Origin of the sequence: Sphaerochaeta pleomorpha str. Grapes (genome assembly GCF_000236685.1) — a bacterium.
Taxonomy (GTDB): Bacteria; Spirochaetota; Spirochaetia; order Sphaerochaetales; family Sphaerochaetaceae; genus Sphaerochaeta; species Sphaerochaeta pleomorpha.
Genome location: NC_016633.1, coordinates 1 through 57498 on the forward strand (window position 1 = coordinate 1; position 57498 = coordinate 57498).

Annotated in this window: 51 protein-coding genes and 2 tRNA genes (1 of these 53 only partly in view); 21 read left to right on the forward strand and 32 right to left on the reverse strand. The window is 45.9% G+C overall.

The features are described 5' to 3' along the window. Positions 1-68 precede the first annotated feature (68 nt). From SPIGRAPES_RS00005 to SPIGRAPES_RS00025, 5 genes are read right to left on the reverse strand one after another with little or no spacing between them, the layout of a single operon-like run. On the reverse strand, positions 69-1127 hold the full coding sequence (locus tag SPIGRAPES_RS00005; RefSeq protein ID WP_014268718.1) for an extracellular solute-binding protein: 1059 nt from the start codon (positions 1125-1127) through the stop codon (positions 69-71). 33 nt (positions 1128-1160) lie between these two features. Then, the gene (locus SPIGRAPES_RS00010; RefSeq protein ID WP_014268719.1) at positions 1161-1964 is read right to left on the reverse strand and encodes an ABC transporter permease; all 804 of its coding nucleotides are present in this window, start codon (positions 1962-1964) and stop codon (positions 1161-1163) included. Then, entirely contained in the window at positions 1961-2902 is a 942-nt protein-coding gene (locus tag SPIGRAPES_RS00015) for an ABC transporter permease (RefSeq protein WP_014268720.1), read from the reverse strand. The genes SPIGRAPES_RS00010 and SPIGRAPES_RS00015 overlap by 4 nt, the downstream gene beginning before the upstream one ends. After that, positions 2899-4029, reverse strand: a complete 1131-nt coding sequence (locus tag SPIGRAPES_RS00020; RefSeq protein ID WP_014268721.1) for an ABC transporter ATP-binding protein — start codon at positions 4027-4029, stop codon at positions 2899-2901. The genes SPIGRAPES_RS00015 and SPIGRAPES_RS00020 overlap by 4 nt, the downstream gene beginning before the upstream one ends. Beyond that, complete coding sequence (locus SPIGRAPES_RS00025) at positions 4026-4385, reverse strand: hypothetical protein (RefSeq protein WP_014268722.1); 360 nt, start codon at positions 4383-4385, stop codon at positions 4026-4028. The genes SPIGRAPES_RS00020 and SPIGRAPES_RS00025 overlap by 4 nt, the downstream gene beginning before the upstream one ends. A gap of 101 nt (positions 4386-4486) precedes the next feature. On the opposite strand from SPIGRAPES_RS00025, the gene SPIGRAPES_RS16345 reads away from it, so the two are divergent. Further along, positions 4487-5437, forward strand: coding sequence for a YkvA family protein (locus tag SPIGRAPES_RS16345; protein ID WP_014268723.1), 951 nt, complete (start codon positions 4487-4489; stop codon positions 5435-5437). Here SPIGRAPES_RS16345 and SPIGRAPES_RS00035 read toward each other — a convergent pair. The 5 genes from SPIGRAPES_RS00035 to SPIGRAPES_RS00055 are packed head-to-tail and all read right to left on the reverse strand — an operon-like array spanning position 5398 to position 13315. Next, entirely contained in the window at positions 5398-6564 is a 1167-nt protein-coding gene (locus tag SPIGRAPES_RS00035; protein ID WP_014268724.1) for a DUF3322 domain-containing protein, read from the reverse strand. The genes SPIGRAPES_RS16345 and SPIGRAPES_RS00035 overlap by 40 nt on opposite strands. 2 nt (positions 6565-6566) lie before the next feature. Beyond that, positions 6567-10019 carry an ATP-binding protein gene (locus SPIGRAPES_RS00040; RefSeq protein WP_014268725.1) on the reverse strand — a complete coding sequence of 1151 codons (3453 nt, stop codon included), beginning with the start codon at positions 10017-10019 and terminating at the stop codon, positions 6567-6569. Continuing rightward, on the reverse strand, positions 10012-10620 hold the full coding sequence (locus SPIGRAPES_RS00045; RefSeq protein ID WP_014268726.1) for a DUF4194 domain-containing protein: 609 nt from the start codon (positions 10618-10620) through the stop codon (positions 10012-10014). Before SPIGRAPES_RS00045 ends, SPIGRAPES_RS00040 begins: the two co-directional genes overlap by 8 nt. Next, a complete protein-coding gene (locus tag SPIGRAPES_RS00050) occupies positions 10604-12130 on the reverse strand; it encodes a DUF3375 family protein (protein WP_014268727.1) in 1527 nt (508 codons plus the stop codon). Before SPIGRAPES_RS00050 ends, SPIGRAPES_RS00045 begins: the two co-directional genes overlap by 17 nt. Before the next feature lie 3 nt (positions 12131-12133). Next, positions 12134-13315 carry an MFS transporter gene (locus SPIGRAPES_RS00055; protein WP_014268728.1) on the reverse strand — a complete coding sequence of 394 codons (1182 nt, stop codon included), beginning with the start codon at positions 13313-13315 and terminating at the stop codon, positions 12134-12136. 289 nt (positions 13316-13604) lie between these two features. Here SPIGRAPES_RS00055 and SPIGRAPES_RS00060 point away from each other — a divergent pair, with 289 nt between their 5' ends. The 8 genes from SPIGRAPES_RS00060 to SPIGRAPES_RS00095 all read left to right on the forward strand — a co-directional run bounded on the left by SPIGRAPES_RS00060 (position 13605) and on the right by SPIGRAPES_RS00095 (position 21987). Then, a complete protein-coding gene (locus SPIGRAPES_RS00060; protein WP_014268729.1) occupies positions 13605-13997 on the forward strand; it encodes a hypothetical protein in 393 nt (130 codons plus the stop codon). 200 nt (positions 13998-14197) lie between these two features. Continuing rightward, entirely contained in the window at positions 14198-15598 is a 1401-nt protein-coding gene (locus tag SPIGRAPES_RS00065) for an amidohydrolase family protein (protein ID WP_014268730.1), read from the forward strand. Positions 15599-15651: 53 nt separating this feature from the next. Beyond that, a complete protein-coding gene (locus SPIGRAPES_RS00070; RefSeq protein ID WP_014268731.1) occupies positions 15652-16653 on the forward strand; it encodes a BMP family protein in 1002 nt (333 codons plus the stop codon). Between the two features lie 84 nt (positions 16654-16737). After that, complete coding sequence (locus tag SPIGRAPES_RS00075; RefSeq protein WP_014268732.1) at positions 16738-18240, forward strand: ABC transporter ATP-binding protein; 1503 nt, start codon at positions 16738-16740, stop codon at positions 18238-18240. Next, positions 18237-19259, forward strand: a complete 1023-nt coding sequence (locus SPIGRAPES_RS00080) for an ABC transporter permease (RefSeq protein ID WP_014268733.1) — start codon at positions 18237-18239, stop codon at positions 19257-19259. Before SPIGRAPES_RS00075 ends, SPIGRAPES_RS00080 begins: the two co-directional genes overlap by 4 nt. A 3-nt stretch (positions 19260-19262) precedes the next feature. Continuing rightward, a complete protein-coding gene (locus tag SPIGRAPES_RS00085) occupies positions 19263-20201 on the forward strand; it encodes an ABC transporter permease (protein WP_014268734.1) in 939 nt (312 codons plus the stop codon). A gap of 32 nt (positions 20202-20233) precedes the next feature. After that, positions 20234-20998: a MerR family transcriptional regulator gene (locus tag SPIGRAPES_RS00090; RefSeq protein ID WP_014268735.1), complete on the forward strand. Its 765-nt coding sequence runs from the start codon at positions 20234-20236 to the stop codon at positions 20996-20998. Positions 20999-21183: 185 nt separating this feature from the next. Next, entirely contained in the window at positions 21184-21987 is an 804-nt protein-coding gene (locus SPIGRAPES_RS00095) for an HpcH/HpaI aldolase family protein (RefSeq protein ID WP_014268736.1), read from the forward strand. Between the two features lie 102 nt (positions 21988-22089). On the opposite strand, the gene SPIGRAPES_RS00100 is transcribed toward SPIGRAPES_RS00095, so the two are convergent. Further along, positions 22090-22602 carry a hypothetical protein gene (locus SPIGRAPES_RS00100; RefSeq protein ID WP_014268737.1) on the reverse strand — a complete coding sequence of 171 codons (513 nt, stop codon included), beginning with the start codon at positions 22600-22602 and terminating at the stop codon, positions 22090-22092. Positions 22603-22841: 239 nt separating this feature from the next. Between SPIGRAPES_RS00100 and SPIGRAPES_RS00105 the strand changes: the two genes are divergently transcribed. After that, on the forward strand, positions 22842-23360 hold the full coding sequence (locus tag SPIGRAPES_RS00105; RefSeq protein WP_215904759.1) for a GNAT family N-acetyltransferase: 519 nt from the start codon (positions 22842-22844) through the stop codon (positions 23358-23360). A gap of 484 nt (positions 23361-23844) precedes the next feature. Here SPIGRAPES_RS00105 and SPIGRAPES_RS16920 read toward each other — a convergent pair whose 3' ends face one another. The 3 genes from SPIGRAPES_RS16920 to SPIGRAPES_RS00120 all read right to left on the reverse strand — a co-directional run bounded on the left by SPIGRAPES_RS16920 (position 23845) and on the right by SPIGRAPES_RS00120 (position 27351). Next, positions 23845-26037: an ATP-binding protein gene (locus tag SPIGRAPES_RS16920; RefSeq protein ID WP_014268739.1), complete on the reverse strand. Its 2193-nt coding sequence runs from the start codon at positions 26035-26037 to the stop codon at positions 23845-23847. Between the two features lie 264 nt (positions 26038-26301). After that, a complete protein-coding gene (locus SPIGRAPES_RS00115) occupies positions 26302-26781 on the reverse strand; it encodes a tyrosine-type recombinase/integrase (protein ID WP_041384337.1) in 480 nt (159 codons plus the stop codon). Positions 26782-27277: 496 nt separating this feature from the next. Continuing rightward, positions 27278-27351: transfer RNA gene (locus SPIGRAPES_RS00120), tRNA-Arg, on the reverse strand. Positions 27352-27697: 346 nt separating this feature from the next. Between SPIGRAPES_RS00120 and SPIGRAPES_RS00125 the strand changes: the two genes are divergently transcribed. After that, positions 27698-28111, forward strand: a complete 414-nt coding sequence (locus SPIGRAPES_RS00125; RefSeq protein ID WP_041384338.1) for a hypothetical protein — start codon at positions 27698-27700, stop codon at positions 28109-28111. Positions 28112-28247: 136 nt separating this feature from the next. On the opposite strand, the gene SPIGRAPES_RS00130 is transcribed toward SPIGRAPES_RS00125, so the two are convergent. From SPIGRAPES_RS00130 to SPIGRAPES_RS00160, 7 genes are all read right to left on the reverse strand, one after another. Then, positions 28248-29726 carry a tripartite tricarboxylate transporter permease gene (locus SPIGRAPES_RS00130; RefSeq protein ID WP_014268741.1) on the reverse strand — a complete coding sequence of 493 codons (1479 nt, stop codon included), beginning with the start codon at positions 29724-29726 and terminating at the stop codon, positions 28248-28250. Positions 29727-29744: 18 nt separating this feature from the next. Continuing rightward, positions 29745-30197 carry a tripartite tricarboxylate transporter TctB family protein gene (locus SPIGRAPES_RS00135; protein ID WP_014268742.1) on the reverse strand — a complete coding sequence of 151 codons (453 nt, stop codon included), beginning with the start codon at positions 30195-30197 and terminating at the stop codon, positions 29745-29747. 88 nt (positions 30198-30285) lie between these two features. Next, complete coding sequence (locus tag SPIGRAPES_RS00140) at positions 30286-31257, reverse strand: Bug family tripartite tricarboxylate transporter substrate binding protein (RefSeq protein WP_014268743.1); 972 nt, start codon at positions 31255-31257, stop codon at positions 30286-30288. A 43-nt stretch (positions 31258-31300) separates the two neighbouring features. Next, positions 31301-31936: a bifunctional 4-hydroxy-2-oxoglutarate aldolase/2-dehydro-3-deoxy-phosphogluconate aldolase gene (locus tag SPIGRAPES_RS00145; protein ID WP_014268744.1), complete on the reverse strand. Its 636-nt coding sequence runs from the start codon at positions 31934-31936 to the stop codon at positions 31301-31303. Positions 31937-31945: 9 nt separating this feature from the next. Then, positions 31946-32893 carry a sugar kinase gene (locus tag SPIGRAPES_RS00150; protein ID WP_014268745.1) on the reverse strand — a complete coding sequence of 316 codons (948 nt, stop codon included), beginning with the start codon at positions 32891-32893 and terminating at the stop codon, positions 31946-31948. 14 nt (positions 32894-32907) lie between these two features. After that, complete coding sequence (locus tag SPIGRAPES_RS00155; protein WP_041384761.1) at positions 32908-33687, reverse strand: IclR family transcriptional regulator; 780 nt, start codon at positions 33685-33687, stop codon at positions 32908-32910. A 383-nt stretch (positions 33688-34070) separates the two neighbouring features. Further along, positions 34071-34143 (reverse strand) — tRNA-Pro (locus SPIGRAPES_RS00160). Positions 34144-34202: 59 nt separating this feature from the next. Between SPIGRAPES_RS00160 and SPIGRAPES_RS00165 the strand changes: the two genes are divergently transcribed. Continuing rightward, positions 34203-34850 (forward strand): endonuclease III domain-containing protein, encoded by a 648-nt coding sequence (locus tag SPIGRAPES_RS00165; protein ID WP_014268747.1) that lies wholly within the window; start codon positions 34203-34205, stop codon positions 34848-34850. On the opposite strand, the gene SPIGRAPES_RS16925 is transcribed toward SPIGRAPES_RS00165, so the two are convergent. After that, positions 34798-35241, reverse strand: coding sequence for a hypothetical protein (locus tag SPIGRAPES_RS16925; protein ID WP_014268748.1), 444 nt, complete (start codon positions 35239-35241; stop codon positions 34798-34800). The genes SPIGRAPES_RS00165 and SPIGRAPES_RS16925 overlap by 53 nt on opposite strands. A gap of 237 nt (positions 35242-35478) precedes the next feature. On the opposite strand from SPIGRAPES_RS16925, the gene rpmB reads away from it, so the two are divergent. The 3 genes from rpmB (at position 35479) to thrC (ending at position 39509) form a co-directional block, all read left to right on the forward strand. Continuing rightward, positions 35479-35709, forward strand: coding sequence for a 50S ribosomal protein L28 (gene rpmB / locus SPIGRAPES_RS00170; RefSeq protein WP_014268749.1), 231 nt, complete (start codon positions 35479-35481; stop codon positions 35707-35709). Between the two features lie 120 nt (positions 35710-35829). Next, entirely contained in the window at positions 35830-38226 is a 2397-nt protein-coding gene (thrA, locus tag SPIGRAPES_RS00175; protein WP_014268750.1) for a bifunctional aspartate kinase/homoserine dehydrogenase I, read from the forward strand. Between the two features lie 11 nt (positions 38227-38237). Beyond that, complete coding sequence (gene thrC / locus SPIGRAPES_RS00180) at positions 38238-39509, forward strand: threonine synthase (RefSeq protein ID WP_014268751.1); 1272 nt, start codon at positions 38238-38240, stop codon at positions 39507-39509. Between the two features lie 53 nt (positions 39510-39562). Here the strand turns inward: thrC and SPIGRAPES_RS00185 are convergent, their stop codons facing one another. The 3 genes from SPIGRAPES_RS00185 to SPIGRAPES_RS00195 all read right to left on the reverse strand — a co-directional run bounded on the left by SPIGRAPES_RS00185 (position 39563) and on the right by SPIGRAPES_RS00195 (position 42748). Beyond that, a complete protein-coding gene (locus SPIGRAPES_RS00185; RefSeq protein ID WP_014268752.1) occupies positions 39563-40309 on the reverse strand; it encodes a Rossmann-like domain-containing protein in 747 nt (248 codons plus the stop codon). Between the two features lie 106 nt (positions 40310-40415). Then, entirely contained in the window at positions 40416-41690 is a 1275-nt protein-coding gene (locus SPIGRAPES_RS00190; RefSeq protein WP_014268753.1) for a galactokinase, read from the reverse strand. A gap of 8 nt (positions 41691-41698) precedes the next feature. Further along, on the reverse strand, positions 41699-42748 hold the full coding sequence (locus SPIGRAPES_RS00195; protein ID WP_041384340.1) for a UDP-glucose--hexose-1-phosphate uridylyltransferase: 1050 nt from the start codon (positions 42746-42748) through the stop codon (positions 41699-41701). A 156-nt stretch (positions 42749-42904) separates the two neighbouring features. On the opposite strand from SPIGRAPES_RS00195, the gene SPIGRAPES_RS00200 reads away from it, so the two are divergent. Next, positions 42905-43888 carry a LacI family DNA-binding transcriptional regulator gene (locus tag SPIGRAPES_RS00200; protein ID WP_014268755.1) on the forward strand — a complete coding sequence of 328 codons (984 nt, stop codon included), beginning with the start codon at positions 42905-42907 and terminating at the stop codon, positions 43886-43888. Positions 43889-43899: 11 nt separating this feature from the next. Then, positions 43900-44265, forward strand: a complete 366-nt coding sequence (locus SPIGRAPES_RS00205) for a VOC family protein (protein WP_014268756.1) — start codon at positions 43900-43902, stop codon at positions 44263-44265. A gap of 3 nt (positions 44266-44268) precedes the next feature. Here the strand turns inward: SPIGRAPES_RS00205 and SPIGRAPES_RS00210 are convergent, their stop codons facing one another. The 4 genes from SPIGRAPES_RS00210 to SPIGRAPES_RS00225 form a co-directional block, all read right to left on the reverse strand. Next, positions 44269-44490 (reverse strand): helix-turn-helix domain-containing protein, encoded by a 222-nt coding sequence (locus tag SPIGRAPES_RS00210; protein WP_014268757.1) that lies wholly within the window; start codon positions 44488-44490, stop codon positions 44269-44271. A gap of 2 nt (positions 44491-44492) precedes the next feature. Next, positions 44493-45014: a DUF2975 domain-containing protein gene (locus tag SPIGRAPES_RS00215; RefSeq protein ID WP_014268758.1), complete on the reverse strand. Its 522-nt coding sequence runs from the start codon at positions 45012-45014 to the stop codon at positions 44493-44495. A 151-nt stretch (positions 45015-45165) separates the two neighbouring features. Beyond that, entirely contained in the window at positions 45166-46650 is a 1485-nt protein-coding gene (locus tag SPIGRAPES_RS00220) for a RecQ family ATP-dependent DNA helicase (RefSeq protein WP_014268759.1), read from the reverse strand. 1 nt (position 46651) lies between these two features. Beyond that, positions 46652-46810: a hypothetical protein gene (locus SPIGRAPES_RS00225; RefSeq protein ID WP_155816627.1), complete on the reverse strand. Its 159-nt coding sequence runs from the start codon at positions 46808-46810 to the stop codon at positions 46652-46654. A 152-nt stretch (positions 46811-46962) separates the two neighbouring features. Here SPIGRAPES_RS00225 and SPIGRAPES_RS00230 point away from each other — a divergent pair, with 152 nt between their 5' ends. The 4 genes from SPIGRAPES_RS00230 (at position 46963) to SPIGRAPES_RS00245 (ending at position 54416) form a co-directional block, all read left to right on the forward strand. Continuing rightward, the gene (locus tag SPIGRAPES_RS00230; protein ID WP_014268760.1) at positions 46963-47700 is read left to right on the forward strand and encodes a LytR/AlgR family response regulator transcription factor; all 738 of its coding nucleotides are present in this window, start codon (positions 46963-46965) and stop codon (positions 47698-47700) included. Then, positions 47697-48983: a GHKL domain-containing protein gene (locus tag SPIGRAPES_RS00235; protein ID WP_014268761.1), complete on the forward strand. Its 1287-nt coding sequence runs from the start codon at positions 47697-47699 to the stop codon at positions 48981-48983. Before SPIGRAPES_RS00230 ends, SPIGRAPES_RS00235 begins: the two co-directional genes overlap by 4 nt. Before the next feature lie 162 nt (positions 48984-49145). Next, positions 49146-50258 carry a hypothetical protein gene (locus tag SPIGRAPES_RS00240; protein WP_014268762.1) on the forward strand — a complete coding sequence of 371 codons (1113 nt, stop codon included), beginning with the start codon at positions 49146-49148 and terminating at the stop codon, positions 50256-50258. 9 nt (positions 50259-50267) lie between these two features. Then, positions 50268-54416 (forward strand): beta strand repeat-containing protein, encoded by a 4149-nt coding sequence (locus SPIGRAPES_RS00245; protein WP_014268763.1) that lies wholly within the window; start codon positions 50268-50270, stop codon positions 54414-54416. Positions 54417-54641: 225 nt separating this feature from the next. Here SPIGRAPES_RS00245 and SPIGRAPES_RS00250 read toward each other — a convergent pair whose 3' ends face one another. From SPIGRAPES_RS00250 to SPIGRAPES_RS00260, 3 genes are all read right to left on the reverse strand, one after another. Beyond that, complete coding sequence (locus tag SPIGRAPES_RS00250) at positions 54642-55583, reverse strand: ADP-ribosylglycohydrolase family protein (RefSeq protein ID WP_014268764.1); 942 nt, start codon at positions 55581-55583, stop codon at positions 54642-54644. A gap of 182 nt (positions 55584-55765) precedes the next feature. After that, positions 55766-56896, reverse strand: coding sequence for an aldo/keto reductase (locus SPIGRAPES_RS00255; RefSeq protein ID WP_014268765.1), 1131 nt, complete (start codon positions 56894-56896; stop codon positions 55766-55768). A 135-nt stretch (positions 56897-57031) separates the two neighbouring features. Then, on the reverse strand, positions 57032-57498 hold the 3' portion of the coding sequence (locus tag SPIGRAPES_RS00260) for a hypothetical protein (protein WP_014268766.1). It continues 271 nt past the right edge of the window; 467 of the gene's 738 nt are visible here — the last part of the coding sequence; the start codon falls outside the window, past its right edge; the stop codon is at positions 57032-57034.

Below are 57498 nucleotides of genomic sequence, written 5' to 3' on the forward strand. Positions count from 1 at the left end.
TTCCAAATCGAGTTGGCAAGGGAATAAATTAAAACAATGTAAATTTATTGCATAAATATACGCAAATTTTAGGGTTGGTAGCGGACAATTTGCCAAAGTGAATTGAATTTTTCCAAATCTTCACCTAAATCAATGTTGATATCTGAGTTCTTCATATCCTCAGCAGTGAAGGCGTAACGGGTATTTTCCATGTACTTTGCAGCCTCCGTATTGGTAGTCGGAGGGAACCCGAATTCATCTAAAAACTGGGCATAGATTGCAGGGGTATGCATAAAATTAATGAATTTGAGGGCAGCGTCAATATGTTTGGATCCCTTGGGAATGACCATATTATCGATATACATCATCCCTCCTTCGCTCGGGATGAAGAAATCGATATCATCCCATTTGTCCTTGGGGATTTCTGAGAATATATTCTCACTGTAACACTGGGAAACCCAGAATTCCCCGCGTGCAAAGGATTTTGCAAAGGATTCAGAGTCAAATTTTACTATGTTTGGTTTCCATTCGTTGACGATCAAATCAACAGCCTGTTGCAGTTCTTCCCCATCGGTGCTGTTGCCACTATAGCCAAGGTGTTTGAGCGCGCCGCCCATGACCTCACGCATATCGTCAAGCATTGACATCCTGCCTTCCATGCGTTTGTCACCAAAAATTGCCCAGGTGCGACTATAGTTGGAGGGTGCATAGGCTTTATTAACCGCAATCCCGCTGGAACCCATGAAATAGGGAACCGAATAATTGAAATCCCTGTCGTAGGTTGCCTTTTCCTTGATAAGGGGGTTCACATACCTGATATTGGGTACTTTTGCGTGGTCGATCTTTTCAAGCATCCCGAGCTTGATCATGATAGAGGTGTAATCAGAGGAAGGGAAGATGATGTCATAGCCTTCGTTTCCGCCTGCCATGACTTTGGCAAACATCTCTTCATTGGAAGCAAAATTATCAATGATTACGTCAATGCCGGTTTCTTTTTCGAATTGTTCAACGACAGAATCAGGGGTGTAGTATGTCCAGTTGTACAGGTAAAGCTTTCCATTCTCAGAACTGTTTCTCTTGCAGCCGGTTAAAAATAGCGTAAAGAGTATTACAAAAGAAAGGATTAGCCTTCTCGTAAATCCGTACATAGAACACCTCCTGAATATATCTGCCTCCAAATATTAGCTGCTTGCAGCCACAGTCTTAAGAAAACGCCTGAAGGTGAAAGCAATCACCATGGTACCCAGAATCATCACAAACGACAATGCGTTGATAACCGGCGAAACCCCATAGCGGATCATTGAATACACATAGAGCGGAAGGGTACCCGAACCAGGTCCGGATACAAAGAAGGTAATGACAAAGTCCTCCAGGGACATGGTAATACACATTAAGAATCCCGAAAGCACCGCGGGAAGGATGCTCGGTATGATGACTTTCCTCAAGGTCTGTGATTCGTTCGCCCCCAGATCGCGCGCCGCCTCGATGGTTGAGAAATCAAACTCATCGAGCCTTGCTGAGACCATCATGAAGACAAAGGGCAGGTTGAATGTCGTATGGGCCACGAATATGGTGAACATGCCCAAGCGTATCTTTACAGCCGAAAAGAAAATCAACATCGAGATACCGATGATTACCTCAGGCAATACCATCGGGAGATAACTGATTGTAGTGATATAGGATTTACCATGGAACCGATACCACTTGATACCGATCGAGGCAAGCGTTCCCAAAACCGTAGCGGAGATACTGCTGGTCAAGGCAATGATCAGACTGTTTCTGAAGGCCGCCCAGAGCGAGGGACTGTCAAATATCAGTTTCTCGTACCAAATCAGCGAAGCATGGTCCCATTCCATTCCTTTTGTACTGTTAAAGGAGTAGGCCACGACCACAAACAATGGTATGAAAAGAAAGATGATGACTATGCCCAGCATCATATAGGAAAAGGAAAATCGGGAACTTTTCGTATGTTTTTGGTAGTTCATTTCGTCCCCTTTGGCAAGTGATGGCGGCGAATGCTTTGTTCCAAAGACTCTTGCGTATTCTTTTTTACCCCTGAGCTTTTCTGAGCCTGTTCCCGTTTCCCGTTGTACAGCATCCAGAAAACGCCGATAAGGGAAATCATGGTGAGCACCATGGAGAAAGCAGAGGCTAGCGGCCAGTTGCGTGTCTTCGATACCTGGTCGACGATGATATTGCCGATCATAGTCGATTCCTTACCGCCTACAAGAAGCGGAACGGTATAGGCCCCGAAGATAGGGATGAAGGTAAAAATGAATGAGGTGCTCAGTCCGCTCTTGATATTGGGAAACATAACCTTGGTTATTGCACCGAGCTTTGTCGCCCCTAAGTCTCGGGCAGCCTCGAGCAGGGAGAAGTCGAACTTGTCAATCGTGGTAAAGAGAGGAAGGATGGCGAAGGGCAGGTACATGTAGATCAAAACAAGTATGACAGCGCCATTGTTGTAGATCATATGCATCCCTTGGTCTATTATGCCCATTTTCATCAGGAGTGTGTTGATGAACCCTTCTGTGGAAAGGATGGAAATCCAGGCATATATCCTGATGAGCGAGTTAGTCCAGAACGGGATAATGATCAAAAAGAGCAACATGGTCTGATGCTTGCTTTTTGCCATTGCATATCCACAGGGAATCGCAATCAGGATGCAGGCGAAGGTTGAGAATACACTGATCCATAAGGTTCTGAAAACAACCTTCCCGAAACTCGGATTAAACATCTGCCGATATGCATCAAGGGTGAATTTCCATTCCACCCCGCCATAGAGACCTCTTTTGAGGAAACTGTACAGAATGATTATACCCAAAGGAACGGTAAAGAAGAAGGTGAACCACAGACCCATAGGGAATGCATACACCGTTCCCAGCATCTTTTCCCTTTCCCTTGGTTTGCGAAACTTCTTCATCTATCGACTACCTTTACCAGATATCCGTCTGCGGCGGTCCAGCTGACAAAGACTTTGTCTCTCCAGCTGATTTCAGGTCCTTCATCAAGGAAGGCTGTATGTTGCTTGAAGACCTTGATAATACTATGTTTTTCATTATCCAGCCGTACATAGAACTTGGATTGGAAACCGGAATAAACAGGTTCGTCAACCATGCCGCAATAGATGTTCAATTCTTTATTCGTTGCCTTTGGCGCCTCAGCGGTAATCCTGATCTTTTCAGGTCTTACGGTGAAATCGATTTTTGCTCCGATAGGCTGACTGTCATAATCAGTTACCGAGACAATACCCCCAAGGGCAGGAACATCGACTTTGAGCATATATTCGCTATTGAAAGGCTCGCAGGACAGGACCGTACAGGGAAAACTGTTAGATTCCCCGATGAACTGAGCGACGAATCTGGTTGCAGGGGCCTCATAGATTTCATAGGGGGTTCCGATCTGCAGAACCTTTCCTTTGTTCATGACAGCTATCCTGTCAGAGACGGAAAGGGCTTCACTCTGGTCATGGGTGACATAGATGAAGGTAATACCGACTTTGTCATGGAGTTCATCCAATTCCACAAGAAGGTTTTGCCTGAGTTTTGCATCCAGGGCGGAAAGCGGCTCATCGAGTAAGAGAACCCTTGGTTCATTGATAAGGGCACGGGCTATGGCGACACGCTGTTTCTGTCCGCCGCTGAGCATCGATGGTTTTTTATGGATATGGTCATCCAACTGGACCAGATGGACATACTCTTTGACCTTCCGGTCTATTTCGTTTTTATCAACATGCTTCAGACGAAGGGGAAAAGCGATGTTTTCATAGACGGTAAGATGGGGGAACAAGGCATACGTTTGGAAAACGGTATTTGACTGCCGCTTATCTGGTGCCAAGGGAAGGATGTTTTTCCCGTCGAACTCTACTGTTCCATTATCCGGGTAATCAAACCCTGCAATAATCCGTAACAATGTGGTTTTACCACATCCTGAGGGTCCAAGAAGCGAAAAGAATTCGCCTTTTTTAATCTGGACGCTCACGTCATCGAGTGCCTTGAAATCCCCATAGGCACGGGAGACTTGGCCGACTGTCACTTCAACACCTTTCAATCTTTTCCATTCCCTCCACTCGTTTCAGGCATAGAATTTCCGTGGGAATCCTCCCTGTCGGAACCTTTGCGATTAATTGCGACTATCGAATATTTAGGTACTACTGTCAAGACTTTTGAATTAAAAAAAATACGATTGTAAAAAAAATAAATAAAATTATATAATAAAAAGATATAATCAAGGAATTCCTGAGTAGGTTTTTTATAGATTCCAAGGGAATTTTCTAAGGGGAAATTGCAAGCATAAGCTGCATGGGGTCTGTCCCCGCTTGATAAAATAAACGCATAGGAATTAACAATTTGCCTTGGAATATGGCTGGGGGTGTACACTTGGTTGAGCTTGTTTTCAATCCTCAATACCACCTCCTTTATCGTTTGATACTTCCTTTTGTTTGAAGAGGTAAACCCGTCTCGTTTTTTTAAGTTGACTTGACTGGTAGGCAATTATACCATGTCATATGACCCAAATGAAAGACAGGAACGAACAGAAAGCAATCAAGCTTGCCAAACGCCTCGGAACCGAGGCAGACGAGAAAGACCTACAGAAGCTGGATAGCAGGCTACCAGATATGAATAGAGGTCCTATAGCAAAGATATGGGACAAAGTCCAGGACTTGTACAGCTCATTCATGAGCGAGGAAACCCCAAATTCACTTCGTGTGCTTATCATCGGGGGGTTGCTCTACTTGATTCTCCCGCTTGATGTGGTTCCCGATGCCATACCGGTGGCAGGTTTGCTCGACGATGCCGCAGTCATTGGTTTTATCTGGAAAAAGCTGGCAGGCCTTGCCAAAATCGGGGTGAAGGTTGCCTCGAAAGCCCTTCCTGCCAAGGTAGGGGAGCAAATTACCCAAGCTTATGCCAAGGCTTTTGCTGCCGCCTCATCCAAGATGGAAAGCCTATTGAAGAAACAAGAACGTAAAACTATCGTAAATTGTGCCATAAACCTTGGCATATTTCTGGTTGCTCTCCTTTTGCTTTCCCTGGAAGGCGACCTTCCTTTGTTGCTTGCCTCCCTGTGCATCTTGTTTACGATGCTCCGCTCGCTCTATTCCTTTTTCAAGGCGCTTCCGACGATGCTGCAGATTTTCAGGGTTTGGCGAAAAAAACGATCGATTAACGGGACTATCAGTGAATATCTGAGGGTGAGGTATCCTTTTATCGTACCCTTGGAAACAATGAAAGCCGAAATCAAGGTGCTGGAGGGTATTCCTTCACTTGAAACAATGGTGGGGATGCAACGCAAAGCACTTGCGAAAACAATGCTCTCCGTTGGTTTCTCGCTTTTGGCAGCAATTGTCCTTGTCTTTGTGCTGAGGCATCTGCTTCTTGCCCTCAACACTCCCTATACGTTTTGGGATTTGCTCTCTTACCCGTTTGTCAGGTTCTGGAGTCTGTTTTTAAGATAACCAAGGGAAATTCTCTCTTGTTCAAGCAAAAGTGGCCCTTCAGGGCCCTGTACCCGATGCAGGGCTTCTTTTTCTTCTGGTGTAAGGTTGCGGTATTCCCCTGGATAGGATTTTCCCTTGAGCAGGTAGGCGCAGTGATCTTCCAGGGTCTTTATGTCCATGCAGAACGATTTCGTTTGGGGATAGAGTGTCCTGAATTTGTCCAGTATGGCAAACCCGTGTTCATCAAGGTCCCCGAAATAATATATCCCGACAGTCTGGAATAGTAAGCTACCCTTGCAGGCAAGGAGGGCATAGCCTCCTACATAAAGACACAGGTCTTCAGCCTCCAGGGGGAAAGTGAAAAACATAGTCTCGTTTTCGACGATAAAGATACGTTTGGCGGCAAGGTTGAAGGAACGTAGGGATTCCGGTGTGAGTATAATGGTCGAGGTCTGCCCGCAGGATGAACTCCCCAGGTTCACCGCAAAAGGCCTGTTTGACCGGATTTTTACCAATGACTCCTTTTTCCTGAGCCCAAGGCGGGTGAGGTCGTCATCGCCTTCGACAAGGGGTCGAAGGGAGCCCACCAGGCTTTTTACCAGTGCAAGGTTCGTTTCCAAAAACTTTGTCGGGGCTTCGGCGGGTAATTCCCGCGCAAAGAGGCCGCAGTTTGGATTGTCAACCAGAAAACGGGTAATCTGGCAAAACCATTGACCATCGGTTCCTTCCCAACGGGAGAATACCTCCGACTTCTTTGCCAGCAGCCAAGGGATGAATTCCTCCTCAGGAAATGTTGCCTTCAGCATCGCCACGTTAGCAGAGAAAAGGGATCCTTTGTTTTCAGCTCCCAGAAGGTACAGAAAATCATCCTCTGTTTCAACTAAGAGATTCGAAACGGCGGTTTGCCTGCCCATGGTCCGGGATTCTTTTGTTTCCGTCTCGACGATATAGCCTTTGCCTTTCTTTGCCTTGCTCTGGGCAAAAAGCGTTGCCAGGGCACTCTCACGCGTTTGGAAATCGTCATGGATCGAACCTTTGTCTGCACGAAGCGAGAGGGGAAAGAAAGGGGTTCCCAAAATCTTTGCCTTCAGATATTCGTTCTTCTTGTTTTCGACCTTCGTTTTGATTTCCGCTGGGCTGATCATGCTTATCTCCCTAATTGTTCCCTCAGTTTTTCCTTGGTGAGGCTGTGCACAAAGGAATGGCATCCATCGTTGCACACGGTTATCTGCACGCTGTTGATATAGGGCTCCACCAGATTGACCTTGTCCTTGGGGGTTACTACCATCAACTGGAGGTCCATTTTCTTGAATAAATCCATGGCATATCGGGAATTCTCGTCATCGCTCTTGCTGAAGGCCTCATCGACTATCACAAACCGGAAGGAACGTGAGACATTGGAAATGTCAAAGACATCGAACTGATGGGCAATTGCCGCTGCCAAGATGGTGTAGGCGAGCTTAGCTTTCTGACCGCCTGAGATTCCGGCGCTGTCCTGGTAATAACGGACCTGTTTTTCTGTCTTGGAATCATATTCCTCTACGGCAAAGACAAACCAGCGACGGACATCCAATACTTTTTTACAGAACTGGTCATCTGTTTTCAATGTTTCCAAAAGGGTTTTGACTGCCTCAAAGAAGTGTTGGTTGGCGATTTCCTCTGCTTTCTCATTTCCTTGGATTCTGCTTCCTGCATCAGGTATGGCCGCACTGAGCATCGAATTGAATTGTCGTATCTGGCTATCCTTAACCCGCTCTGCAGTGAGCTTGATCTTTGTCTCAGGGTGAATCTGGTAGATGATTGAAGAGAGACTGTCATTCAGTTCGACAATATTTTCCTTGATATGCCGTTCCCATTGACGCAGGGCTGTATTGAAATTGATGATATCGCTCTTCATCTGACGAGAACGCAAGTTTGCAAACCGTTCCTTGTATTTGGGGAGGTCTTCACGCTCAAGTTTATCCAGCATGGCCAAGAACATGTCCAAAGCCTCAATATCGGGCCTGAGGTCCGAGACGTCTCCAATCCAGGTCGGATAGGTTTGTGTCATTTTTGCATTGGGACGGACAAAATGGTCCATCAGGTTCTCGGTCTTTTTCTTTGATTGATCCCGTTTTGCCGAGATTTCCTCAATCTGGGAATCGAGTTTTGCCAATAGCTCGTTTCGTGTTTTCTTGATCTGTATCAAGCTCTCAAAGGTGGCAGGCAGCTTATAGCGAGCGGAAATCTTCTCGATCTGGTCCATATATTGGGCAAGGTCCAAATTGGCAAGTTGGTCGGCATAGGTCTTTTTTTCCCGTTCGGCGTCTTTGCGTTCCTGTTGGTTCGCTCCCTGGCTTCTATAGAGTTCTTCTTGTTCCGATACGAGCCGGTCCCTGGCTACCTCTGATTGCCTCAGTTGCTGTTTGAGAGAACTGAGGTCGTCCATTTCGCTTCTCAGGGCAAAGAGTTGATTATCGAGTACGTCTATCTGGGTTTCCACCGATGCGGTGTCGATTTCACTGAATTCCTTAAATTCCTGGAGGCGCAAGATAGCGGCTTTCTGTGCCTCAAGGTGTTTCTTTTGTTTTCTCAAATCCTCCAGCACAGATTCAGTTTCTTTTTTGAGGTCATCCAATTGCACCAGTCGTGACCGAATGCGTTCTCTCTTTTCGCTGACATCCCATCCGAGGATGTGCAACTCTTCCCCTTTTTTTGTAGCGCCCTTACAAAGGAGCGTTTCCTTATGAAATAGTCCGCGTTCACTGAAGGAAGCCGGGCTTTCCAGTACATGGGAGAGGTTGTCACAGGAATAATAGGGCACTTCCCTGCCAAGCAAATCCTTGATAAAGGGTGCAAAGGTACAACTCGGTTTGACTTCAAGCATCAAATCAAGCCGGTTTGGGGCATTGGTATCCTCAAAGAACACCTGCTCTTCATCATCGACGAGTTTGAGCTGATGCTTTTCGTCCTCATCGACCGGTAGGGCTTTGGTTCCTTCGATAACCATTACATCGAGATGCAACTCCAATGCGTTATTCCAAAGATAGGTGGCGATTATCTGTTCCTGGTAGGGTTGTACGAGAAGGGTAAGGGCTAGTGTATGCAGTGCTGCGTTCGCCCCGGTTTCAAACGAAAGGCAATCTTGCCTGAGCTGAACCAACTCCCCGAGAAAGGGGACGTCGCTTTCTTTCAGCTGGAGATCTTTGCAGAGTTGTTCCCGGCAGAGCAAGTATTCCAACGGGATGTTGGACTCCCTGTTTCCGATGGCATCGAGTTGACTCTGGACATTTTCCCGTTCCCGGTTACATGCCCCCAGTTGTTGCACTTGGTCGGTCTGGTCGTCCTCAATGTTCATCAGTTTGTTGGTAATCTTTTCCAGAAGATGGTCGGATTGAAAACGGTTCTCCGTAAAGTCTGCCGAATTTTCACTAAGGGGAAGGTGAAGCATGTCAACAACTGTCTTGTAGTTGTTCCTGTTCGCTCTGGCGAGAGCGAGTTTGCTGGTAAGCCATTCACGCTGTCTTTTCAGTTCTTCTTCCCGCTCCACCCGTTTGTCGCTGGAGAGTGTACGATGCACTTCCTCGATAGTTTCCCTGATCGCTTCCGATTCCCTTTTATTCTCTGAAAGCCTGTCTGCTACCAGATCTTTCTGATTTTCGAGCCTGACGATTTCTTTCTGCAGGAATTGATCTGCACGCAACCCTTCCCAGAAAGGTAGGGTATGCTTCTCGATTCCGAGTGATGCCAGCTTGGTGTCGAGATGAAGGAAGTCCTGTGCCTCCGTTTCAATTGCCTTGAGCTGGCGAATCTGTTCCTCTTCTTTCTCGATCAGCTTCTTGGTCCCCATCAGGGTTTCGAAATTGGCCAGTGTGCTGTTGAATTCCCCGATCATGTCCATCTCGACAAGCATACGGGTGCGGATGAACTCATTGAGGTTGGAAAGGTCTTTCATCCCAACGGTCTGGGAGAAAATCCTGAGTGCTTTTTCCCGGTCACGGAACCCAAAGCGGGTAGCAAATTCAATGCTATAGGCTTTGAAAGTGTCGAAGAAATAGAGTTTGCAGGTGGAAGTAAATGCCGCGGTCATGCGCTTTTTCCATCCGGGGGTGGCATCGAAGGCAACGTTACGTTCGGCCATGTCCTGTAAACTCAGGCTTCCCTCGCAGATGACGAAGAGTTTCTGCATTGTTCCGTTCAAGGTAAAATAGCGAATCTGCATCAACGTCAGGGGGAATTCTGCATTGTCATTATCAAATTGACCCAGCAATATGCTATGGCAGTTCTTGTCCCTGAGGTATTCTTTGTTCGCGGCATAGTCGCTTTCGCCTTTTGTCGTCGAATAGGCCCCGAGAACGTAGCTTTCCTCGGTTCTTCCGTCTTTTCCGTCCTGGCCGCTGGATAGGTTGTAGGTCCTGTATTCCCTGGGGACGAGAAGGGTAAGCAAGGCATCGACCAAGGTGGTCTTGCCACTGCCGTTTGCTCCGGTGAGCAGAGTGTTCTCCCCTTGGAAATCCAGCGTTACGACATGGTCGGAGAAAGTTCCCCAGTTATAGATCTGGAAATGCGAGAGGCGGTATCCACTATGTTGGAGACCCAAATCAAGTTCACTTTCAAGCATTGTCTTCCCCCTTGAGGTTTTCCAGACGGTTTTTAAAGGCAGAGAGGAAGGCCGAGGTAACCTTTGCCCGGATAATGGTACGTATTTCATATTCCCGGTCATTCGGAGAGGAAAGGTTGTCGGATGTCGGTCGGTGAATGCATTTGATAAATTCCATTTGGGTCAGGCTTGCGAGCAGGGATGCTACCATATCTGCATATTTCACTTTATCCTGGCTGTTCGGATAGTAGGATTCCATCAAATCTGCAATCTGTCCCTCATGGAGGATGAGTGCCCGGCTTGTGCTTCTGCTCATTTCGAATTTGTCGAGTTCGTCACGCAATATGACTAACAGCAGGGACTGTTCATAGGTAAGGGGGAATTTTCTGAGCAATCTCAGTCCGTCTCCGATGACATTGCCCTCCTCATCCTCGTTTTCCACCAGAAATGCATAGCCATCGTCAATGTTCAGCTGGAGGGTAAGGCCTATGACGGCAAAATATGCATTGACTTGCTGCTGCCAGATGACAAGGCTTTCGAAATGATCGGGATTTTCTTCCCGAAAGAGAGGTGCGAGCAAAAGCCGTGTGCAGAGATTGCCCCATTCAGTTGTCAATTCCATTGATTTCCACCTTTGGTATGGTAAGCGTGACAGGAGCCCCGTCTATCGCATTGGTATATGTTACTGTTTCTTTTCTTGTATCATCAAACTCAGCCCAATCCTGTTTGGCTAACAAGGAGAGATAGGATACGATTTCTGCAAGTCCTTCTTTGACTGGGTGCCTGAGTAAAACAGTTCCTAACGTTAATTGCCGTGTATGTTTTCGGTCAAATTCCAGGTTTTCAAGCAATTGGTTTTCATCGATCCTAGCTTCGTCAAACAAAGATTGGATATCGATATCAGCCGGTGCCCTCTCCTCTTCGTAGGTGGTTTTTTTGACCGTAGACTGGGTTTCTGGTAAGACAGGGTATCGTTGCAGGGATGAAAATATATCTGCCGAGCCATCAATTTGTGATAAGTTCTCTGTCTTGTAGGGAGGATTTCCTATTGCCAGGATTTTGATGGAATCGAGGGTTTCCTTTATCAGGCGGTATTCCTTGGAGTTGTATCGGGTAATCGCACGCTTAAGACGATCGGAAAGCAAACGGTTCTCTTCCAAGATCTCACGTCCCGCATCGATGAGGGTGTCTTCCAGATGGGCAAAGAACGGATAGTCGAATAGCTGGTTTCCCAACCGGGCTTTCAGGGCGTCTGCTTTTGCCCTGATGGAATTATCCTCAGGGTTGGAACAGAGGTAGTTCCAAAAAGAAGTGAAACTCTGGCCTTGGGGTGAGGTTTCCAGTTCTTCGCTTTTCTCCAGGGTGAAGGCCAGTAGTTCTCCCCTGCTTTCGGTGGACTGGATCTGCTTGTGGCAGAGTTCCGAGAAGATTGCATGATTGTTGTCTTTCAGTTGCCTGAAGTCGGAAAGGAGTGCCCTTGCCGTTCGCTGCAAATTGTAGAGGCGTTCGGAAACTTTCTGTTCATTGAAGGTGGTCGCTGTTCCTGTCCGTTTGATTTCATCTATCTGTCTCTGCAGTTGGTCTTTCTGTTTCTCCAATTCGTCAATTTTGGCCCGTGGGTTGTCAATGGTGTTTATATCGAGTTCGCGAAACCCGTCCATGATCTGGGAGAAACGTGACTCGGTTCCTACAAACAGTCGTTTGGAGTCTACAACTTCCTCGAGAAACCGGAAAATCCTTTCGAGACCTGCTGACAGTTCGATGGTTTCAATGGCTGCTGCATCATAGTAACGCAACAGAAAACCGTTTTTTTCATTACTCCAGGCCAGGATGAGATTCCTTGCCTTGTCACTGTAATCCAATTCGATAATCGAGGTTTCAAGGGTTTCCAGTTCATCTTCTTCTGCGAAATCCTCGGTGACCTGGAGAAAGCCAGAGAGCAATTGCTGCAGGTGTGATTGTTCGATACTGGTACGGTTCTGTTCTTTGAAGACATGATACAGGAAGGCGATAATCCTGGGAGCATTCTTACGCGAAAGCAAAGTGAGACCACTATCGTAATGGATTAACTGTTCAACAAAGGTACTATCAGATAACAAGGTTTTTCTCCCAAGAGAACTGGGTTTTTGCATATACTAACTGCTTAATTCGTTTTTTTCCATACGTTTTTGTCCTAATAGCAGGAATATGAGGATAAAGGGGAATAGAGAACCGGCGATGAGCCCGGCTTTAAGCTGCATAACCGGGGCATGGTCTGCAACCAGGCCTATCAGGTAGGGGCCAATTGCAGCACCTGTATCCCCAGCCGCGGCCAAAAGGGCAAACATTCCGGCTCCTGCGAGGGGAAAGACCCTGGTTGACAATACGATTGAACCAGGCCAGAGCAGACTTGTGGCAAACCCGCAGGCCGAACAGGCAAAAAGGGAGACCAACGGGATAGGGGAAAGGGCGGCGACCAGATAACAGACCACAGCCAGCGACGAGCCAATGGTCATGAGGCGCCTTACGTTCCATTTTGAACCAAAGTGGCCGAAGAGAGCCCTGCCTGTGCCAAGGCAAGCTGCAAACAGGCAAAGTCCGATAAGGTCGCCTGTTGCCTTTGGCAAATGGAGGGCTTGCTCGGTAAAGGCACTGGTCCACTGACTCATGGAAACCTCAGCAGCCCCGCCAGCGAGAATTCCCAGAACCAGAAGGAAGAACAGAGGTGAAGCGAGCAATTCTTTTCCTTTGGTCCTTTCGTGTTCGGCTACCATCGGGGCCAAGGGGACAAAACAGAAATTGATGCCACCTGCCAAGGGAACAATGGTCCAGAGTAGCATGACCCACTGCCACTGAAGTACAGTGAGCAAGAAGGTGGTAAGCACTACGACAAGGATGAATCCCCAGGCATAGAAGCTGTGCAAAAGAGCCATAGCCTTAGCTTTTTCCGGTCCAGGGATTGCCTGGATGATGGGGGAGAGCAACAGTTCCATAAGACCGCTGGCACAACTAAAGATTATGGTAGCAATGACAAAACCGACATAGGGCGAAGACGGGAAAAGGCGAGGGGACAAGGCAAACAGTGCCAGTCCGATTGCAGCAATGAAGTGGCCTGCCACGACAAAGCGTCGGGGCCCGTATTTGTCCACAGGACGGCTGAAGGCCAGGTCGGTGACTATCTGGGTAAAGAAATTGATAAGGGTAAGCCTACCGGCCATCTCGAAAGTCAGGCCATAGTCTGTCATCAGGGTAACAAAGAGCAAAGGGGTGAGGTTGCAGGCAAGGGCACCGACGAGATTCCCTTCATAACAGGCATGGATTGTACGGTTATAGTTCATGGAAAAATTACCCCCCTGGTAAAATTGCGACACGGTATCACTTCTGGCAATCATGGGGTATTTGCAAGCTTTTCACAAGGAGAAATTTTCGGTAAATGTCCGATAAATGCCCGATAAATACCAGCAAATTCGTGTTTTTCCAGATTGGAAAGAGCAAAGCAAATTCTGCTTTCACGGTAGGTTCAAATTACTACAGGGGGGTGACACGGAATCTTCATACTGTTTTCTCTCATTCTCCACTTTTCTTTGGCACTGTATAAAGTATCAATTGAATCAAAGGAGTCATTCCATGAAAAAAGGTGCAATCGTAGTCCTTGTCTTCTCCACAATTCTGGTGCTGTGTGGCCTTGGCCTCATCATAGGAAGTTTCCTTTCGTCTTCCCCCGTTGGCGTTGTCCATCAAAATGCGTATGGCTTTATGGTAAACATGCGGTTTTCTTCCCCTATGCCAATGGCCTATGCAGGATCAGCCTCTCTTTCTTTGATGCTCATGGTCTTGGGCTGTACGTTGCTAAATACCGGGGTAATCCTTCTAGCCTTGGGTCTGTATCTGTTTATGCATGTGCATGCAAAACCGGAATACAAGGTACGTGAAAAAAGGCAGGTAAGTGAGCTGCAGCCTGCAGTGAACGCATCCACTGAAGATAGGGGAAAAGTGGTCGACGTCGAGGAAAAACAATAAGAAGTTCTTTATTGAACGTATAGGGTGAAGATGGGATATCTGTAAGGGTAGCCCATCTTTTGACATAAACTTTACAAAAACGAGATAAGAATATCAATATTGTTGAAAATACCTATAAATAGTCCTTATTTATTTTTCTTGACTCTCTAGTAGCTATAAGGTTTACCGTTACCGCAACATGCATGGAAGGACGGAAACGGATGCCATCGAAAACGCTTATAACCAACGCCAAGGCTATTGTAACCTGTAATGAAACCGATACGGTGTATTACGATTCAGATATTCTCATTGAAGGACCTTGTATCATAGCAATCGGAAAGAATCTGGACACAACCGGATGTACTTTGATCGATGCAAAAGGCAAATATGTCTACCCTGGATTGGTTAATACCCATCATCATTTTTTCCAGACGTTTGTACGCAACCTAATGACAATCGATTACCCGAATATGCTGGTGGTTGACTGGTTGGACAAGATATATCCGATTTTCCAGGAAATAGACAGTGAGGTTATTTACTATTCATCGCTTGTTGCCATGGCAGATCTGCTCAAGCATGGGTGTACCTGTGCCTTTGACCACCAGTACTGCTATACCCAGAAAACGGGAAAATCAGCTGTAGACAGGCAAATGGAAGCTTCCTCCCTGCTAGGGATCCGCTATCATGCCGGCAGAGGTTGCAACACCTTGCCGAAAAGCGAGGGAAGTACGATTCCAGACAAGATGCTGGAGACTACCAAAGAGTTTTTAGACGACTGCAATCGGCTCATCGGTCTTTACCATGATTCAAACCCCTTCAGTATGAGTCAGATTGTAGTCGCTCCCTGCCAACCCATAAACAGTTACCCTGAGACATTTATCGAGTCGGTGGCGTTGGCCCGGGACAAAAAAGTCCGTCTCCATACTCACTTGGGGGAAGGGGAGAATCCCATTATGGAAGCAAGGTGGGGTATGAGAACCCTCCAATGGGCCCAGAAAATTGGATTTGTCGGTGAAGATGTATGGCTGGCCCATGGCTGGGAATTGAACAGGGAGGAGTACAAGGTAATGGCACAGACCAAAACCGGTCTTTCCCATTGTCCCGCCCCAGCTGTACTCGGTGGTTTTCCCATCCTCGATATTCCCTCGATGCAGAGAGAGGGCATGAATATATCACTTGGGTGTGACGGATCTGCAACCAATGACAGTTCAAACTTGTTGGATTCCTTACGAATGGCCTATCTGATGCAAGCCTATAACAGTAAAAGCAGGGGAGGCAGCCCATCTCCCTACGATATGCTTAAAATAGCGACAATAAACGGGGCAAAGACCCTTGGGCGTACTGACATTGGGTCCTTGCAGGTAGGGATGGGCGCCGACCTGTTTATGGTCGACACCCTTCCTTTGGAAATGGCGGGGACCCTGCATGATCCCAAAACATTGTTGGCAAGAACCGGGGTGACGGGGCCTGTCTATTTGACTATGGTCAACGGGAAGGTTGTCTACAGTGAGGGACATCTGACAGGGATCGACGAAGGAAAACTAGCAGAGGAAGCAGAAGCAGTATGTAATCGTGTGTTACGCTCTGAATTTCCTTCTGTATTTCCATCCATGCAACATTGATTTTTGCATTCCTTTGGGGCGAATAACCCATTGATGATATGAGGAGACCTGAGATGAAGAAAACTGCTTTGGTAATGTTCCTGATTCTGGTTGTAGCGTGCACCGGTCTGTTTGCCGGTGGTAGTACAGAAAAGAAAGATGAAAACAGTGCTTTGAAGGTGGCTCTGTTGCTCAGTGGCCCTGCAAATGACCAAGGCTGGAATGCAGTGGCTTTCGCAGGCCTCAAGGCCGCAGAGGAAGCATACAAAATCGAGACTGCTTATTCGGAAAACGTTGGCATTGCCGATGGCGAAGCTGCTTTTACCGATTATGCCTCACAGGGGTATGATTTGGTTATCGGTCATGGTTTCCAGTTCGGCGACCCTGCAGTCCGCGTTTCAGCAAATTTCCCCAAGACCAAGTTTATGGCAATCGAATCGAATGTGTTTTCAGATAATGCCGCCAGCTATGTAATGGCTTGTGAACAAGCAGGCTACCTGATGGGAATGCTCAGTGCCTCGATGTCCAAGACCGGTATAATCGGTATGGTTGGTGGTTTTGAACAGCCCTCGATAGTAAAGGTTGTGGAAGCCTATAAGTTGGGTGCCAAAGCTGTTAATCCTTCTGTCAAGGTTCTGGAAGTCTACATCAGTAGCTTTACCGATGTCTCTTTGGGTAAGGAAGCTGCACTTTCCATGGCCGACCAGGGAGCTGACGTTTTGAGCCACATTGCCAACCAGGCAGGCACAGGGGTTATCAAGGCAGCCGAGGAACGGGGTTTGCTTGCAACAGGCGACAGCTATGACCAGAATTCAATTGCACCGAACACTGTGATGGCTTCAACTATCTACAGTGTACCTGCCTTGGTTCTGTCTGCTGTAGAAAAGGTGAGCACAAAAACGTATGTGGGTGGTGTATTCAATCTTGGGATGAAGGACGGGGTAGTCGATATCTCTGGATATAACTCCTTTGAATCGAAAATTCCTGCTACGACCAAGCAGTTGATCAGTGATACCCGTTTACGGATTCTCGACGGAAGTTTCTCTGTTCCCTTGATCGAAACCAGAACCAAATAAGCTAGCTATTGTAATAGGTGCATGCAAGTTCTTACACTGCATGCACCGGTATTTTTCTCCCCTCGCACACACAAAGGAGTTTCCATGGCATTGTTGAGCATGCGCGACATAGATAAATCCTTCTTTGGTAAGATGGCTAACGAGCATGTCAACCTTGAGGTTGGATACAATGAAATCCATGCCCTGCTTGGCGAAAACGGGGCAGGTAAAACTACGTTGATGAATATCCTCTATGGGATATATACCCGTGACAGTGGCACCATTGAGATGGAAGGAAAACCAATAACCTTTTCCTCCCCTAAAGATGCAATCAAGAGTCATATCGGGATGGTCCACCAGCATTTTACGCTTGTTCCGACGTTGACAGTATCAGAGAATATTACCCTTGGGTTGAAAAGCCCAGGCCACCCATTTCCCAACCGGAAAGTCCTGGATGAGCAGATTGCCTCCTTGTCTTGTCGGTACGGGCTGGATGTAGATCCAAAAGCTATTGTCGGACAACTGTCCGTAGGTGAGCAGCAACGGGTGGAAATCATAAAACTGCTCTACAGAGATGCCAAACTTCTCATTCTTGATGAACCTACCGCTGTGTTGACTCCCCAGGAAACCGAGAGTTTCTTTACTGTTTTGCGCAGACTCCGCGAAGACGGGCACTCAGTCATTATCATTACCCACCACATTCCAGAGGTCCTTTCCATAACCGACTCGATAACCGTCTTGCAGAACGGACGCAATGCAGGAACCGTCCAAACCAAAGAGACCAATGCCGAAGAGCTTTCCCGTCTGATGATAGGCCGGAAACTCCAAGGTTCAAAAAGAGAAATGATTTCCAAACAGAATAGGGGTAACGGCCTTGTCCTGTCTGGGGTTTTCCTTTCCAAGGCCAAGCTGGGGCCCCTGTCTTTACAGGTTCCCCCAGGCTCAATCCTTGGCATAGCAGGGGTTGACGGCAATGGCCAAAAGGAGCTGGCAGAGATCATTGTGGGGATTCGCATGCACCAAGGAGGGACGGTGTCCCTCTGTGGGGAATGTTTGGATCATCTCTCGGTCGAACAGCGGAAACGCAAAGGAATCGGATATATTTCCGATGACCGGCACAAAGACGGTTTGATCCTCGATATGGACTTGCAGGACAATATGCTTCTCAAGCTCTTCGGGGAAGAAGGAATCGTTACCCATGGCTTTGTGAATCGCCTGCTCCTTCGAAAACGTACCGAACAGGCTGTTGCAGAACACGCAATCAAAACTTCTTCGCTCGAATGTCCCCTCCGTTATCTCTCAGGGGGAAACCAACAGAAACTGATTTTGGCAAGGGAAATGGCAGGAAACCCTTCTTTGGTAGTAGCTTGCCAGCCTACCCGTGGACTGGATATCGGATCGTCTGAAACTGTCCATAATATGTTGCTCAGATTGCGTAAAGAAGGGTGTTCAATCCTGTTGGTCTCCTCGGATCTGGATGAAATAGTATTGCTCAGTGATGAGATTGCCGTTATGCATGGTGGCAAGATTATGGACTGCCTGCCAAACGATAGGATTGATCTGACGAAAATTGGCCTGCTGATGGCCGGAAAAGGGATGGATGCATGAAGGGAAAGACCAAGACGTTTGTCTCATATCTTGTTATCATAACGATTGTCCTGGTAGTTTCAGCTCTCCTTATCCTCTCGGTGGGTAGCAGTGTACAGAAATCGTTGCATAGTTTTCTCAAAGGAATTGCAGGTTCTGCATATGGTTTGAGTGAAGTATTGGTCCGAGCCACGCCGCTTATCCTTGCAGGCCTTGGCGTGGGCATCGCCTTCAGGACTGGGTTCATCAATATCGGTGCTGAGGGGCAATTGTATATGGGTGCCATTGCAGTTACTGCCTTGGGAATGTTTGCACCAAACCTACCAGCTTACCTGATGATTCCCCTTGCTTTGCTTCTTGGGTTTTTAGCCGGTGCTCTTTGGTCTTTTGTCCCCGGTTTGCTTAAGGCCAAATTTGGGATTTCAGAAGTAATCAATACGATTATGTTTAATTACATTGCCATAAACCTGGTAGGGATCTTGGTCAGGACGGTGCTCAAGGATGCTTCCTATCCTTACCCGATGTCTCCTGTTCTGCCAAAGGCCACTGTCCTGGCCCAATTGTTTCCCCCTAACAGGGTGCATGCAGGTTTTTTGATTGCTCTGGCTTTTGCAGTACTTCTCTACATTTTGTTATTCAAGACTTGGATGGGTTTTAGCATGCGGGCCGTTGGACTCAATGGCCGTGCTTGCCGGTGTGCAGGTATTTCGGTTTTCAAGAATGTTGCCCTTTCGTCGCTGTTAAGCGGTGGTCTTGCCGGCATTGCAGGTGTTTGTGAGGTGAGTGGCCTTCATCACCGCCTTATAGAGGGCATCAGTCCAAGCTATGGGTATCTGGCAATCATTGTAGCTCTGCTTGGGCAGAATCATCCGCTTTGGATTGTGGTATCAGCTTTGGGAATCTCTGCGTTGCAGGTGGGGTCGATGTCCATGCAGCGAAGTGCAGGGGTCCCCACTTCCATAGCCTCTATAATCATGGGGTTGGTCGTAGTCTTGATTCTGGCTCGCAAACAATTGTTCGCAACCGCAAGGGAGGCCTAGGGTATGGATATTACGCTGCTTGCAACCAGTACTGCTTTTTTGGCTGCTACGATCAGGATGGCAACCCCGATAGCCCTCGCCGGTCTCGGGGAAACGATAAGCGAGAAGAGTGGAGTTATCAACATCGGAGTCGAGGCGATAATGTTGAGCGGCGCTTTCTTCAGCTTCCTGGGCATGTTTTCAACAGGGAGTGTCCTGCTTGGTTTGCTCTTTGGTATGCTCGGGGGAGTAGGGGCCAGTATGCTCCATGCTTTTTTGAGCATACGCTGCAAAGCGAATCAGACGATTGCCGGGCTTGCCTTGAATTTCCTCCTTTTGGGCCTGACCAGTTTTCTATTTTTAATGAAGTTCGGGCAGACTACCACCCTGCCTTCGATTACGGTTATACCGACGGTAAAAATTCCTTTGTTGTCCCGGTTACCCCTACTCGGGGAGTCTTTGTTCAACCAAGATCCTTTTGTCTATCTCCTGCTTTTCCTGGTGCTTGCCATAGGGATTCTTTTCTACAAGACTGAGTGGGGGGTGATTCTCCATGCGGTGGGAGAAAACCCAAGGGCTGCAGACACTGCAGGTATCAGTGTGAACAAGGTGAGGTACCTTGCCTGTTTTGCCAATGGGATTCTCGGAGGTCTGGGCGGGACCTATCTTTCCATGGTGAAGCTGGGGTTTTTTATGGAAAACCTTACGGCAGGCAAGGGGTATATTGCCTTGGTGACGGTTATTCTTGGCAGAAGGAATCCTCTCGGGGTGATAGGTGCAGCTTTGGTCATAGGTTCTGCCGAGGCTCTGCAGATCAGGTTGCAGACGATGGGAACGAGTATTCCTTCCCAGGCTTTTTCGATGCTTCCGTATGTGGTGACGGTCATTGTCCTTTTGTTTTCCATCGGAAGGAACCAAGACCCTACTGCTTTGGGAATTCCTTATGAGCGCGACAAGCGTTGACAGTGTAAAGCTTCTGTTGCTAAGGTTTGATCATGAAAGAGATTTTTTCCATTGGTGAATTCAGCGAATTGTTTCATGTTGATGTCCAGACCCTACGGTATTATGACTCGATCGGGTTGCTGGTTCCTTCCTCAAGAGATCCGAAAACGGGTTACAGGCACTACCGGTTTGACCAGGTGTACCAATTGTCAACCATCAGATATCTGCGGCGTCTCGGCTATTCGTTGAAGCAAATCCACGATTACCTTGACTCGAGGAGTCTGGGGAATACCATGGGATATCTGAGGCAACAGTCGGAGGCGCTCAAAAACCAATGGAATGAGCTCTACACCATAGATTTGGCTATCAGGCGAAAACTTGAGTTCATTGAGGGGCAGGTTGCCAAACTTGATGTGTCGAGCATTTCTATAAAGACCTTTGCCGAACGGCAGTATCTCGATATCGGTTCCGAGGAGACGCTGTATGGTTCGGAGTCGTTTTATCTTTATCCGACGTTGGTGTTCTATGTTGGCATGAATAAACATTTTGGAGCCTATCTATTCAATTACAAGGACGATGATGAACAGGAAGCAGGAAGGTTTTCCACTACACCCGCTTGCATAAAAGCGGGAAGGTTTTTATGCGGTTATCATCAAGGAGCATATGAATCTATCCCGACTTCCTTTGAAAGAATCCGTCAGGCTGGGAAGGGCCTTTGCTTGAGTCCCCATTACATGAATTTCAACATTATCGACCAATTTGTGGAACGCGATAGCAAAAACTTCGTGACAGAGATTCAGATTGCGATCTGGGATTGATTGTGCATACGGAACGTCTTACACGACTGATGTCGATAGGTTCAGGGTATTTTGTTGTTCCCTGAATGATGAAATTGGTCTATGCTTTGGCTGTAGGGTAGCGAAAAGGGAAAAACGGAAAGCGTACACCAACGTACCCTTACAAAGCAAAACAGTATATTTCTGTTTCTAAGGAGATTATCTGCATGGTATTGAAAGAAAATCTTATACGTTCGCTTTTGGAAAAAGACAGGCCGTCCGTAGCTACGAGGCTTTGGACTACTTCGACTTTTTTTGTTGAGGCTTTAGCCTCTACCGGTAATTTCGATTATGCAGAGTTTGTTGCAGAGTATGCTCCCTATACGTTGTATGATTTACAGAACTTCTGCATTGCTGCGGAATTGCATGGAATGGGTTCCATGATTAAGGTCGATTTCCAGAATCGTGGGTTTGTCGCCCAGAAGGCCATTGCCAGTGGATTCCAGGCTATTAACTTCACTGATTGCCAAACAGCTGAGGATGTCAAAGAATCTATTCGCCTGACGATGCCCGAAACCCCGGAGGATGGCGGTCGCTTTGGCTTTCCCAACAATCGGTTCATTGGGTTCCAACCCAAGATGCCCCAGATGTTGCATGCCGAACGTGAGAGGAAAGTAGTTCGTTGTTTTATGATTGAAAAAGCTGTAGCCGTAGAAAATATTGAAGCGATTTGTGCTATCCCTGGGGTAGATATGGTTCAGTTTGGTCCCTCTGACTTTAGCATGAGTTCTGGCTGGAATGTCAACGAGCATGTTGCTGAGGTTAAAGAAGCTGAGCGCCATGTCATCGAGGTTGCTCTCAAACATGGGGTTCAGCCCCGTTGTGAGATTCAATCAGTCGAGGCGGCAGGGTATTATATTGCACTGGGGGTAAAGCATTTCTGCCTAGGAGACCAGTTGGTCCAATTGACTTCCTTCTGGGAGAAGGATGGGAAACAACTGAGAGGTATAGCTGACAAGCTAGGTAACTGAGTAGGGTAGCCAGATAATAATGGGATGTTTGTATGCTATAAGAAGCCCCAAGTGTAATTTGAATGCACTTGGGGCTTTTCTAACTGAGTGAAGTTTTACTAGTTATTTTTTTCCTCCACCGGTTCCAGTATTACCATTGCTATTTCCAGTATCAGGATTTCCCATCTGATTGTTTGAACTCCCCCCACTGGGGTTCTGCCGTAATTGTAGCTGGAGTTGTTCTTCCTGGTATGTTCTCAGCTGGGTTCTTTCCTGCACAGAGAGCTGTATAGGATCGTCGATGGAAATCCGCTCTTGGTTTCTCACGATCAATCGGGCAAACAGTTTTTCTTGTGTTCTGTTTTGGGTTGTGGAGCCGAGAAAAACACCTTCGATTTGGATTCTTTCCCGATTACGAAGTTGCAGTTGTGTAACAGCACCTACTGGAAGCAGGATTTCAATTTTGGTTCCATCATCTTGTACTAGGTAAACAGTAGGCTGCCCGCCGGGATTCTGGATCAACTCTATGGTTCCTTCCAACGATGTTATTTTCTCGAGGATTTCCACGTTTCCCTGGGCGAAGACTGACATGCTTACAAGCAAGAGAAGGACAACGAGTAACAAGTATTTTTTCATGATAATTCTCCCCAATGAAATAGTATGATTTTTCAAACCTCCCTATGAAAGATAACAAGTAGTATTCGATACTGTTACAAATTAATAATTTTGTAATGTTTGGAAATGACCTAGGGCAGTTGGGTGTGTAGGATAAGAAAAAGAAAAAGAAAAAGAAAAAGATGCAGCTTGGAAAGAGGTGACTCCCTATCAGCTTTATGTGGTAGAGTGAGAAGCAGCAATGAAGAAATTGGTGGGGGATGACTATGCATCTAAGATTAGCTAACATGGATGACCTGCCTCAGCTTAAAGCAGTCTATGGGGAAATAGTAGATACTATGCATAAAAACAATATCAAAATCTGGGATGCCATATATCCCTGTGAGTTTTTTTGCAATGATATTGAAAATACTCGGCTGTATGTTTTGGAAGAGAATGAAGAAATAGCTTCAGCCTTTGCTTTATGCACTGCAAATGCAGGAGCAGATTATGTAAAATGGGAAGACAAGCAGGCAAAGGCAGTATATGTTGACCGGTTTGGTGTCAATGTCAAGTTTTCAAGAAAAGGAATTGGCAGCATGATGCTTAAAAGAGCAATTGCCCTTGCAAGGGAGAAGGGCTTTGCCTATGTAAGGCTTTTTGTCGTTGATATAAACGAACCTGCGATAAACCTTTATATAAAGAACGGTTTTACAAGGGTTGATGGAATCTATGATCAAATAATTACTGATGATATTACCTTGCATGAGTTTGGATTTGAAATAAAAACAGGTTTGTAATACAGCTCAATAATACAACCAACAGTCTTTCTAATGTCTGTGTATACCCTTGAGTATGGGAGTAAGTCAGCTTCTCTATGTTTTATTCAATGGGTGAAGGGCTATGCTGTTTGTATTTCATGGAAAAGAGCAGGCGTTTATACCTATGAAAATATATAGAATTCTATGTTAAGCCTTGTGTTGTTCGTTTTGATGTGTGGCAAAAGAGGGAAGCTCAGAGTGGAAAAAAGATACCATCTCAATGAGTGGTATCTCAATATTCGATTAGAATGTCTTTTACTATGCCAAGTAGGAGGCGACCCTACGACCTACTGCTTAGAAGGCCCAAAATTAGGTTTATCAATCATTATCAATAGATGTAATAAAGTATTAATATAAAACAAGATAAAGGTATTAAAGAATAAATGGATTTATCAATAGTTATCAGAGATTCTACATCAATATTAGGGGGTATTAGGATTTTTGATGTAGAATTGATGTAGATTCAAGAATGATTGATATCTTGTAAAATTGTAAGAATCTTCGTTGCCTCTTTACTTAAATTGCTTTCTGAAATATCAAGTGCAGGCTGGAATAGGTTGAAATTACCTTCAAAGTGGTTGAATTCATTTAATAGTGTCTTTTTCGACGTTAATTGAACTCGGAATTTTTGATCTTGAACACCACTTAATGCTTTATAAATATAATCACCTAGTAATTCACATTTTTTTGTTCTTTCTGGGAATTTATCGTGTAATGTTTTTTCCACATGTAAGCGTAGATAGAGGAAAGTTAAAGATTGTTTTAAAGTCTTCTCAAGTAAAGGGAATTGAGAACCTGTGAAAAATTCAATATTAGAAAGATCAAGAGCAATAATGTCTTGGGCTGAAATGATACATGCTTCCTCAATTTTCTTTGAAAAAACAAGATTGTATATATTTGTTAAATTAACTTCACGATTTTCTTTGCCATGCATAAGACATGTTAATTGTTCTTTTATTGGCACATAATCTTCTGGCGGGTTTGGAGGGTCTAATCTCATAATTTTAACCAAAGCACGCATGAATGGTATAAGAGAAACCATAAATAATTTATTATCTGTAATATAGTCATCAATTATATTTGTTCTTAGTAATTCCAAGAGCTTATCAAAATAAAGAACGATATCTCTTTCTTCAGAAGCAATAGGAATAAATCCACAATTGCTTGGATTGTTTTGTAAGAAATAGGCGTTGAAACAATGAGTTTTCTGAACATCAAGTAAACGAACTAAATCTAAGTTATGTGTGAAAATAAGAGCTTGTTTATTATCTAAGATTTTTAATAAACAATATGCAATCTTATTTTTATAGATTGAATCGGAACTAGATATTGGATCATCAATTAAAATTATATGTGCAGTAGAATTTTTAGCCTTTAGCAATTCGAACGTCAAGGATATGAAATTTTGTTCACCAGTGCTTAAAGGTAAATCTTCTCTAGGATTATCAATTAATTGAACATCACCTAATTTAATTATGATATTGTTTTCTACATCTCTTTCAAGATTTACTTTTCTATCAAGGGTATCGATAATCATATTCTCTATAATCATCTCATCTTCAGATTCTAAACTTAATTTCTTTTTAACTAATTGGTTATATTCATTATATGTTTCTTCAATTTTCAATTCTTTCCAAAGGCTGAGAAGTGAATTTGTAATTTGTATTTCTAAGTTATTTTGATATTCTTTTAAAGAATTTTTAATTGATTGTAGATGTTCAATGTTCCCAGAGGTTAAGATTTCTGTTAAATCCATAATGAAATTAAAAGGATCTTCCTGTGGGGTTAATTTCCCTATAATATTTTCGAGAATTGATTTTGTTTCTGAATTTAAAGACAAAATTAGTTGTTCATTTTTAAAAGATTTGCTTTTAATCAATAACTCAGGTTCAATACCCTCAGTATCACAAACAATACATTGGCTTGAGTCTATGTATTTGTTTAAAATTGTGATCGCTGTTTTATTGCTTTCAAAGGTTTTAATACTTCTCGAAGAAATAATTTTATTTTCTGGGATAACTTTAATTTGTTCGATTAATGAATCTGCTATAGACATATCCTTTAGAAAAAATTTTATGTTATCAGCTGGAAGGTTTTCGTATTCTTGGATAGAGAAACTTAAAAAATATTCAATCCATTGCGAAATTTTGATAGAATTTACCTTTGTTGAGCGATTTGCTGTCACACTGATTACTTTTTTGAGATTTGAGTTTGATATCGAATCTATAAAGGGTGTGCTTTTTTTTGAACAAAAATATTCATTTTTTAAGATATCCTTTGTTCTAGCAAAGAAATTTCCAAAAACTGTATCAAGAGAATTTTTAAGCTCTCGTTCTTTACGGATATTATCGCCTAAAATAAATTCATCGGTATTACCTTTTATTATATTCCGAGAGATTTGATCATTTATAACATGAAATAAAGAAGTACTAGTATTTATATCATATTGAGTACCTTCATAAACACCGCCAAATTCAGTTCTAGCCTTTCCTTTGCAAATATTGGTTATTGTTGTTTTACCTTCTCCGTTTGGTGCATAAGCTATGGCAATACCCTGTTGAGAAAAAGATATTACGTTATTTGTTTCAAGATTCTTGAATGCGTCAGATAATCTTGGTCCATCGACTAGGCGATTGATTATAAGTTCTTTGCCCATACTCTTATGCCATCCTTTCAGAAAATTCGCTTAGCGTATAATAGCATATATTTATTATGTTTTGGAAATAATATAGCTAATAGCATAGGCAAAATTTTGCGATATGGACACTATGGTTTATCTATTATTCCATATCTCGCCGTTTCTCCTGTTTTCTAGGCTTTATCCCAATACCTCAGAACTATAAGCCTTCGTATTTTGAGAATGTACTCTTTCCAAAATCACCTAGTGTAGCGGTCTTATATTTCTCTTGTTTTTTCTTAATCAAAAAAGCTTATCAAAAGCATCTTCATGCTCAAGTATCCTGCTATAACTATCCTTCAGGGAGGGATGGTTGTAGCGTTCTGTCATGCTCTCTGAACTATGACCTGTGGTCGCTTGGAGAATATCAATCGGGAGAACATTTCTGAGTAGGGTATTATAGCTATGGCGGAAACTATGAATTACAAGATTCCTACCATCGGTCTTAATCTCTGCTTTCTGTAGAGCCTTCTGGAATCTGTTCTGCAGCGTTTTCCCCATAATATGCCTGTTGCCATTGTTGCCATAGAAGATTAAATCATCTGAATCTGAGAAAGGCGTACTCGCTTTGCAATGTTCCAGATACTCCTCGGCTCTCTGGCACAATACTACCACTCTTGCTTTCCCTGTCTTGGTTGTGCCTGTGGTATCATCATCCTTTACAGCTTCCTCAATCAATAATCCGTTTCGCTGTTCATTAATGATTACATGCTTCCACTTCAAAGCTCTGCCTTAACCTCTTCTCATACCAGTTGTTGCCAGGATGAAAAAGTAATATGCATACTCTTCCTCTCTCCAAATCTTCGTCAGTGCTTCGAGGTCGCTCGGAAACAGCTTCTTCAGTTCCTCCTGGGAAAATACATCTCTGGCTTTTGTTTGTCCCACCCAGACAAAGAACGTCTTGGTGTAGTATTCAACGGTCTGTTCATTGGATGACCGGTGGGTAAGAAACTTCTCGACAACTGTTATCGCTTCATGCTACAGGGATTTCCCTGTTGACTTCGCTTTTCTCGTCCCATTGTCTTCATGGAAATAACAAAACCAAACTACCAAATAATGTCTTTCTTGTTCTTGGCATCTTTGTAGCGCTTGAAAAGAGTGTATGCATGTCTCATGGTGTTCGTTTTGATATATGCCAAAGAGGGTAGTTGCTCAGAGTAAAAAAAAAGATACCAGCTCAAGGAGTGGTATCTCAATATTCTATTGGAAAGTCTTTTACTACGCCAAGTAGGAGTCGAACCTACGACCTACTGCTTAGAAGGCAGTTGCTCTATCCAACTGAGCTATTGGCGCATGAACATACAGGATAAGTGTATGAAGCTATGAAACAATATCGTAATTAATGAGAAAGGTAAAGACAGGATTGAAATTTTTAGTGAATTCTCGGTTTTTATTTTGCATTGGCAGAATGGAAATACCTTATCATGTGTTTTCATTTTCTTGAAAATGAGCAGGCGCCCAAGTATCTGCAAAAATTGTTCAGATAATGTACAAAAAGTGCTAATAATCTATAAAAAGACTGTAAAATCCAAAAAGAGAGCGGAACAATGCAATAAAACTGACTGATTCCCTATTGTATAGGTTGCCTTTTATTAGTAAAGTTACAGTATAAACAAAGGTAATAAAAAAGGAAAAAATCATGAAGACAAATGATGAACTAAAGAAAGAGAGTATTGAATATCTGATTAAGAGCACCGACATGTTCTCAGCAGTAGATTATAAACGACTTGAAGCACAAATAGAAGGTCACCGGTATTTTTTAGGGAAAGATCTGAAAAACCCTATTACCTGGGATGAAGCAGTCTATTCCTGGATGGGAAATATTTACCTTCCTATCAGTGAAGTGATGGAGAACTGGACAACTTTGATGAGCTTCCCCGGCAGAAGGCGTGCAGACGTTTTCTTTGAATTGTGTGACCACTTGTACTTCCTCAGCCTCCAGAAACAGAGCGATGTAAATATTTATGATGCTGTTCTTGACTATGATGCAAATTACGGCCGTTCAATCGGCAGGATCCTTGCCCGCATGTTCAACGGAAGGCGCGCAGCGTAACTGGAACTTAGGAATCTATATAGATTGAAAGGCGGCCGAGAGGTCGCCTTTTGCTGTCTCAATTAACAAGGAAGGAAGTCGCTTTTTCAAGCAACTTCCTTCCTTGTAGTCATACATTTGTCATTTCCTGTTTTATTCAGGCTGTTTTTTTCCTTGACTTGATATATGCCGAAACATAGGGCATAAACAAAGTGAATACGATCAAAGCGATAAAGACAATTGTAATTGTAGATGAGAAGAAAATAGTATAGCTTCCCTCAGACATGAGAAGAGCCCGTCTGAAATTTGACTCTGCCATTGGTCCGAGGATGATTCCAAGGACTGCAGGGGAGACTGATATATCGGCTTTTTGCATGAAAAAACCAAGGATACCGAAGAACAACATAACCCCAACATCAAAGAAGCTCGTGTTGATTGCATATGAACCAACAATACAAAGTATGAAAATCATCGGGGTTAATATTGTCTTCGGTACCGAAAGAACCTTAACAAATAACTTTAAGCACGAAAGACCCAGGATAAGCATGGTACAGTTGGCAACGAACATACCTAGGAATATCGAATACACTAACGTTGTATGTTCGGTGAACAATAGCGGCCCGGGTTGCAATCCCTGGACAGTGAGGGCACCGATTAGAATTGCAGCAACTGCATCACCAGGGACGCCCATGGTCAACATCGGGATCAAGGCTCCTCCGGTGACACCGTTGTTGCCAGCCTCTGGGGCCGCGACTCCGTCGGGGATACCGGTTCCAAACAACTCAGGATATTTTGAGAACCTCTTTGCCTGGCTGTAGGATACGAAAGCACCAATCTCAGCCCCAGCTCCAGGGACAATGCCAATCAATGTCCCGATAACTCCGCTGATCGGAGCCGTCTTGAAAATGATTTTCCAATCAGATCTGGTTGGCCATACCTTGGTGACTTTCTGGGAAACCTCATCGGCTGAAAAAATATTTTCAACCGTCGAGAAAGCCTGGGACATAGCGAAAAGACCGATCATGACCGGAATGAAAGACATGCCGCTGAGCAGGTTGATATTATTGAAGGTGAAACGGGGATACCCTGTGATACTGTCGATTCCTATGAAGGAAAGCGAAATGCCGAGAGCGCCGCACAACAATCCTTTTGCAAGTGAGTTTCCCGAGATGCTTGAGATGATACTCAACCCGAAAACCGCAAGGAGGAAGAATTCAGGGGCGCTGAATTTCAAGGCAAGCTTTGCCAACTGTGGGGAGATAAGCCAAAGGGCGGCTACACTGACAAGGCCGCCAATAAAGGATGAGATCGTGGAAATGCCCAGGGCCCTGCCACTTTCGCCCCGTTTTGAGAATTCATAACCGTCCAAGACTGTTGCAGCGGCAGCGGGAGTGCCAGGAGTCCTGAGGAGGATGGCTGATATCGAGCCGCCGTAGATGGCTCCGACATATACACCGATCAAAAGCAAAATGCCAGGGGCGGCATCCATGCCAAAGGTGAGGGGAAGTACCAAGGCAACACCCATGGTAGCGGTCAGCCCCGGAAGTGAACCGATACAAATTCCCGTAAATACGCCTATGATTATGAAAAGTAGAATCTGGAAGTTAAAAACATCGGAAATAACGGTAAGCAACATAGTCTGTTCTCCTTTTCTTTACACCAGAAATCCATAGCGCATCGGTACATTCAGGACAGAGCCGAACAAACCGTAAATAGCCAATGTGAATATGACTGAGATAATGGCACATTTCCACCAGGACCGCTTGCTGAACCATTTAATGAACAAGAAAAGCATTACCGATGTCGTGGAGATAAACCCTACATTGGGGAGAAGTACCACATAGACAATCAACCCAGCCATCGTAATATAGACATTCATTACTTTGGGTGAGACCAAGTCAATTGCAGTATCCTGTGATTTCGGCATCTTGAGTGTTGCAAGGAACAAAGTCAGTGAAGCGATAATAATCAAGGACGCAACGATAATCGGGAACATCCCGGGACCGGGGACCCCATGGTTACTTGGTGGATACCCAATGGCAATGGCAATAATAAATATGGCAAATGCAATAAAAACACCTGATACAATGAAATTAGCTTTTCTCATAGGTTGATTCCTTTTCCGTTACCAAATAAAACTGACCCAGGCCACTAACAGGAATTCTGGACGTGGCCCGGGGAAATGAAGATTACGCTTATTGCTGTTTAAGACCCAGCTCATTGATCAAGGCTTTGAACATATCATTGTCAACAACCAGTTTCTTTTGGAAAGAAGCACTGTCCATAACGTCAATGATATTGTTGCTCTTGTTCATAAAGGCAACAAAAGAGTCAGACTTGGCAGCAGTATTGAAAATGGTGTAGATCTTGTTAACGATGGCATCCGGAGTATCCTTGGGAACGCCAAGTCCTCTCCAGGTTCCGATGGCAACATCATAACCAAGTTCTTTTGCGGTTGGGATATCGGGAGTAGCAGCAATGCGCTCTGGAGCCAGAACTGCCAAAACCTTGAGATTACCAGCGGCAACCTGGGAAGCTACTTCAGCATAGCTAACCGTTACTGCATCAATATGTCCACCCAGCAGACTCGTAATTGCAGGGGCAGCACCGTCAAACGGGATGTGGTTGAATGTTACGTTGGCAGTTTTGGCAAGGCCAGCGGCTGCGAGGTGCCAGATGGCTCCGACGCCTGAGTTACCGATTTTCATGGTCTTGCTTTTTGCTGCATCGAGGAACTCATTGAGCGTGTTCCAGGGAGCATCAGCTTTAACCGTTACTGCACTGTAGGCACTGTTTACCATCATGATAGGTTTGAATTGATCATAATACAGACCTGCACCGGTTCCGGTGTGGGGGAGGGTGACCAATTCAACAGTTATCATTCCGATTACACTGCCATCAGCTTTTGCATTGGCAGCATAGGACATGCCTACAGCTCCACCACCGCCAGTCCTGTTTTCAACAGCGATATTCTTAGGAAAGGAGTCCTTCGCTGCGTCAACGAGGGCACGGGCAACCAAATCAGTTCCGCCACCAGCGGAATAAGGGACAATTACAGATACAGGTCCTGACGGATAGGTATCAGCCGATACTTCAGCAGTTCCGTTAGCGAATGCTGAGCCACAAACCAGAGCGAGAACGGAGATGAGTACAAAAAGTTTTCTCATTTTCTTACCCCTTTACAATATGTTTTATGCTAAAAGCACAAAATTACAAACAATTAGCCTGCGTGATGAATTCCTTTGCGCGTTTTGTTATCTCTTGAAAATTGCCAGATTCAGAAAGTGAAGGACTTGCAAGGGAAGAACCTACCCCGACAGCATAGGCCCCGGCCTTCATGAAAGCAGCCGTGTTATCGGTTGCAACGCCACCTACTGGAAGTAGTTTCAATCCAGCAAAGGGTCCCAGAAGATCTTTGATGAATTGGGGACCTACCGTACCTACCGGGAATACCTTGATCAATTCTGCCCCGGCTTCTTTTGCGATAAAGAGCTCAGTCGGGCTAAAGATTCCAGGGACCGGGAGAATATCCCTTTCATTGCAGTAGCGAATTATTTCCACCGACAAGCATGGGGATAGAATAAACTGGGCTCCTGCATCAATGGCCTTTTTTGCATCGTCAAGCGTCAGTACAGTTCCTGCCCCAACTAGAATATTGCTTCGTTGCCTGGCCTCTTCTATCATTTTCAGGGCTCCGGGAGTGTTCATCGTAATCTCCAGGCATTGGATTCCACCCTCTAGCAATGCATCGATGAGCCTCGTAGCATGCTCTTCCTTGATTCCCCGGATAATGGATATGACCTTGGTCTCACCAATCTTTTGTAATACAGATTCTTTCTTTCCCATATTTGGTTCCTATCGTTGTGTTTCTTTGATATTTGAGGCAACACGGTCGAAAGTCTTCCTATTCGGAAGGCCTTCGACATCACCTGGACTTGAAACCGCGAAGGCTCCCATTATCGAAGCCATCTTGCCACATTCCTCTACTGGTCGATTTTCCAGAAGTCCGCTTATAAAGCCTGCATTGAAAGCATCCCCTGCTCCGATGGTATCTACAACCTTCATAGGGAAAATGGGTATGGAAAATTCGTTTTCTGAATCTGCCACATATGCGCCTTCTTTACCTTTTTTTACAGCAATCCAGCGTACGTTGAGTTTCCTGAGAGCTTCAACGATTTTTTCTTGGTCGGTTTCCCCTAGAAGAATATTGGCCTCATCATCACCGAGAAGGACTATGTCGCTCAAAGACAATATCGGTAATAATGTCATCCTTGCTGCATCCTCGTTCCATAGCTTCCTTCTGATATTGGGGTCAAAACAAACGAGGACTTTATTGGCTCTGGCAATTTCAATTGCCCTGAGCACTGTTTCTTTACAGGAATTACTCAATGCAGGCGTAATACCTGAAATAAGCAGGATTCTGGCTTGTTTGATATATTCCTCATCGAGGTCTTCAGGGCAAAGCAAGCTGGCAGCAGAGCCCTTGCGATAATAAAAAACCGATGATTCCTTATCAGAGGATAGCTGTTTGAACATAATTCCCGTAGGTGCTAAATTTGTTCGGAGTACCCTGGAAGTATCGACTCCTTCCCCACGCAATTCACGTAAGATGAACTCACCGAATTCATCATCACCGAGCTTGCTGATCCAGCCGCTCGTGTGTCCAAGTTTCGAGAGTCCCACCGAAACATTGCTTTCTGCGCCGGCAGTTACTTTTCCAAATGAATTTACATACCTTAAATAGGTATTGGAGTTTGGAATGAAAGCTACCATTGTCTCTCCGATTGTAACAACTTCTATCATGTATACGGTCTCTCCTAACTATAGTTCCACTGGTTCTTGTTGGTAGCGATGATCTTTTCGATATCTCGTTTTGCCGTAAGGAGCAAGCTTTTAAAAAGGATTTCCCGTTCTGCATCATATCTGAATTCAGGTACTGCCAGGCTTACCCCTGCCAGAATTTTTCCTTCGAGTGCAATAGGTACTGCTACACATTGGATTCCGATAGTCGATTCTCCTTTTTCATACGAAAAACCTGTCTTTCGAATACCCTCGAGCTGAGTATTCAATTCCTCAACAGTGGGTATTGTATTAGCCGTGATAGGCGGAAGAGTCCCTTCGGGGTAGAAAGCGTTGATTTGTTCCGGGGAAAACTGGCTCAACAGCGCTTTTCCATATCCTGTCGAATAGGCGGGTAGTTTATTGCCAGGATTGCTGATTACCCTGAATTTGGAATACTGGTCGGCTTTTATAAGATAGAGAACGTCCAATTTGGAAAGGATTCCGAAATAGAGGGTTTCTTTTGTCTGTTCCGAGATGGAAAGCAGGACAGTCCTGATGTTTTCCAAAATATCGGTTTCATTGACGAACCTATTTCCCATGATAAAAAGGCTTTCACCCAAAAAATAACGTTGCTCACGTTTATTGTACATAAGGTATTTTCGATCAGCGAGTGTGTTGACCAAGGGAAAGATGCTGCTTTTTGGGGCTTCAAGCAAACGCCCGATTTCGCTGAGGGTTAACCCGTCAGGATATTCTGATACAGCTTCCAATATGTCAAGAATTCTGCCTGTTGTTCTGTGTTCACTATATGGCATACTATAAACAACCCCTTTTGTATTCGTATATACGAACAGTATTCGCAGATACGACCAACATTGATAGTTTACACCAATATTCTGATTTGAAAAGGGTTTTTTTTGTTTTTTAACAGAAACCTCCGATTCAGAAGAAAAGTTTGTTACGTTGCTTTGTGTGCATATAGCAGCGAACTGCTGCACAGCGTTGGCTCCAACCTTTTTATATAGGTTCTCATTAAAGGTAGAACAATTGGGATTCCTGGATTGGTTCTTGCCTGGAGGGCGTGAGGTAGAAAGGATTCACAAAGTTGAAACTACCGTGGAATAGGTGTATGTCCTTTACTCTGCTGGCACAAAAAAACCGCTGCATCACATCAGTGAACAGCGGCTTTCTCAAATAGTCGGGGCGAAAGGACTCGAACCTTCGATATCCTGCTCCCAAAGCAGGCGCCATAGCCACTAGGCTACGCCCCGTAAAATCTACTGGAGTATAAGCACTTGAGGCTAAGAGCGTCAAGGGGTAGAATAAAAGAATGACTGAAAAGCAACAAAAGACACTCGCTATATTTGAAATATTGGACAATCTGTACCCGCAAACGATACGTTTCCTCAATCAGACTGACCCGTTTCGTTTTATGATAAGCGTAGTCCTCTCCGCCCAGACGACTGACAAGACGGTTAACCAGGTTGTAGTGCGTCTGTTTGAAGAATACCCAACGGTTGAGAGCCTTGCGCAGGCATCCTTGCCACAGGTTGAAAACATTATTCACCCTACGGGTTTTTACAGGATGAAGGCAAAGAATATTGTAGCCTGTGCCCAGGCACTGGTTGGCAAAGAGATTCCTTCAAATATTGAAGAGTTGGTCAAACTTCCGGGAGTGGGGCGAAAGACTGCAAATTGTGTAATCGGTGAGGTGTTTCACCGACCTGCCATCATTGTAGATACGCATTTCGGCAGGGTAGTCTACAGGCTCGGCCTTGTATCAAGCAAAGACCCTGATAAAACTGAAAAAGAAATCAGTTTGTTGCTTGCTGATACCTTGCACTATCGCTTCTCGATGGCGGCAAACCTGTTTGGACGCACTACCTGCCATGCGAAGAAACCCAGTTGCCCGATCTGCCCGCTTGTCAGCCTTTGTCCTTCTGCAGATGCTTTTCTGCAAGGATCCTCCAAAGTGTAAGCCCTTGCGATTCCTTATATTCCAACAGGGCCAGACGGAGGTCGTTGACGAAAGGGATAGCTCGTTCAATTTGCAGGTCACTCTTTCCTAGGATTATCCCCGAGAAAGGGTAGGAGACCTCCAATTGATTTCTGATCGGTTGCAGTATGTGCCCTTCGATCGGGAAAAACAAGAAACCTTCCTTGAAGATAGCTTTCTTGCCGATTTCGAAAGGAAGCGAAGGACAGGGCACGGCAGGCGGAAGCGTTGTAGCCTCTGTTTCTCCCAGGATGATACAAGGGGGTAAGGACCGGAAGGACCTATCACCGGTACTTTGAAATAATTCTGTTCGCAGGCAGTTTACGGCGGTTCTGGTTGCTTGGGGCAGAAGAAGGCAATAAAAGTTAGGCATATTGCTAGCATACTAAGAAATAGGTAGGCCAGCAAGGTAGTTTTTAATAAAAGATAGGCTCCTTGTCTTTACACAAACGCCGTTATCTGATAATTTGGCTAAGGTTGAAGTCGTAATAGCAATCGCCTTGCAATTATGCTCACGGGTAAGCCGTTGCCCGTGCAAGGATAGCCTTGACTTTGACAGGCCAGTATTTGGCCAGACGAAAGAATTTAACTGGATAAGGTGGATATAGCTATGGCTCGTAGATGTGAGATTTGCGGAAAAGGAACTGTTGCAGGAAATAGTGTTCCAAGAAAAGGTCAGGCCAAGAAGCACGGCGGCGTAGGCCAGCACATTGGCGTAACCACAAAACGCGTATTCCGCCCGAATCTCGTGACGGTCAAGACTTTGGTTAACGGGACTCCCCGTACCATCAAGATTTGTACCCGTTGCCTGAGGAGCGGACGTATCGAGAAAATCGTATAATTTTATAATCTTTACGATATTTCGATCGACAAAGAGCCCTTGTTGGGCTCTTTTTGTATATTCTGACAACACGTTTGTTCACTGTCTTGTTCAGTATTTCAAACCGTAGGAGTGTATTTCGTGAATGATATAAGAGTACATGCCGTAGATGCCTCGAATCTGGTCTCAAAGGAAGGGTGCGAGAAACTGGTGGAAATCTATCGTTCCTATTCGGAACACCACCAGGTGTTTGTCCTTTCCCCAGTCAGGGACAGCCAATTGGAAATAGGTTCTCTTCTATTATTGGCCCGACACCACGATGAACGGCTCTGGTCCATGCTGGAAAAACGGTTTTCTGTCTGGACAGAACTTGTGGACCGGCTCCTAGCCCGTCTTGCCGGCGAGAAAGTGCTGCAACGCATAAAAGAAGGTTTTGCCAATATCGAGGATTTGTTACGCGCCGTCTGGCTCGTCGAGGACATTTCCTCAGGTTCAAAGAATTATATCGACATGGTAGTGAGCTCTTGGGTAGCAGATGTGCTCTGCCATTACGTCACCGCCTTGAAAATTACCTCAAACTTACTTGATTATCAGTTTGCCTTGAGGGAAACGGGAGTGAAGCAGGATTGTCTCTTTGTTTCGGGACTGCTTCCCCAGGCTGAAAATTTCTCACCCTCTGATGGGATAGCCGAATATGCTGCCTCAATGCTGGCAGCTTCCTTGCAGGCAAAAGGCCTGACCTTCTGGAACGACATGGCGTTATTGCGTAATGCCGATGTCCTGGAGGTACCTTCGGCAAAGATAATCCGCTCGCTTTCCTATGCCGAGGCAACAGAACTATCCTTTTTTGGAGCTCCCCTTATCCATCCGCAGGCCTTGCTTCCCGCAATCGAAGCTTCCATCGACGTACAGTTGCGTTGGTGGGCTGATATAGAGGCAGAAGGTACGGTCATATCCAAGCAGGGTGACGGGATGTCCCCTAACCGGGTGAAAGGCTTCAGTATCATCCATGATGTAGCCCTTATCAACGTAGAGGGTGCCGGTATGAGCGGGGTCATTGGCATTGCAAGCAGACTCTTTACTGCAATGCGTGAAGCCTCCATTTCAGTAATACTCATCAGCCAGGCATCCAGTGAATATTCTATTTGCTTTGCTGTCCCCGAAAAACAAATGCGACTTGCCGTAGAGACGGCAAAGGTAGCTTTTGCCCATGAACTGGGTGACCATATGATACAGAGCATAGACGGGGAAATCGGGTGTGCCATCCTGGCCGCTGTTGGAAAACAGATGACCGGGCAAGCTGGTGTTGCAGGCAAGTTTTTCTCCTCCTTGGGTAAGGCTGGGGTAAATGTCCGTGCCATTGCCCAAGGATCGAGTGAAACCAACATCAGTGTAGTGATCAAAGGTTCTGACTCGAAGAAGGCTCTGCGGGCATTGCATGCCGGCTTCTTCCTTTCCAAGCAAGCCCTTTCGGTTGGGCTGTTTGGCCCTGGAAACATTGGCGGCACGCTGCTTGACCAGATTGCCAGCGAAACAGTTCGCCTAAAGGAGCAGTTCGGACTCGATATCCATATCAGAGGTATAGCCAATTCAAGAAAAATGCTTCTTGATGAGGAAGGCATAGACCTTTCGCGGTGGAAAGAGCGGTTTGAAAACGAAGCGGTAGACTTGAAAATGGAAGATTTCATCAACCATATCGGTGCTACCTATTTTCCCCATTCTTTACTGGTCGATTGTACAACCAGCAGCCAGTTGGCTGAGAAGTACGTCAGCTGGCTTGAACGTGGCATTCACATTATTACACCGAACAAGAAGGCTGGCACCACCAACTATACGTACTATCGTAGCCTTCTCGATACTTGTCTGAGAACCGGTCGCCGTTTTTTATACGAGACGACTGTAGGGGCGGGGCTCCCGGTTATCTGTACCCTCAAGGACCTTGTACAGACCGGCGACCGTGTGCACCGCATCGAGGGAATTGTCAGTGGTACCCTTGCCTGGCTGTTTAACCAGTATGACGGGAATGTCCCTTTCAGCTCGCTTGTCAGAAAAGCCAAGGAAATGGGGTACACCGAACCAGACCCCCGGGACGATCTTTCGGGAATGGATGTCGGTCGCAAGACCGTGATATTGGCCAGGGAACTTGGCTATGCGGTGGAAGTATCTGATATCCCTATCGAAAGCCTGGTTCCTATCCAATTGCAAGACGCTTCGCTGTCAGAATTTATGTCCAGACTCGAGGAGTTGGACGAGCCCATGCTCAAACTGTTCAGAGAAGCAGAGGGCAGGGGAGAAAAACTGCGCTATGTCGGTTGTGTCGATGAACAGGGACATTGTTCTGCATCGTTGAAAAGTTTCGTCGCAGATCATCCCTTTGCCCAGGCGACTGGAACCGACAATGTAATCTGCTATACGACCGATCGATATTTTTCCCAACCCTTGGTTATCAAGGGGCCGGGGGCCGGCCGCGATGTAACAGCCGGGGGTGTGTTTTCTGACATTTTACGTTTGGCCGCCTATCTTGGCGCCAGAATCTGAGGAGGACTGTCATGAATTTTGTATCTACGAGAAAGAAATCACCAGCTGTCAGTGCAAGTGAAGCAATATTGCAGGGACTTGCCCCAGATGGAGGACTCTATATTCCGGAAACGTTTCCCTCCTTGGAAAACCTGAGGATCAATGAAATTTCATCGTATCCTGAGCTTGCCTTTGAAGTACTCTATCCCTTTTTCGAAACCGATATACTCAAAGATGATCTTGCAGAGATTTGTATCGAGGCCTTCAATTTTCCTGTCCCGCTTGTTCAGGTAAAGGACAAACAGACCATTTTGGAGCTCTACCATGGACCTACGGCAGCTTTCAAAGACTTTGGTGCCCGTTTCCTTGCCTGTGCCATGGAAAAACTGCTGGAGAAGCAGGAAAGAAAACTTACCATTTTGGTTGCAACCAGCGGGGATACCGGTGGGGCTGTTGCCGCGGCCTTTGCCAACCGCAAGGGAATCGAGGTAAAAGTCCTGTTCCCCAAAGGAAGGGTGAGCAAACGGCAGAAACAGCAATTGACCTGCTGGGGTGGGAATATCAAGGCCTATGAAGTAGACGGTTCCTTTGATGACTGCCAGAAAATGGTCAAGGACGCTTTTATGGATACCGAGCTCAAAGAAACCTGGGGCCTGAGCAGTGCCAATAGCATCAATTTGGGGAGATTGCTTCCCCAGAGTGTCTATTATGTCTATGCTGCGCACCTGTTCTCCCAGAGCTTTGGAATAAAGCCGACCTTCATCATTCCCAGCGGAAACGTAGGGAACAGTTGCGGTGCCTACTGGGCTTTTTCCATGGGAGCCCCGATAGAACGCATCGCGCTTGCAGTGAATGCAAACAAGACCATCCCCGATTATCTTGAAGAAGGTGAATATAAGCCAAGGAGCAGTGTGGCAACCCTTGCCAACGCTATGGATGTAGGATCCCCTAGCAATATGGAACGGCTTTTCGCCCTGTATGGTGACATCGAGACGTTCCGCAGGCAAGTCAGTGCCTGGTCGGTCGATGACGAGACCATCAAGCAGACAATCAAAGAAGTGTATGACGAAAACGGGTATATCCTGTGTCCCCATACCGCTACAGCCGAGCGGGTGAGGCGAGACCACTTTGCCGACAAAGGGACGATTGTTGTCTCTACCGCTCATCCTGCAAAGTTTGAAGCTGTAGTCGAACCCCTTATTGGCAAAGAGGTTCCCGTCCCCGAGAACCTTGCTGCCTTGTTCGACAAAAAGAGTGAATACAAATCAGTGGGCTGTAATTACAAAGAACTTTTTGTTGACTGATAGGAAATACAGGTACGTAAAAGGGAAAGCAGGCAAAAGCCTGCTTTTTCTTTTTAGCCCAACAGCAACCGGATTGTTCTTGCATACTTGTGGAGCACAGGGGTCCCCCTCCCGTTTCTGATAGCCTTGAGGGTATTGGGAAGGTCGACAGGGACTGTGCCTGAGAGCATGCTGATCGGCAGGTCTTTGTAGATTTTGGGCTGCATAATCGTGGAAGGTCCCATAAGGACCGTGGGGATTTCTTTTCCTTCCAAGTGTTCGAAAACAGACTCAGTACTGTTTGTAATGACACTCGTGGCTGTGAGGATAAGTGCCTCCGCATGGTTCTTTGCCCAGCAATAGAATTCTTTCTCACTCCCTATTTTCTTTCCGATATCATAGGCAACCACCTCGATTCCATTCTTTCCCAGTTGCCGTACGATTGGTTCAAAATATCCGACCATGGCAACTTTGCTTCCCTTTGCAAGATGCAAATCTTTCTCCAAGGTCTTTGGGTCATCCGGGCACACTGCAGCAAACGAAGCATTCAACGCATTTACCAACGCAATTGCCATGGTTCTATCTAAAAGATTATCCGATAGTATTTCTTGCAACAGCATCAGGGCATTCTGCTGCTCGTAATCGAGAGGATTTTTATTCACGGAACAGGAGCTGGCATGTTCAAGGAATGTGCAACAAAGGCCGCATCGGCCATCGGTGAGGGTAATGGCACTGTAACCAAGCCCGAGATGGATTTCATCAATGACCGAATTTTTTGCTTCTGGTGCAAAGAAATCAAATATCTGCTGGTTTACATCCATTGGTTTTCCATCCTTTTGTATAGTATACCGTTATTTATACCTACATGCATTGAAAAGAAGGAACTGATGAAAAAAGAACCTGCCCGAAGGCAGGTCCCCTAGTACATTATTCTGCGATGCAACAGGTTGGTTTTTGCCTGATGCAAATAGCGGTGACACTTCCCTTTCCAAAGACAGTTTCCATGGATTTGGTATAGCTTTGTATCTTATTCAGGGGGACATAGGCCTGAATGGTCCCGGCGAATCCTCCGCCATGGACACGGGCAACGTATTGTTCCCCGAGAATATTCCTTGTCAGGGCAATAGCCAGGCTCAACCCCTGTTCTTTGGGGTTTGATGCCGGGTACAGGTTCTGTAAAAAGCAGAAAGAGCTTTCCCCGCTTGCTTTGACCAAGGCGAGATAGGAAGGGAAATCATTCTTCTGCAAAGCGGTAACCATGGAGGAAACCCGCTCGTTTTCACTGTAGAAATGAATTGCCCTCAGCAAAGCCCTGTCATTATTGAGGGTTGCCCGCAATTGGGGTAATTTAGCCTCAAATTCTTCCTTGGAGATCTGACGCAGGTTCTCTTTACCAAACTGGGCTGCGACAAGACGCATTTCCTTGGGAACCGCGGCGTACTCGGGGGTAAGGTCTGCATGGTTTCCCCCAGTATCGACGATTGCCAGGGCATAGCCATGTTGGCTGAATGAGAAGGGGACCGGGACGACAACCGGGTTGTCACCGTCCCTGAAGTCAATACCGACAATCCCCCCGTTGGCACAGGCAATCTGGTCCATAAGTCCGGAAGGCTTGCCGAAATATTCGTTTTCGCTGAATTTCCCGATTATTGCAAGCTCTACTGGAGTGAGTACGTCCTCATTGTACAGATGGTTGAAAATAGTTCCGCACAGGATTTCGATTGCAGCGCTCGAAGAAAGCCCTGAACCTTTGAGAACCCTGCTGGTCGTATTGGCTTCCCAGCCCCCGATGGAAAGGCCGCGCTTGGAGAATGCTGCACCGATGCCGCGGACTAAAGCCTGCGTCGTGTTCTCTTCGCTGCTTACTTTCCCAAGGTTGGAAAGGTCCACCTCTACTGCAGGGTAACCTTCGCTGATCAAGACAACCTTTGTATCATTTCGAGGCGAGACTGCCGCAATGGTATCGAGATTGATCGTAGCGGCTATCACTTTGCCAAGGTTGTGGTCGGTATGGTTCCCCCCGAGTTCGCTTCTTCCAGCTGTGCTGAAGAGCTTGGCATCAGTCTTGGAGAACAAAGCGGCATGGGTTTCCAAAAGGGAAGCAAAACGGTTGTCCATATCGGTTTCATCGAAATCGAATCCGTATAAAAAGGGATATACAGAGTGCAACGCGCCATTTTTGATAGTTTGAGGATTTGCCATAGAATCTCCTACTCTTTTTCTGTGTAATGGATGGGACTGACACTACAAAGGGTCTTTGCAGCCCCTTCGGCGGTAATATCCCTTTGTGGCATTGCCAACATCTCATATCCTACCATGAATTTCTTGACTGTGGCAGAGCGAAGTAGTGGTGGAAAGTAATGAATATGCATAATACAGCCTGGATAGTCTTTGCCATCAGTCGGTTTCTGGTGAATTCCCATGGAATAGGGAAAACTGGTTTCGAACAGATTGTCGTAGCGTATACCCACTTCCTTCATAAGTGAAGCTAGGTTGGTTTTTTCCCCATTGGTCAAGGTGCCGATGTCCGTAATGCCCCTTTGTAGCGGAAGGATGAGCGCTTCATAAGGCCAAACTGCCCAGAACGGTACTACCGCGATGAAATCATCATTGCTGGCGAATACCCGTTCGTTCTTCTGCTTTTCATATTGGGCATATTCAAGAAGCATGGCCGTATTGTGTGTTTCAAAATAGGTTCTCTGGTTTTCCAGTTCACGGGCAGGAATATCAGGGATAATCTCCTCGGCCCAGATCTGGGAGTGGGGATGGGGATTCGAGCACCCCATGATAGCCTCTCTGTTCTCAAAGATCTGGACATGGTTGATAAACGGTTTTTCTCCCAGTTCCTTATACTGTTCTGCCCAGACAGTGAGCACTTTCTCAATTTCATTGATTGCCATCTTTGCCAGTGTCAAATCATGCCGGGGTGAGAAACAGATTACCTTGCAGATGCCTTTTTCGCTCTTCGCCCGAAGTAACCCGTTGGGCCCTTCATCGAGGCTTCCGCTTTCGGTGGTTTCAAGCAAGGAAGAGAAATCATTCTGGAATACAAAGGTATCTGCATAGTCTGGGTTGACCTGTCCTTTTGAGCGTGCATTTTTCGGGCAAAGATAACACGATGCATCGTAGGTAGGCCTTACCTCGACAGGCTGTTTCTCCACTTGGCCGTTCCATGGTCGCTTTGTCCTGTGGGGCGAGATTTTCACCCATTCGCCAAGCAATGGGTTGTAACGGTTGTGCGTATCTGACTGTATATCCACGTATTCCTCCCGAACATGTCTTGCAATAGGAAATGTACACGTGTACATTACTCAAATGCCTCTCTACTGTCAATGCAAGTAACCAGGTTTTCTTGGGAGAAAGCATTGAAACTTTTTATTTCTGGTTTACACTTTGAAAACCAAAAAGGAGAGTCCATGACTCCAACGAGAAACCAAGTAGCCGAGAAAGCCAAGGTCAGTTCAGCCACGGTATCGAGGGTATTCAATAAAAGTGGCAGCGTATCGCCTCAGCTTCGCGATGCCGTACTTGCAGCTGCAAAAGAGCTTGGCTACACTCCGAACAAAGCCGCCGGAATGCTCAGAAGAAGGGGGACAGGGGTTATTGCCTTTGTCGAGATCAAAAAAGGGGCAAGACCCTATTACTGGGGAAACCTGAGTAGTTTTGACTGGTTTTTCGGCAGGGCCCTGCGTGGAATCCAGGAGGCGGTTAAGGAATCTTCCTGGCAACTGCGGTTTTATTCGGTTTCCTCAAAACAGGAATTGGTTGCCCTTTGCAACCAATGTGATGGGATCTTGGCATATGATGTAGATACAATTGCCGAAGCGCAACTGTTTGAAGGCCTTCCCATTCCCTATGTCCTGGCGCACCATCTGGAGGACTATCATGACCAGCATTGCATCTATACCGACAACGTGCTCGGGGGAAAGTTGCAGGGGAAATTCTTACAGGAGAGGGGCTGTGTATCCCCGCTGTATATTACCGGGTATACTGACAGTGTCATGGCGCACAAACATCGACTTGAAGGGTTCCTTTCAGTCTTTCCAAAAGCGGAAATACTGAATAGCGAGGTTGGAAGTGAACACGCCATCGATGGTATTCTTTCCTTTGTAAAAGAAAAGGTAAGCCGTAAGGAAATCGATTCCATTGCTGCGGTAAATGACCTTACCTTGTTTGAGTTGCTGTTGAAAATGCCTTGTTCCCTGCCAAGTGTTGGCTATGATGCATCTCCGTTCTACCGGTTGTTTTCAGGGCCTGTGGCCAGTGTAGATATCCAAAGCGGAGAGTTGTATAAGGTTGCCTGCAGGCAATTGGTTTCTGTACTCAACGGGGGGGAAGTGAAACGACTTTCCATCGAGCCGAAGCTAGTGTTGCTAGGGAAGCAAAGAGATTACGTATAAGGGGAATTTGTATGAAATTCTGTTGGAGCACACTTACCGTTAGCGATATGGCAACCTCACTTTCGTTTTATAAAGAGATAGTGGGATTGGAGATTGACAATCAAATGCAAGTAGGCAACGGTACACAAATTGTCTTTCTGGGCAAAGGAGAAACCAAGGTTGAATTGATTTGCCATGGGGGAAAGAAAGAGACCGATATGGGTAAAGATATCTCCCTCGGCTTTGAAGTACCTTCGCTCGACAAACAATTGGCCTTGGTGCAGGAAAAGGGTATCGCAGTAACGTCAGGCCCTTTCCAACCTAATCCCTTCATACGCTTTTTCTATGTCAGTGACCCTGATGGCCTGTCCATCCAGTTTGTCGAACAACTTCGCTAATTCTTAGGCCGGGGGCTTTCCATCGGGAACAAACTCGAACAAGTCCCCTGGCTGGCAGGAGAGCGCTTCGCAGATTGCATTCATAGTCTGCAACCGGACTGCACTGACTTTTTCATTCTTGAGGTTCGAAAGGTTTGAAAGGGTAATCCCAACCTTTTGGGACAATTCGTTCAAGCTCATCTTCCTGTCTGCCATTACCCTGTCCAGGCGTATGATTATAGCCATGCTCAGATTGTCCTGTCATACTCATCTTGGAGTATGCAACCATAGTGAAAAATGCCGGAAAGCAGGAACAGGACCAAGACAATGATCAGGTTCGAGGGAAGCAGGGTAAAGCGGCCCGAGATTCCTTGTCCCTGCAGTCCTGAGGCAATGAGGTACACGACCAGTTGTTTGCAGTAGGTCGCAACCAGTAACAAGAGAGCCATTACCTTTAGTCGCTTTGCATTTGCAAGAGTGAATGGTGTTTCTTTTTTAAGGGAATTTGCAATCTTATATATCAGAAACAGGATACCAAGTGTCGAGAACATGGCAATAAGGCTTGCAATGACCAAGGGAGCATTTCGTTCGAGGGGTTGGTTCAGTGCAAGGGAAAAACCTTCTCCCTGGATCTGGTCGATAGCCCAAAATCCCAGTGAGGGGAAAAGCAGAATGAAGGTTGTAGCAAGCACAGCTACAGCGGCAATCCAGAAAAAGATGGCAGTTATGATTCCAAATTGTTTTGTACGCTTTGGGACTTGTGTTTCCATGAGTGGCTCCTTGTAGGAGTACAATACACAAAAAATATTCGCAAATCAATAGAAAATTATCGTATAACGATAAAAATATAACAAAAAACAAAATTTTATAGAGAATGTTCATTCTCTTGGACACAAATTTCTGGCAACCAGGTTTTCCTAGTCAGTTCTTGCCCCTTTGTTTTTGCTGGCTGCATGGCAATGCTTCTCTAAAAGCCTTTCTTGATAGAAACAACCTGCGTCTGGGCAATTTGGAGAGATGCAGTATTCCTTGAAACACCAGGATTTCGATGGCAGCGGTCAGTTCCGGTTCTTTCCAGGAAAAAAGGATTCCCGAACGGCTGTCTCCTTTTTCTTTGGTCAAGAGAAGTGTGGAGAGGCGCATAGGAGAATACGAAAAGGGTCTTGCCCTCACCGTCTGCAGTATTTGTCTGTAACCATCTGGATGGGAGAAGAAGATGCCATTGCAAAAATCGCAACCATTACACGATTCGATTTCGCTGTTTAGCAAAGCAACCAATTGCTTGCGAAAGCAGTCGTTCCGATGATAAAAGATTGCATAGAGTGCATTAAATGAAAGTTCTCCTTTTTGATAATGCATCTGTTCCTCCAGACCTAACAGGACATAGGCATTGGCAATCGCTCCGTCCCTGCCTGCCCGGCCACTTTCCTGCAGATAGGATTCTGCATTGTTGCACAGGGTCCTATGGATAACTGTCCTGATATTTTTTTTATCAACCCCCATTCCGAATGCACAGGTGGCAAAGAGAACAGCCCCCTTTTGGTCGTTGAACCAGTTCTCCAGATAGGACCTTGCTTCCCTGCTCAACCCTGCATGGTAATAGCGGCAGGGAACGGTAGGGTAGGAAGAAAGGAATTGGTCGCAGGCAATCTCACATTCGCGCCTGGTAGAACAAAAGACTACCGCCGGACGGGAGCGAGGAAAAGCGAGGATCATGGCGATGGAATGGGGTTTCGACAGGGTTTCTTGGCAATGGTAGATGATGTTTTCCCTGTCGGCGTTGCCCCGTACGATATGGGGGCGGACGTTTGAGAACAACATGGGAACCAAGGCCTCAGTTATTTTTTCGCTGGCAGTGGCAGTAAAGGCAAGGATTTGTCGTACACGGAGAAAGGAGATGATACTTCCCAGGTTTTGGTAGGAGGGGCGGAATGTCTTGCCCCATTGCACTACTGTATGTGCCTCGTCAACAACCAGCAAGCTGATCTGATATGAGGAAAGCTTGGAGATGACCTCTGTTGTTCCCATGCATTCGGCATTTGTAATGATAACCCTGGCTTTTTTTTGCTCCAGAGAAGACCAAATCTCTGACCGTTGCGCCCTGGTCTGTCCCCCGCGGATGCAGACGCAGTTGATTTTACCATTTTCAAACCGGCGGACTTGGTCGTTCATCAAGGAGAGGAGGGGATAGACAATTACGGTGAGACCAGAAACCAACAAAGAAGGTAACATGAAGCAGACACTCTTGCCCGACCCGGTAGGCAGGATGACCAGCATTCCTTTGTGGTCTGACATTTCCTTGTCCTGTTCCAGGATTCTCTGGATTACGAGACTCTGGTAGGGAAAAAGCGAGGTAAGTCCAAATTGCTCAGTAGCTATCGCATCGATGGTTTCTTGAAGGTCCATACTATACGAAGGAATAGAAATGTATTTTCTGCTTCACGGAAACCAAAAGGCGGTTAGCTTGAAAAGCCTCCCCTGTCTCTGTCCTGCCTTTCTGCAGATGGTTTACCTTACCTAATTTGGCCAAGAGATGTGCAATCGTGGCATAAACCAATAAATACATGACAGGAGAAAAAATCTCAGTGGACATCGAGGGCAATGTGAATTAAAGTGTTCATTTATGGACCTCCCTTTGTTTGCAGCAGCTGTATACAGGATGTTTTAGATAATTTCTGTATGCACGGTGAATTCAGATTATGTATGTAAGGATAGGTTATGTTGAATATCGCCCTATGCGATGATGAGCCTAATCAGCTGGCTCTCATTGCATTGTATACGTCAGAATGTATGCAATCGAATCAGTATGAATGTACGATTCGTCAGTTTCTCCATCCCGATGAGCTACTCAGAACCTGTGAAAAACAAAGGTTCCATCTCTATGTCCTCGATATTGTGATGCCTCTGGTAAATGGTATCGAGGTAGGGAAGGCTATCAGGAAACTTGATCGTGAGGCTCAGATTATCTATGCTACCACCGAACCTGGTTTTGCCTTGCAATCATTTGTAGCAAACCCTATCAATTATTTGCTCAAACCAATCGACAAACAGCAATTCTTCAAAACCCTTACTCTGGCAATATCGAAATTGGATGTACAAAGGGAAAGTACCTTCTTGGTGAAGACCCATGAAGGAATGCGCATCCTCAGGTTGTCTGAAGTGGTTTATTGTGAGTATACAAGCCACACGGTTATCTACACCCTTGTAGATGCGAAGATTGTTACCACGTGTATCCTCAAGGGTACCTTTGCCCAACATATTACACCGTTATTACAGGATAAGCGTTTTTTGAGGCCCCATACGTCCTACGTATTGAACATGGACTATGTAGAAAGCTTTGGTAAAAACAAATTCACCCTTCGCAATGGATATACAGTTCCTATCGTTGCCAAACAATACAGTGTAGTGCGGGATATCTATATGGACTATCTTCTGGCAAAGGAGAGTTCCCGATGATTGATATGCTGAGCAATATCCTTCGGGGTAGCGTTACCTCTGTCATGGATGTATTTCTCCTGTTTACCCTGGCAAAGCCAAAGTTTGGCCGATGCACCACTGTTATCGTTGCCAGTATCGTATTATTGGTGAATATTGCCAGTAATATCTGGTTCTATAGGATTGGAGACCTAACCGCACTGTCTAGGTTTGACGTTGTAATGTTTATGGTAGTCGGCCTTGCTTTGAAACCTCTGACAAAGTCCAGTTTCATGCAGTGGTGTTTCAATTTTATCACTACTATCAATATTCTGATGATCATCATCATTCTCAGCTTTCATCTGGGTAAATTATTTCCCTATCCCCAGTATGCCCATACTGCCCTTCGGCTGGGATTCTATAGCATCGTGATATTTCTCTTCCAAAGATACTTGCTTCCCTTGTATCAATCAGTTGTCAATAACTGGCCGGTATTTTCAGGTTTGGTGTTATGTATTTTCTTCAATTTATCCTATTACTTTTACTTTACGGATGATATTGAGAATACTTTGCTTGTTTGTAAGTGGCCGTTATTTCTGTTGGTCACGCTTTCCTTGGCTGCTTATAGCACTGTTTTCTATTCCCTGAAAAAAATCACGGCAATCTATGCCTTGGAAAATGAGAACCTGAGAATTCAGAATGATGCGGTCCTGCTTTCACAAGCAGCTTCAACTATGGCAGAAAAATTGGAACTTATGGACAAGGTAGCCTGTCAGAACAGTATAGCATCCCATGACCGCCGGCATTTCAACAGCATGATCCTGGGACTATTGGAGCAAGGTGACCTGGATGAGGCTGTATCCTGTTTGCGTAAACAGAATGCAATACAACCGCATCCAAACAAGAACTATTGTGAAAATAAAGCAGTAAACGCCGCTATAAGCTATTATGTAGATATGGCAGGGCAGAGGGGAATACAAACAAAGATACACTTTACCCTGCCGCTGGATATGGATGTCGATTCTTTGGAGTTGGCTGTAGTGGTCTCGAACCTTTTTGAAAATGCCATCCATGGCGTTGCTCTCTTGCCGGAAGGCCAAGAAAGATATATTCATGTTACCTGCCTGCAGGTAGGAAGGTTGATGCTCGAGATGTGCAATCCTTGTGTCGATACTGTGACATTAGGTGAGGATGGGCTTCCTTTTTCAAGTCAGGAAGGCCATGGGGTAGGGACTAAGAGCATCTGTGCGTTTGCAAACGCACATGCTGCAGAGTTGCTCTACCATGTTGAGAACGGTCTGTTCAGAGTGAGATTGCTTATCTGAATACCTATCACCATTGGTTTTTTAAGTAGAAAATCGCGTCTTTTAGGAAAATCGTCCCATTTTTTTGATGGTCCTGCTAGGCTTCCCCTTCAGTACGTACTGTATTGATTCTTCCTGATGCTATGCAAAATGGCTTCAGGAGTTACTTTCGGGGGTGTGGTGATGGTTTCTAGATTGCGAAAATCAGTTTGTATTGGTTTTCTATTTTTTGTATCTGCCGTATATGTCTTTGCTTCGGGAAATCCCCTAAGCATTTTGATCAAACCGACGTCTGAGACGGTAAAGGCCTTTCGTTACTTGAGTGGGCCAACCAGTGATGGTTTATGGACAGAAGTCGATATTTCCAGTCCTAGTATTGTCCTTGAAGGCTTTGACAGCATACATGATGCATTATACGTGCAGCAAACCGAAGATTTTGTAACTTGGAGTGGTACCTATACGTATCGATACGATTCCACTAAGAAGGCTTGGAATGTTTTGCTCGAGGAAAACAAACGAGCTTTGATTCCCGAACATACAAAGAATCCTCTCAATATTTTGATCAAACCGACATCTGAGACGGTAAAGGCCTTTCGTTACCAGAGCGGACAAAACAGTGATGGTTTGTGGACACAAGCCGATATTTCCAGTCCTAGTATTGTCCTTGAAGGGTTTGACAGTATTAATGATGCATTGTACGTGCAGCAAAGCGAAGATCTTGCCACGTGGAGCGATAGCTACCTATACACATACAATCCAACGCAAAATACCTGGGGTGTTTCCCTTCCTGCCACCAAAAAGACAAGCTTTGTCGATTCTCTTGAGGTGAAGCTTTATGGCCTGTACCCCTATGGGAAGAGTGCAACCTATTACTCCTATGTACTGGGAGCGGGTCTCAAAATGAACGTTGCCTTGGACACAGAGAAAAAGCTCATCGGATATGGCGAAGCAACCTATAGCCGGGGACCTTCTGAGACTGACTGGGTCGATTCCATGCAGGCAATAGGGCTCTCAGTCGGGATGGGGTACAAAATTTCGCTCGGTAGCAAAATGCAGGTTACCCCCGAACTCGGGTATGGGGTTCTATTCCATATTTTCGATGCAGACTTCGATGAAGACGGTGAAAACAAATTCGAGGTGTTTGCAGACCAGCAGGTTCGCCTTTCCTTGAACCTGTGCTTTGCACTCGGGGACAAATACGAGTTGTTCTTTGCCCCTTTGGGAGTCCTTTTCTTCGAGGATGGGGATATCGGGACGATGTTCGGCTGCCAGAGCGGCCTTCGGTTCAATTTCTAGGGGGTTGCCATGAAAAAGACTAACAAAAAACATATATTACTGGTAATTGTATCGATATTGCTTTGCTTTGTCGGTTGTAGCGACATGATGGAGAAACTGGGAAAGATTTCCCTCCATATCGAATTAGACAACCACGAGGTCTCCGTTGCCTCCTATACTTTGACTGGGACACAAGGAAGCGTAACGCTTAATCCTGAAGTCCCTGAATCCCTCAACGTTGACTTGTCATCCTTGAAGCCTGGGACATGGTCGCTTACGGTAAAAGCCTTTGACAGTGGAAGTACGCAGATTGGTACCGGGACACAGGAAGTTAATCTCAAGGAAGGACAGGTTCTGGACACTACCTTGCTGGTTGTGTTTACCCAGCCAGACCCAGAGGTTACAGATTTCACGCTGTTATCCCCCTCTCGTTTTGATACCACTGATGGCAAGATTAAAGATACTACGGCAAAAATGGAATACAAGCTTGCTTCGTCTGGGGATGAGGCCTATGTTGCCTGTACCGAAGGTGAAACTATTTTGCCTCCGGGAACCTATCTGGTCAGGTATGCCGCAGCTCGAGGCTTTGATGCAAGTGAACCCCTTGCGATAACAATACCGGAATATGAACCGATCCAACTGACAATCGAAGACCCGACGTTGACCACCACCAAAGTCTATGACGGTACTATCGATATCACCGGTACCGTGACTGCGGGTGCTCTGATCGGGGTAAAGGGAACAGATGCTGTATCAGTGAGTGCAACAGCAAGCTATGATTCAACCAATGCAGAGAATGGGAAAACCATAACAGTAACCTATACACTGGATGGGGCAGACAAGGAGAACTACAAGAAGCCGGTAGACAAAACAGTTGCTGGCGTAATCGAGAAGAAACAGCTTACCGTCGCAGACCCGACGTTGACCACAACCAAAGTATATGACGGAACTGTCGGTATCGCGGGTACCGTGACTGCGGGCGCTCTGATTGGAATTAATGGAACAGATGCTGTAACAGTGAGTGCAACAGCAAGCTATGATTCAACCACTGCGGAGAATGAAAAAACCATATCTGTCGGGTACACACTAAGCGGAGGTGACAAAGACAACTATTTCAAGCCTGTTAATAAAACGGTAGCGGGCGTTATAGAAAAGAAGCTGCTCACCGTTTCAGCTACCGCTACAGAGAAGGTCTACGACGGGACAATCAATGCTACCGGAATTCTGTCTTTGGAAGGGGTTGTCGGTTCGGATGAGGTACGTGCAACAGGCACTTATGCCTTCGCCGATGCCAATGTTGGTACCTCGAAGACAGTCAACGTGACCGGGATAACGCTTTCTGGTGCAAAGGCATCAAACTATTCGCTTTCGGCAACCACAGCTACGGCTACTGCTGCTATCACCAAAGCCACCTACGACATGAGCAAGATCAGCTTCAGCGGGGCATCGCCAACCTATGATGGGAATCCCCATTCCCTCTCAATCTCTGGCACCCTGCCTTCCGGAGTATCTGTTTCCTATAGCGGGAATGCGATGACCGATGCAGGGACTTACACGGTGATTGCAAGCTTCACCGGAGACAGCTCGAACTATGAGGCAATCGCAAGCAAGAGTGCGACACTTGCCATCGGCAAGGCAACCTACGATATGAGCGGTATCAGCTTCAACGGAGCATCGCCAACCTATGATGGGAATCCCCAGTCCCTCTCAATCTCGGGTAGCCTGCCCTTCGGGGTCAGTGTTTCCTACAGCGGGAATGCGAAGACCGATGTAGGGACCTACACGGTGGTTGCAAGCTTCTCTGGCGACAGTGCGAACTATACTGCGATTGAAAGCAAGAGTGCGACACTTGCCATAGGCAAGGCCACCTACGACATGAGCAAGATCAGCTTCAGCGGGGCATCGCCAACCTATGATGGGAATCCCCATTCCCTCTCAATCTCGGGCATCCTGCCTCCCGGAGTATCTGTTTCCTATAGCGGGAATGCGAGGACCGATGCAGGGACCTACACGGTGATTGCAAGCTTCACCGGAGACAGCTCGAACTATGAGGCAATCGCAAGCAAGAGTGCGACACTTACAATCAGCAAGGCTACCATGACAGGGACTGTGTCGGTTTCCGGGACTGCAAGGTATGGCGAAATCTTGACAGCGCAACCGAGTCTTTCCAACGCAGGGACGCCGACCTACCAGTGGAAACGTAGTGGGAATGTGATAAGCGGGGCAACAGGTTTGACCTATACCCTGGCCTCGGCTGACATTGGGTCGGCAATCACTGTTGTGGCGACCGCAGATGGCGTGAATTATACAGGTTCGATTACCAGCGCAACGACGGATACCGTCACCAAGGCAGTCTTGACCGCGACGGTTGGCGATTTCACGAGATCCTATGGTGAAGCCAATCCCTCGCTCGCTGTTTCGGTCACCGGATTCGTTAATAGTGAGAGTCCCTCCACTGCAAGTGGCTATGTGGCGCCGACGGCATCTGCTGCGGCTACAGCCTCCACCGGTTTGGGTTCCTATGGAATCACCCTTGCGGGCGGCAGTGCAGACAATTACAGTTTCGATACCAGCGACACGGGGACACTGACCATCCAGCAGAAGACGCTCTCGGTTACAACGATGGTAAGCGGCAAGACTTATGACGGAAATACACAGGGGTCGGGGAATTTCTTTATTGGAGGGGTCGTCGGCTCGGATGAGGTCGGTGTAACCGGTACCTTCACTTTTGAGGATGCCAATGCCGGTAATATAAAGACAGTCAACGTGACCGGGATAACCCTCACGGGTGCACAGAAAGCAAATTACTCGCTTGCGTCGACGACAGCTACCGGAAGGGTTTCGATTTATAAGAAGACGCTCACCGTTACAGCGGCGGCTGATGGGAAGCTCTACGACGGGACAATCAATGCCACCGGAAGTCTGTCTTTAGGAGGGATTGTCGGTTCGGATGAGGTAAGTGCAACCGGTACCTTCGCTTTCGCCGATGTCAATGCAGGTTCTTCCAAGACAGTGAATGTGACCGGGATAACGCTTTCTGGTGCGAAGGCATCCAACTATTCGCTTTCGGCAACCACAGCTACGACTACTGCTGCTATCACCAAGGCCACCATGACAGGAACTGTCTCGATTACCGGTACAGCCAAATATGGTGAAACCTTGACAGCGGTAGCGAGCCTGACTAATGCAGGGACGCCGACCTACCAGTGGAAACGTGGTGGAGTTGCGATAAGCGGTGCAACCGGTACGACCTATATCCTCACTGCTTCTGATACCGGATATACTATTACGGTAACCGCGACCGCAGGTGGTTCCAATTACCAGGGGAGCATTACCAGCTTGGCAACAGCTGTGGTAGAAAAAAATGCTGGAGAATCCATAAGTGATTCTCCCCTCGGATATTTCCCATCCTTGCCTGCAACCCAAACAATCATAAACTTCACAGGTTTTACTGAAAACCTTGCCGGAATTGAAGCCTGTGTTTCTCTCAATGGTTCGCCATATGGTAGTTATGCAGATGTTGAAGTGGATAGCCGCGGCAGGGCGATGATTTTGGTAGGCTCTGATGTTACAACCGCTACAAAAGTCCAGTTCAGGAAAAAGGAGACAAACACTACGTATGCTGGACCTTCGAAAGAGATTTCTATATCTGAACAGGCTCTTTCAATTGGAGACTATTATCAAGGCGGAGTTGTTGCCTATCTCTACACTTCAGGATTTGGATATGTCAGTGGTGAAGTCCATGGCATAATTGCAGCGAAAAATAACCAAGGTTCGATTCGCTGGTACAATGGAACTAATGAGCTTGTAGGCGTGTCAAATACCTCGGTAGGTGCCGGTTTAGCAAATACCAATGCAATTATTGCAAAACAAGGAGCGGTTTCTACCAGTTATGCTGCAGGTCTTGCTCGCTCCTATACTGGAGGTGGCTATGCTGATTGGTTCCTGCCCTCTCTAGGTGAGTTAACTCTGCTGTATCATAATAGTGCACTCATAGGAAATCTCAATCTAGATGGAAGTAATTACTGGAGTTCCAATGAATCTATCCAGTATGGTTATGAACCAGCGATATATGCAGCGGGTCGTCTGTTCAGTACTACAGTAAATCCTACGTATGATAACATATACGCGTTTTGGAAAACGGATATTTTGCTTGTACGCCCAATAAGGTATTTCTAATAGTGACCTCTCTGTCGGGCTTTTGTCTGGCAGCCTATGGGGTTGAAAAAAGCTATCCTGTATTGTCAGTTGGGAGTCATGAAAGATTCGTGACACCTACAAGACAAGAGGGATAGCTCTTTATTTTACCTGCAATAATCAAAGGAATTGCGAGAAGGAATAGCTCAAAGAGCGATGCTCCGACATACCTATCTACGGTAATATTTTATTCGTGCCGGAAGGTTCCTATTCCTTGAGCAGGCCTTGGGCAAGGTCCTCTGCCATGGAGAGCAGATTCATATTCAGTCTTCTGTGGGCAGCCTGCTTTCTTAAAAACCTGGAGAGGCTGTCAGGAGCCTGCAACTCATCTGCCCATCGGTCGGGAATGGAGTCCGGACCATAAAAAGCCCCGGCCAGAGCTCCATAGATAGCTGCATTGGAACAGGCGGAACCACCTTTCATCATAATCTGTAGCATACCTTCTTCAAAGGAAGACGTTTCGAGAAAGGCCTTGAGTGCAACATGCAAGGCAAGCAAGACAGAATCCTTATCCTTGCCATCGCAGGCAATAGGTGTGGTTTTCATTACACTTCTGAGGGTGTTCTGAATCCGGTCGTCAAAATGATATTTCGAAGCGCAAACCTGCAAATATCCAACCAGCTCTTCCTTGCCGACTTCTTCGGTGATTACCTTGGCAAGGGCTAGGACATAGAGCTTACTGCTATCAATGCAGACTTGGCTTAGATGGGTAATCATACACTCTGTCTCTGCCATTTCCATCAGGGTTTTCAAGGGCTTGCTTGCCCCATAGATTGCCACAGGAATAATGCGGACCAAATCACCATTTGAATCGCTTTTGGGAAGCGGGGAAGTTTCCAATGCAATTTTCAACGAAGGCCTTACCAATGAGGGGTCTTCCCCCAGCCATTTTCGGTAGGCACCCTTGATATTGTCGGCATCGAAACGGTTGTTCAGAAGAATGCTTTGTGCAAGCAGGATTGCGAGTTCACTCCCTTCGGTAATTTCTCCACATTCCCCAAAGATACGATCCTTGGTGTACATTTCCCCAATTTCCTGAGGGAAATCTGTGACAAGGTCGGCTTCCAGCAAACCTTCACACTGGGTTCCCAGGGCATCACCGACAAATAAGCCCAGCAAGGCTCCTTTCGCTCTATCCAATTCTTCCATACCTATAACTTCTCCTGACAACATGATGACGAATGACAACAATAAAGTATAGCTCAAAAAATAACGAGCCCTTTGCCCTAGAAAGGGGGTGCAACCAGAAAAAAAAGAAGAAAGGGGAAACAAAAACTGCCTGGAATGAATCCGGGCAGTTTTTGTACACTTTGTTACTCGGTTCTATCCTGTTAGCATTGCGGACTGGACAATTCCTGCTGGGCCCGTTTCAAATCGCTTGGAATATCGATATGCTGCGGACAAAGAGGCACACACCTGCCGCACTCTGTGCAAGAAAGTGGTCTTTCCTTCTGGCTTGCTTCATTTTGCCAGCTGTTTTTCACAGCTTCAAAATTCTGGAACATCCGGTACTTGTTCCAGAGGGAAAAATTACCTGGAATATCGACACCGAAAGGACACGGCATACAGTACTTGCAACCGGTACAACCATTCCCGGCACGGCTTTTCATGATATTGCTGATTTCCAGCACAGTCTTTGCTTCCTTCTTATCCAAAGGTTTGAAATTCTTGAAAGTCTTGAGATTATCCTCCACCTGTTCAAGCGTGGACATCCCGCTCAAAATGACCTTGACATTATCATGGCTGCCAACCCACCGCAGGGCATAGGAAGCAGAAGAAGCTTCACTGTCCAAAGATTTCAGCTTATTCTCAAGGTCGGGGGGAAGTTGCGCAAGGGATCCTCCTTTTATAGGTTCCATGACAATGAGAGGAACTGCCAGTTTCTCGGTAAGGTCATAGCCACGTTGCCCCGCCTGATCCTCTGTATCGAGGTAGTTATACTGGAGTTGGCAGAAATCCCAATCGGTATAGGTAAGCATTTTTTCGAAATCCTCATAGGAGGAGTGGAAGGAGAATCCAAGGTATCTGATTTTTCCTTCCTTTTTCAGATCTTGTAGGTAGGCAACCACCCCATAGGACACCATCCTCTCAAAAGCTTTCCAGTCCATAGAATGGAGCAGATAGAAATCAACATAGTCTGTCTGCAAACGAACCAGCTGTTCTTCAAAAATCCGTTTTGCATCATCAAGGTTTTTGATAAGCCATTGGGGGAGTTTCGTGGCAAGGAAAAACGAATCCCTTGCATATTTTTTCAATACCCTGCCCACAAAAGGCTCGCTATCCCCATTATGGTAAGGATAGGCAGTGTCGATATAGTTCACTCCGTTCGCAATTGCAAGGTCGAGCATTTTTTCAGCCAAAGGCTCATCGATCTTCCCATCCTCGGTAAGAGGGAGGCGCATTGCCCCGAAACCGAGTAAAGAGGTGCTAATATCCAATTCTTCAAAATACCGTTTTTCCATTGCGAGAACTCCTTACTGTGCAGAATATGCCAGTTAAACCTAACAGTAGCTGGACTTTTTCCCTACTGCTCTTACCATATCATACCTTTTTGCATTGGTCCAAAGGGAGTTCCCCCGAGACGATTTTCTAGTGTCCTAGTACACCCCTGTGACATACATGATTGCTGCACTGAAATCCATAAACAAATGTAACAGTGCAAGATAGGGAAGCATCCTTGGTCTCCATCTGAGCAGGGCTCCTACAAAAAAAGCGAAAGGAAGGAACATCAAGGCACGCCAGAGAATGAATCGCCAGTCAGGCAGAAAAGGGATCATGCTATGCTGGAAACCAAGAAAGACACAGCAACTGCAGTAAGCCAAAACCGCGTTGTCTGTCTTTTCTTCGATTTTTGGCATGCAGTAGAGGAAATAAAAAGCAAGTTCTACCAGAGCTTGGGTAAGGGGGAATAAAACCAAGGCCACTGAGTATATCGCCCATTTCGGTAAAGGAAGCAGAAACATTCCCATAGGGATTTGCATGCCGCCAAAGAGTACTTTTGCAAGCAATAGGTTCGGGGCCATTGAAATAGGAATAATGAGAAGAAGGCTGCCTGCAAAAACCA

Excerpts from the sequence above, each read along its gene's own strand:
- SPIGRAPES_RS00005 (WP_014268718.1), bottom strand. The coding sequence starts at position 1,127 with ATGTACGGATTTACGAGAAGGCTAATCCTTTCTTTTGTAATACTCTTT.
- SPIGRAPES_RS00010 (WP_014268719.1), bottom strand. The coding sequence starts at position 1,964 with ATGAACTACCAAAAACATACGAAAAGTTCCCGATTTTCCTTTTCCTAT.
- SPIGRAPES_RS00015 (WP_014268720.1), bottom strand. The coding sequence starts at position 2,902 with ATGAAGAAGTTTCGCAAACCAAGGGAAAGGGAAAAGATGCTGGGAACG.
- SPIGRAPES_RS16345 (WP_014268723.1), top strand. The coding sequence starts at position 4,487 with ATGACCCAAATGAAAGACAGGAACGAACAGAAAGCAATCAAGCTTGCC.
- SPIGRAPES_RS00035 (WP_014268724.1), bottom strand. The coding sequence starts at position 6,564 with ATGATCAGCCCAGCGGAAATCAAAACGAAGGTCGAAAACAAGAAGAAC.
- SPIGRAPES_RS00040 (WP_014268725.1), bottom strand. The coding sequence starts at position 10,019 with ATGCTTGAAAGTGAACTTGATTTGGGTCTCCAACATAGTGGATACCGC.
- SPIGRAPES_RS00045 (WP_014268726.1), bottom strand. The coding sequence starts at position 10,620 with ATGGAATTGACAACTGAATGGGGCAATCTCTGCACACGGCTTTTGCTC.
- SPIGRAPES_RS00050 (WP_014268727.1), bottom strand. The coding sequence starts at position 12,130 with ATGCAAAAACCCAGTTCTCTTGGGAGAAAAACCTTGTTATCTGATAGT.
- SPIGRAPES_RS00055 (WP_014268728.1), bottom strand. The coding sequence starts at position 13,315 with ATGAACTATAACCGTACAATCCATGCCTGTTATGAAGGGAATCTCGTC.
- SPIGRAPES_RS00060 (WP_014268729.1), top strand. The coding sequence starts at position 13,605 with ATGAAAAAAGGTGCAATCGTAGTCCTTGTCTTCTCCACAATTCTGGTG.
- SPIGRAPES_RS00065 (WP_014268730.1), top strand. The coding sequence starts at position 14,198 with ATGCCATCGAAAACGCTTATAACCAACGCCAAGGCTATTGTAACCTGT.
- SPIGRAPES_RS00070 (WP_014268731.1), top strand. The coding sequence starts at position 15,652 with ATGAAGAAAACTGCTTTGGTAATGTTCCTGATTCTGGTTGTAGCGTGC.
- SPIGRAPES_RS00075 (WP_014268732.1), top strand. The coding sequence starts at position 16,738 with ATGGCATTGTTGAGCATGCGCGACATAGATAAATCCTTCTTTGGTAAG.
- SPIGRAPES_RS00080 (WP_014268733.1), top strand. The coding sequence starts at position 18,237 with ATGAAGGGAAAGACCAAGACGTTTGTCTCATATCTTGTTATCATAACG.
- SPIGRAPES_RS00085 (WP_014268734.1), top strand. The coding sequence starts at position 19,263 with ATGGATATTACGCTGCTTGCAACCAGTACTGCTTTTTTGGCTGCTACG.
- SPIGRAPES_RS00090 (WP_014268735.1), top strand. The coding sequence starts at position 20,234 with ATGAAAGAGATTTTTTCCATTGGTGAATTCAGCGAATTGTTTCATGTT.
- SPIGRAPES_RS00095 (WP_014268736.1), top strand. The coding sequence starts at position 21,184 with ATGGTATTGAAAGAAAATCTTATACGTTCGCTTTTGGAAAAAGACAGG.
- SPIGRAPES_RS00100 (WP_014268737.1), bottom strand. The coding sequence starts at position 22,602 with ATGAAAAAATACTTGTTACTCGTTGTCCTTCTCTTGCTTGTAAGCATG.
- SPIGRAPES_RS00105 (WP_215904759.1), top strand. The coding sequence starts at position 22,842 with ATGACTATGCATCTAAGATTAGCTAACATGGATGACCTGCCTCAGCTT.
- SPIGRAPES_RS16920 (WP_014268739.1), bottom strand. The coding sequence starts at position 26,037 with ATGGGCAAAGAACTTATAATCAATCGCCTAGTCGATGGACCAAGATTA.
- SPIGRAPES_RS00125 (WP_041384338.1), top strand. The coding sequence starts at position 27,698 with ATGAAGACAAATGATGAACTAAAGAAAGAGAGTATTGAATATCTGATT.
- SPIGRAPES_RS00130 (WP_014268741.1), bottom strand. The coding sequence starts at position 29,726 with ATGTTGCTTACCGTTATTTCCGATGTTTTTAACTTCCAGATTCTACTT.
- SPIGRAPES_RS00135 (WP_014268742.1), bottom strand. The coding sequence starts at position 30,197 with ATGAGAAAAGCTAATTTCATTGTATCAGGTGTTTTTATTGCATTTGCC.
- SPIGRAPES_RS00140 (WP_014268743.1), bottom strand. The coding sequence starts at position 31,257 with ATGAGAAAACTTTTTGTACTCATCTCCGTTCTCGCTCTGGTTTGTGGC.
- SPIGRAPES_RS00145 (WP_014268744.1), bottom strand. The coding sequence starts at position 31,936 with ATGGGAAAGAAAGAATCTGTATTACAAAAGATTGGTGAGACCAAGGTC.
- SPIGRAPES_RS00150 (WP_014268745.1), bottom strand. The coding sequence starts at position 32,893 with ATGATAGAAGTTGTTACAATCGGAGAGACAATGGTAGCTTTCATTCCA.
- SPIGRAPES_RS00155 (WP_041384761.1), bottom strand. The coding sequence starts at position 33,687 with ATGCCATATAGTGAACACAGAACAACAGGCAGAATTCTTGACATATTG.
- SPIGRAPES_RS00165 (WP_014268747.1), top strand. The coding sequence starts at position 34,203 with ATGACTGAAAAGCAACAAAAGACACTCGCTATATTTGAAATATTGGAC.
- SPIGRAPES_RS16925 (WP_014268748.1), bottom strand. The coding sequence starts at position 35,241 with ATGCCTAACTTTTATTGCCTTCTTCTGCCCCAAGCAACCAGAACCGCC.
- rpmB (WP_014268749.1), top strand. The coding sequence starts at position 35,479 with ATGGCTCGTAGATGTGAGATTTGCGGAAAAGGAACTGTTGCAGGAAAT.
- thrC (WP_014268751.1), top strand. The coding sequence starts at position 38,238 with ATGAATTTTGTATCTACGAGAAAGAAATCACCAGCTGTCAGTGCAAGT.
- SPIGRAPES_RS00185 (WP_014268752.1), bottom strand. The coding sequence starts at position 40,309 with ATGGATGTAAACCAGCAGATATTTGATTTCTTTGCACCAGAAGCAAAA.
- SPIGRAPES_RS00190 (WP_014268753.1), bottom strand. The coding sequence starts at position 41,690 with ATGGCAAATCCTCAAACTATCAAAAATGGCGCGTTGCACTCTGTATAT.
- SPIGRAPES_RS00200 (WP_014268755.1), top strand. The coding sequence starts at position 42,905 with ATGACTCCAACGAGAAACCAAGTAGCCGAGAAAGCCAAGGTCAGTTCA.
- SPIGRAPES_RS00205 (WP_014268756.1), top strand. The coding sequence starts at position 43,900 with ATGAAATTCTGTTGGAGCACACTTACCGTTAGCGATATGGCAACCTCA.
- SPIGRAPES_RS00210 (WP_014268757.1), bottom strand. The coding sequence starts at position 44,490 with ATGGCTATAATCATACGCCTGGACAGGGTAATGGCAGACAGGAAGATG.
- SPIGRAPES_RS00215 (WP_014268758.1), bottom strand. The coding sequence starts at position 45,014 with ATGGAAACACAAGTCCCAAAGCGTACAAAACAATTTGGAATCATAACT.
- SPIGRAPES_RS00220 (WP_014268759.1), bottom strand. The coding sequence starts at position 46,650 with ATGGACCTTCAAGAAACCATCGATGCGATAGCTACTGAGCAATTTGGA.
- SPIGRAPES_RS00225 (WP_155816627.1), bottom strand. The coding sequence starts at position 46,810 with ATGTATTTATTGGTTTATGCCACGATTGCACATCTCTTGGCCAAATTA.
- SPIGRAPES_RS00230 (WP_014268760.1), top strand. The coding sequence starts at position 46,963 with ATGTTGAATATCGCCCTATGCGATGATGAGCCTAATCAGCTGGCTCTC.
- SPIGRAPES_RS00235 (WP_014268761.1), top strand. The coding sequence starts at position 47,697 with ATGATTGATATGCTGAGCAATATCCTTCGGGGTAGCGTTACCTCTGTC.
- SPIGRAPES_RS00240 (WP_014268762.1), top strand. The coding sequence starts at position 49,146 with ATGGTTTCTAGATTGCGAAAATCAGTTTGTATTGGTTTTCTATTTTTT.
- SPIGRAPES_RS00245 (WP_014268763.1), top strand. The coding sequence starts at position 50,268 with ATGAAAAAGACTAACAAAAAACATATATTACTGGTAATTGTATCGATA.
- SPIGRAPES_RS00250 (WP_014268764.1), bottom strand. The coding sequence starts at position 55,583 with ATGGAAGAATTGGATAGAGCGAAAGGAGCCTTGCTGGGCTTATTTGTC.
- SPIGRAPES_RS00255 (WP_014268765.1), bottom strand. The coding sequence starts at position 56,896 with ATGGAAAAACGGTATTTTGAAGAATTGGATATTAGCACCTCTTTACTC.